The 55,961-nt window shown below is 60.7% G+C and carries 52 protein-coding genes and 1 pseudogene (2 of these 53 cut by a window edge); 32 read left to right on the forward strand and 21 right to left on the reverse strand.

Annotated elements, in window-relative coordinates; all coding sequences use genetic code 11:
* Window positions 1-234, forward strand: partial view of a MerR family transcriptional regulator gene (locus F8N66_RS06690; protein WP_150769438.1) — the end only. The gene continues 726 nt to the left of window position 1, outside the view; 234 of the gene's 960 nt are visible here — the last part of the coding sequence; its start codon lies off the left edge, out of view; its stop codon occupies window positions 232-234.
* Window positions 235-236: 2 nt separating this feature from the next.
* Here the strand turns inward: F8N66_RS06690 and F8N66_RS06695 are convergent, their stop codons facing one another.
* Together F8N66_RS06695 and F8N66_RS06700 are read right to left on the reverse strand one after the other, a co-directional pair.
* A complete protein-coding gene (locus tag F8N66_RS06695; RefSeq protein WP_150769439.1) occupies window positions 237-842 on the reverse strand; it encodes a hypothetical protein in 606 nt (201 codons plus the stop codon).
* A 54-nt stretch (window positions 843-896) separates the two neighbouring features.
* Entirely contained in the window at window positions 897-1,373 is a 477-nt protein-coding gene (locus F8N66_RS06700) for a PAS domain-containing protein (RefSeq protein ID WP_150769440.1), read from the reverse strand.
* A gap of 104 nt (window positions 1,374-1,477) precedes the next feature.
* Between F8N66_RS06700 and F8N66_RS06705 the strand changes: the two genes are divergently transcribed.
* From F8N66_RS06705 to F8N66_RS06720, 4 genes are all read left to right on the forward strand, one after another.
* Window positions 1,478-1,933 carry a flavodoxin gene (locus F8N66_RS06705; protein ID WP_150769441.1) on the forward strand — a complete coding sequence of 152 codons (456 nt, stop codon included), beginning with the start codon at window positions 1,478-1,480 and terminating at the stop codon, window positions 1,931-1,933.
* Window positions 1,934-2,166: 233 nt separating this feature from the next.
* Window positions 2,167-2,949 (forward strand): class II aldolase/adducin family protein, encoded by a 783-nt coding sequence (locus tag F8N66_RS06710; protein WP_150769442.1) that lies wholly within the window; start codon window positions 2,167-2,169, stop codon window positions 2,947-2,949.
* Entirely contained in the window at window positions 2,949-3,851 is a 903-nt protein-coding gene (locus F8N66_RS06715; RefSeq protein WP_150769443.1) for an alpha/beta fold hydrolase, read from the forward strand. The genes F8N66_RS06710 and F8N66_RS06715 overlap by 1 nt, the downstream gene beginning before the upstream one ends.
* A gap of 176 nt (window positions 3,852-4,027) precedes the next feature.
* On the forward strand, window positions 4,028-4,939 hold the full coding sequence (locus tag F8N66_RS06720; RefSeq protein ID WP_150769444.1) for an SDR family oxidoreductase: 912 nt from the start codon (window positions 4,028-4,030) through the stop codon (window positions 4,937-4,939).
* A 49-nt stretch (window positions 4,940-4,988) separates the two neighbouring features.
* Here F8N66_RS06720 and F8N66_RS06725 read toward each other — a convergent pair whose 3' ends face one another.
* Window positions 4,989-5,246, reverse strand: coding sequence for a hypothetical protein (locus tag F8N66_RS06725; RefSeq protein ID WP_150769445.1), 258 nt, complete (start codon window positions 5,244-5,246; stop codon window positions 4,989-4,991).
* Entirely contained in the window at window positions 5,243-7,351 is a 2,109-nt protein-coding gene (locus F8N66_RS31655) for an S-type pyocin domain-containing protein (RefSeq protein ID WP_224790449.1), read from the reverse strand. Before F8N66_RS31655 ends, F8N66_RS06725 begins: the two co-directional genes overlap by 4 nt.
* A gap of 743 nt (window positions 7,352-8,094) precedes the next feature.
* Between F8N66_RS31655 and F8N66_RS06740 the strand changes: the two genes are divergently transcribed.
* The 3 genes from F8N66_RS06740 (at window position 8,095) to F8N66_RS06750 (ending at window position 13,975) form a co-directional block, all read left to right on the forward strand.
* The gene (locus tag F8N66_RS06740; protein ID WP_150769447.1) at window positions 8,095-9,888 is read left to right on the forward strand and encodes a DUF1302 domain-containing protein; all 1,794 of its coding nucleotides are present in this window, start codon (window positions 8,095-8,097) and stop codon (window positions 9,886-9,888) included.
* A gap of 23 nt (window positions 9,889-9,911) precedes the next feature.
* Window positions 9,912-11,279: a DUF1329 domain-containing protein gene (locus F8N66_RS06745; RefSeq protein WP_150769448.1), complete on the forward strand. Its 1,368-nt coding sequence runs from the start codon at window positions 9,912-9,914 to the stop codon at window positions 11,277-11,279.
* Between the two features lie 140 nt (window positions 11,280-11,419).
* On the forward strand, window positions 11,420-13,975 hold the full coding sequence (locus F8N66_RS06750) for a LuxR C-terminal-related transcriptional regulator (protein ID WP_150769449.1): 2,556 nt from the start codon (window positions 11,420-11,422) through the stop codon (window positions 13,973-13,975).
* Between the two features lie 84 nt (window positions 13,976-14,059).
* Here the strand turns inward: F8N66_RS06750 and F8N66_RS06760 are convergent, their stop codons facing one another.
* Complete coding sequence (locus F8N66_RS06760; RefSeq protein ID WP_150769451.1) at window positions 14,060-14,881, reverse strand: IclR family transcriptional regulator; 822 nt, start codon at window positions 14,879-14,881, stop codon at window positions 14,060-14,062.
* A 179-nt stretch (window positions 14,882-15,060) separates the two neighbouring features.
* On the opposite strand from F8N66_RS06760, the gene hmgA reads away from it, so the two are divergent.
* Genes hmgA through maiA form a run of 3 tightly spaced genes read left to right on the forward strand, consistent with a single transcriptional unit; the run spans window position 15,061 to window position 18,321 of the window.
* Window positions 15,061-16,365 carry a homogentisate 1,2-dioxygenase gene (gene hmgA / locus F8N66_RS06765; RefSeq protein ID WP_150769452.1) on the forward strand — a complete coding sequence of 435 codons (1,305 nt, stop codon included), beginning with the start codon at window positions 15,061-15,063 and terminating at the stop codon, window positions 16,363-16,365.
* A gap of 3 nt (window positions 16,366-16,368) precedes the next feature.
* Window positions 16,369-17,673 carry a fumarylacetoacetase gene (gene fahA, locus F8N66_RS06770; RefSeq protein WP_150769453.1) on the forward strand — a complete coding sequence of 435 codons (1,305 nt, stop codon included), beginning with the start codon at window positions 16,369-16,371 and terminating at the stop codon, window positions 17,671-17,673.
* Window positions 17,674-17,685: 12 nt separating this feature from the next.
* Complete coding sequence (gene maiA / locus F8N66_RS06775) at window positions 17,686-18,321, forward strand: maleylacetoacetate isomerase (protein WP_150769454.1); 636 nt, start codon at window positions 17,686-17,688, stop codon at window positions 18,319-18,321.
* Window positions 18,322-18,411: 90 nt separating this feature from the next.
* On the opposite strand, the gene F8N66_RS06780 is transcribed toward maiA, so the two are convergent.
* Window positions 18,412-19,215 (reverse strand): SirB1 family protein, encoded by an 804-nt coding sequence (locus F8N66_RS06780; protein ID WP_150769455.1) that lies wholly within the window; start codon window positions 19,213-19,215, stop codon window positions 18,412-18,414.
* Window positions 19,216-19,398: 183 nt separating this feature from the next.
* Here F8N66_RS06780 and F8N66_RS06785 point away from each other — a divergent pair, with 183 nt between their 5' ends.
* The gene (locus F8N66_RS06785) at window positions 19,399-20,418 is read left to right on the forward strand and encodes a Glu/Leu/Phe/Val dehydrogenase family protein (protein ID WP_150769456.1); all 1,020 of its coding nucleotides are present in this window, start codon (window positions 19,399-19,401) and stop codon (window positions 20,416-20,418) included.
* A 265-nt stretch (window positions 20,419-20,683) separates the two neighbouring features.
* Here F8N66_RS06785 and F8N66_RS06790 read toward each other — a convergent pair.
* Window positions 20,684-20,923: pseudogene (locus tag F8N66_RS06790) on the reverse strand (YebG family protein); the annotation flags it as partial.
* A gap of 279 nt (window positions 20,924-21,202) precedes the next feature.
* On the opposite strand from F8N66_RS06790, the gene F8N66_RS06795 reads away from it, so the two are divergent.
* Window positions 21,203-21,703, forward strand: a complete 501-nt coding sequence (locus tag F8N66_RS06795; protein ID WP_150769458.1) for a phosphate-starvation-inducible protein PsiE — start codon at window positions 21,203-21,205, stop codon at window positions 21,701-21,703.
* Here F8N66_RS06795 and F8N66_RS06800 read toward each other — a convergent pair.
* A complete protein-coding gene (locus F8N66_RS06800) occupies window positions 21,700-22,017 on the reverse strand; it encodes a DUF3509 domain-containing protein (RefSeq protein ID WP_150769459.1) in 318 nt (105 codons plus the stop codon). The two genes, F8N66_RS06795 and F8N66_RS06800, sit on opposite strands and share 4 nt — an antisense overlap.
* A gap of 304 nt (window positions 22,018-22,321) precedes the next feature.
* On the reverse strand, window positions 22,322-23,698 hold the full coding sequence (locus tag F8N66_RS06805) for an L-serine ammonia-lyase (RefSeq protein WP_150769460.1): 1,377 nt from the start codon (window positions 23,696-23,698) through the stop codon (window positions 22,322-22,324).
* Between the two features lie 135 nt (window positions 23,699-23,833).
* On the opposite strand from F8N66_RS06805, the gene F8N66_RS06810 reads away from it, so the two are divergent.
* Both F8N66_RS06810 and F8N66_RS06815 read left to right on the forward strand, forming a co-directional pair.
* Window positions 23,834-24,781 carry a LysR substrate-binding domain-containing protein gene (locus tag F8N66_RS06810; RefSeq protein WP_150769461.1) on the forward strand — a complete coding sequence of 316 codons (948 nt, stop codon included), beginning with the start codon at window positions 23,834-23,836 and terminating at the stop codon, window positions 24,779-24,781.
* 214 nt (window positions 24,782-24,995) lie between these two features.
* The gene (locus F8N66_RS06815) at window positions 24,996-25,406 is read left to right on the forward strand and encodes an HPF/RaiA family ribosome-associated protein (protein ID WP_008054445.1); all 411 of its coding nucleotides are present in this window, start codon (window positions 24,996-24,998) and stop codon (window positions 25,404-25,406) included.
* A 99-nt stretch (window positions 25,407-25,505) separates the two neighbouring features.
* On the opposite strand, the gene fecA is transcribed toward F8N66_RS06815, so the two are convergent.
* From fecA to F8N66_RS06830, 3 genes are all read right to left on the reverse strand, one after another.
* Entirely contained in the window at window positions 25,506-27,839 is a 2,334-nt protein-coding gene (gene fecA / locus F8N66_RS06820; RefSeq protein WP_150769462.1) for a TonB-dependent Fe(3+) dicitrate receptor FecA, read from the reverse strand.
* A 166-nt stretch (window positions 27,840-28,005) separates the two neighbouring features.
* Window positions 28,006-28,944: a FecR domain-containing protein gene (locus F8N66_RS06825; RefSeq protein ID WP_150769463.1), complete on the reverse strand. Its 939-nt coding sequence runs from the start codon at window positions 28,942-28,944 to the stop codon at window positions 28,006-28,008.
* On the reverse strand, window positions 28,941-29,429 hold the full coding sequence (locus F8N66_RS06830) for a sigma-70 family RNA polymerase sigma factor (RefSeq protein ID WP_150769464.1): 489 nt from the start codon (window positions 29,427-29,429) through the stop codon (window positions 28,941-28,943). Before F8N66_RS06830 ends, F8N66_RS06825 begins: the two co-directional genes overlap by 4 nt.
* A 196-nt stretch (window positions 29,430-29,625) precedes the next feature.
* On the opposite strand from F8N66_RS06830, the gene F8N66_RS06835 reads away from it, so the two are divergent.
* The 6 genes from F8N66_RS06835 (at window position 29,626) to F8N66_RS06860 (ending at window position 36,043) form a co-directional block, all read left to right on the forward strand.
* Window positions 29,626-29,931, forward strand: coding sequence for a DUF3649 domain-containing protein (locus tag F8N66_RS06835; RefSeq protein WP_150769465.1), 306 nt, complete (start codon window positions 29,626-29,628; stop codon window positions 29,929-29,931).
* Complete coding sequence (locus F8N66_RS06840) at window positions 29,928-31,508, forward strand: PepSY-associated TM helix domain-containing protein (RefSeq protein WP_150769466.1); 1,581 nt, start codon at window positions 29,928-29,930, stop codon at window positions 31,506-31,508. The genes F8N66_RS06835 and F8N66_RS06840 overlap by 4 nt, the downstream gene beginning before the upstream one ends.
* On the forward strand, window positions 31,509-31,835 hold the full coding sequence (locus tag F8N66_RS06845) for a DUF3325 domain-containing protein (protein ID WP_150769467.1): 327 nt from the start codon (window positions 31,509-31,511) through the stop codon (window positions 31,833-31,835). It begins immediately after the preceding gene.
* A gap of 4 nt (window positions 31,836-31,839) precedes the next feature.
* On the forward strand, window positions 31,840-32,412 hold the full coding sequence (locus tag F8N66_RS06850; protein WP_150769468.1) for an RNA polymerase sigma factor: 573 nt from the start codon (window positions 31,840-31,842) through the stop codon (window positions 32,410-32,412).
* Complete coding sequence (locus F8N66_RS06855; RefSeq protein WP_150769469.1) at window positions 32,409-33,398, forward strand: FecR family protein; 990 nt, start codon at window positions 32,409-32,411, stop codon at window positions 33,396-33,398. Before F8N66_RS06850 ends, F8N66_RS06855 begins: the two co-directional genes overlap by 4 nt.
* Before the next feature lie 218 nt (window positions 33,399-33,616).
* Window positions 33,617-36,043, forward strand: coding sequence for a TonB-dependent siderophore receptor (locus F8N66_RS06860; RefSeq protein WP_150769470.1), 2,427 nt, complete (start codon window positions 33,617-33,619; stop codon window positions 36,041-36,043).
* Window positions 36,044-36,161: 118 nt separating this feature from the next.
* Here the strand turns inward: F8N66_RS06860 and F8N66_RS06865 are convergent, their stop codons facing one another.
* Window positions 36,162-37,037, reverse strand: coding sequence for an AraC family transcriptional regulator (locus F8N66_RS06865; protein WP_150769471.1), 876 nt, complete (start codon window positions 37,035-37,037; stop codon window positions 36,162-36,164).
* 138 nt (window positions 37,038-37,175) lie between these two features.
* On the opposite strand from F8N66_RS06865, the gene F8N66_RS06870 reads away from it, so the two are divergent.
* Window positions 37,176-38,078, forward strand: coding sequence for a DMT family transporter (locus tag F8N66_RS06870; RefSeq protein ID WP_150769472.1), 903 nt, complete (start codon window positions 37,176-37,178; stop codon window positions 38,076-38,078).
* A gap of 12 nt (window positions 38,079-38,090) precedes the next feature.
* On the opposite strand, the gene F8N66_RS06875 is transcribed toward F8N66_RS06870, so the two are convergent.
* Both F8N66_RS06875 and F8N66_RS06880 read right to left on the reverse strand, forming a co-directional pair.
* Entirely contained in the window at window positions 38,091-38,600 is a 510-nt protein-coding gene (locus F8N66_RS06875; RefSeq protein ID WP_150769473.1) for a DUF2165 family protein, read from the reverse strand.
* A gap of 204 nt (window positions 38,601-38,804) precedes the next feature.
* A complete protein-coding gene (locus tag F8N66_RS06880; protein ID WP_150769474.1) occupies window positions 38,805-39,779 on the reverse strand; it encodes a 2-hydroxyacid dehydrogenase in 975 nt (324 codons plus the stop codon).
* Window positions 39,780-39,966: 187 nt separating this feature from the next.
* Here F8N66_RS06880 and F8N66_RS06885 point away from each other — a divergent pair, with 187 nt between their 5' ends.
* The gene (locus F8N66_RS06885) at window positions 39,967-40,224 is read left to right on the forward strand and encodes a hypothetical protein (RefSeq protein WP_150769475.1); all 258 of its coding nucleotides are present in this window, start codon (window positions 39,967-39,969) and stop codon (window positions 40,222-40,224) included.
* A gap of 129 nt (window positions 40,225-40,353) precedes the next feature.
* Here the strand turns inward: F8N66_RS06885 and F8N66_RS06890 are convergent, their stop codons facing one another.
* From F8N66_RS06890 to norR, 5 genes are all read right to left on the reverse strand, one after another.
* On the reverse strand, window positions 40,354-41,103 hold the full coding sequence (locus F8N66_RS06890) for a YkgJ family cysteine cluster protein (RefSeq protein ID WP_150769476.1): 750 nt from the start codon (window positions 41,101-41,103) through the stop codon (window positions 40,354-40,356).
* 83 nt (window positions 41,104-41,186) lie between these two features.
* Complete coding sequence (locus tag F8N66_RS06895) at window positions 41,187-41,513, reverse strand: hypothetical protein (protein WP_150769477.1); 327 nt, start codon at window positions 41,511-41,513, stop codon at window positions 41,187-41,189.
* 147 nt (window positions 41,514-41,660) lie between these two features.
* Window positions 41,661-42,119 carry a GNAT family N-acetyltransferase gene (locus F8N66_RS06900; protein ID WP_150769478.1) on the reverse strand — a complete coding sequence of 153 codons (459 nt, stop codon included), beginning with the start codon at window positions 42,117-42,119 and terminating at the stop codon, window positions 41,661-41,663.
* Between the two features lie 39 nt (window positions 42,120-42,158).
* Window positions 42,159-43,061, reverse strand: a complete 903-nt coding sequence (locus tag F8N66_RS06905; protein ID WP_150769479.1) for a chemotaxis protein CheV — start codon at window positions 43,059-43,061, stop codon at window positions 42,159-42,161.
* Between the two features lie 208 nt (window positions 43,062-43,269).
* On the reverse strand, window positions 43,270-44,820 hold the full coding sequence (norR, locus tag F8N66_RS06910; protein WP_150769480.1) for a nitric oxide reductase transcriptional regulator NorR: 1,551 nt from the start codon (window positions 44,818-44,820) through the stop codon (window positions 43,270-43,272).
* A gap of 157 nt (window positions 44,821-44,977) precedes the next feature.
* Between norR and hmpA the strand changes: the two genes are divergently transcribed.
* The 7 genes from hmpA (at window position 44,978) to cyoE (ending at window position 52,626) form a co-directional block, all read left to right on the forward strand.
* A complete protein-coding gene (hmpA, locus tag F8N66_RS06915; RefSeq protein ID WP_150769481.1) occupies window positions 44,978-46,159 on the forward strand; it encodes an NO-inducible flavohemoprotein in 1,182 nt (393 codons plus the stop codon).
* Between the two features lie 291 nt (window positions 46,160-46,450).
* Window positions 46,451-46,960 carry a disulfide bond formation protein B gene (locus tag F8N66_RS06920; protein ID WP_150769482.1) on the forward strand — a complete coding sequence of 170 codons (510 nt, stop codon included), beginning with the start codon at window positions 46,451-46,453 and terminating at the stop codon, window positions 46,958-46,960.
* A gap of 828 nt (window positions 46,961-47,788) precedes the next feature.
* Window positions 47,789-48,724 (forward strand): ubiquinol oxidase subunit II, encoded by a 936-nt coding sequence (gene cyoA, locus F8N66_RS06930; RefSeq protein ID WP_150769483.1) that lies wholly within the window; start codon window positions 47,789-47,791, stop codon window positions 48,722-48,724.
* A gap of 3 nt (window positions 48,725-48,727) precedes the next feature.
* Window positions 48,728-50,758 (forward strand): cytochrome o ubiquinol oxidase subunit I, encoded by a 2,031-nt coding sequence (gene cyoB / locus F8N66_RS06935; protein ID WP_150769484.1) that lies wholly within the window; start codon window positions 48,728-48,730, stop codon window positions 50,756-50,758.
* A 3-nt stretch (window positions 50,759-50,761) separates the two neighbouring features.
* On the forward strand, window positions 50,762-51,388 hold the full coding sequence (locus F8N66_RS06940) for a cytochrome o ubiquinol oxidase subunit III (RefSeq protein ID WP_150769485.1): 627 nt from the start codon (window positions 50,762-50,764) through the stop codon (window positions 51,386-51,388).
* Window positions 51,389-51,727, forward strand: coding sequence for a cytochrome o ubiquinol oxidase subunit IV (cyoD, locus tag F8N66_RS06945; RefSeq protein ID WP_150769486.1), 339 nt, complete (start codon window positions 51,389-51,391; stop codon window positions 51,725-51,727).
* Window positions 51,728-51,738: 11 nt separating this feature from the next.
* Window positions 51,739-52,626, forward strand: coding sequence for a heme o synthase (gene cyoE / locus F8N66_RS06950; RefSeq protein WP_150769487.1), 888 nt, complete (start codon window positions 51,739-51,741; stop codon window positions 52,624-52,626).
* A gap of 185 nt (window positions 52,627-52,811) precedes the next feature.
* On the opposite strand, the gene F8N66_RS06960 is transcribed toward cyoE, so the two are convergent.
* Window positions 52,812-54,227 carry a PLP-dependent aminotransferase family protein gene (locus F8N66_RS06960; RefSeq protein WP_150769488.1) on the reverse strand — a complete coding sequence of 472 codons (1,416 nt, stop codon included), beginning with the start codon at window positions 54,225-54,227 and terminating at the stop codon, window positions 52,812-52,814.
* Between the two features lie 148 nt (window positions 54,228-54,375).
* Here F8N66_RS06960 and F8N66_RS06965 point away from each other — a divergent pair, with 148 nt between their 5' ends.
* Both F8N66_RS06965 and F8N66_RS06970 read left to right on the forward strand, forming a co-directional pair.
* Window positions 54,376-55,476 (forward strand): hypothetical protein, encoded by a 1,101-nt coding sequence (locus F8N66_RS06965; protein WP_150769489.1) that lies wholly within the window; start codon window positions 54,376-54,378, stop codon window positions 55,474-55,476.
* Between the two features lie 42 nt (window positions 55,477-55,518).
* Window positions 55,519-55,961, forward strand: the 5' portion of a protein-coding gene (locus F8N66_RS06970; RefSeq protein WP_150769490.1) for a biotin carboxylase. 838 nt of this gene lie beyond the right edge of the window; 443 of the gene's 1,281 nt are visible here — the first part of the coding sequence; its start codon is at window positions 55,519-55,521; its stop codon lies beyond the right edge, outside the window.

Below are 55,961 nucleotides of genomic sequence, written 5' to 3' on the forward strand. Positions count from 1 at the left end.
AGGATCAAGCCCCAGGCGCTGGTGCTGTTTTCCAATCACGTACCGGCCCCCGAACTGCCGCGACGCTTGAATCGCCTGGCGATGAGCCTGGATTGTCCGGTGTTGCTGGCGGGCGATGCGTCCGATCTGGCCGAGCAAAGCCTGGCCGGCTCGTCGATCGGATGCCTGGGGAACGAAGGTACGCAGATGCGCCAGCGACTCAAACAGTTTCTGGCGGGCAACCTGGATACTTGAATTCAGAAATGCAGGGCAGGATGGGTCAACCGGTGCTGCTGCAGGATGTACTGGCGCAGGCGTTCGGTTTCGTCCTTGTCGCTCTGGCTCAACTGGTAGGCAAAGTAGCCTTGCTCGGTTTCTTTCTCGAGCGTGCCACGCAATGCGATCCGCTCGTAGCCTGAGGGGCTGAACCACAACGCGAAATGCTTCGGTGCCTTGGTCTTGTTGCGGACTTCCAGCAGGACGCCCTTGAACGACACTTCGTGGACGAACATCGTGCCGGGCTGGCCCTTGGCATTTTCCAGTGCTACCGGTTCGTCGAGCACCAATCGCCATGGCCGGACCAATGGCCCGTCTTCGTAGATGCTGGGAACACCCAGGCGCAGATGCAGCGCATGAAACTCGTCCTCCACCAGGTGCAGGGGGAAGGTCATTTGCTGATTTTCGAAATTGGCTTGAATAGTGACTTGCTCATGGGCGGCAAGGCGCGTGAGCAAGTCACGGATTTGCGAACCACCGTTGACGAGCAGGCTCGACGTCGCGTCCCGCACATTGAGTTGCGGGTTGTGTTGCATGGTCTGGATGAAATCCAGCTCATCCTGGGTCAGGAGCGCGTCGCGATGCATGGCTAGCTCGAAAGGAATAGTTACAAAGTCATTGGTGATTGTAGTTAATGACAATTAATTCGCGGTTTTGTTTGAACCGTTCGTCGCCTTGAGTGCAGCCAGTTCGGCCTGGACTTCAGCCAATTGCGCTTCGAGCTGCACAACCCGCTGCTGCGCCTTGACCTGCACGGTGACGTCTTTCTGTACACCGATAAAATAAACCTGCCCGTCATTCGGATTCTTGACTGTCGAAAGGGACAGTTCATTCCAGAATGGCGTGCCGTCCTTGCGGTAATTTCGCAGGATTTCCCGGCACGAGCCTTCACTGTTCAAGGCGTCACGAATCTTCGATAACGCTTCCTGATCGCGGTCGCCGGACTGCAGGAAGCGGCAATCCTGATAGAGGATTTCTTCGCTGTTGTAACCGGTCAGGCGTTCGAATGCCGGGTTGACGTAAATCAGAATCTTGTCCTGGTCGCCTTCCTTTTCGGCAATCACGATACCGTCATTGGAGGCGTTAATCGCCAGTTGCAGCAGTTTTGCGTTGATCATCGGTAAAACCCTTCCATGTTGGTTGACTGGGGGCATTCTAAAAGAACAATCCAAAGCGTGCTGTTACTATCCCGGTCTTTTCATTCAGCTTCAGGATCAGATTGATGAAAGTCGCCATCATTTCCGGCTCGGTGTACGGCACGGCTGAGGAAGTCGCCCGGCATGCCGCGAGCATTTTGAAAACCGCCGGTTACGAAACCTGGTACAACCCGCGTGCAAGCCTGGCCGATGTTCAGGCCTTCGGTCCCGACGCCTTTCTGGCCGTGACCTCGACCACGGGCATGGGCGAGTTGCCGGATAACCTGCAACCGCTGTATTTCGCCATTCGCGACCAGTTGCCCGCGGCCTGGCGTGGCTTGCCGGGGGCGGTGATCGGCTTGGGCGATGCGAGCTATGGCGATACGTTTTGCGGCGGCGGCGAACTGATGCGTGAGTTGTTCGGTGAACTGGGCATCCGCGAAGTCCTGCCGATGTTGCGCCTGGATGCCAGTGAAAGCGTCAATCCGGAAGCGGACGCCGAGCCCTGGCTGGCGCAACTGGTTGACGCGCTTCGGGCCTGATTGGCCTTACGTCCAGCGTCCGCAACGGGCGCTGCGGCATTCCTGCGGGCCCGCTCACGGCAGGCCCCGCACCGTCTGATGCGGCAGCCATTTGTCGTGGATCCGGACTTCCCCGCCCGCTGACCCGTTGGGCCATCAAGCTGGCTGCCAATGCAACTACGCGAACCCGCAGGGCTGACTAGACTCGGTAGTCATTGGAAACACTCCATAATAAAAACCAGAGGTTCCGAGCCGTGAGCGTAGCCCCCGTTCCATCGCCACAGAGTGTCAAAGACCTGGTCAGCGCCGCCGAATGGCAGACGCGCATCGACCTCGCCGCCTGTTACCGCCTGGTGGCCCAGCATGGCTGGGATGATCTGATTTTCACCCACATCTCCGCCAAAGTGCCGGGCACCGAAGACTTCCTGATCAACCCGTTCGGGCTGATGTTCCACGAAATCACCGCGTCGAGCCTGGTCAAGGTCGATCAGGCCGGCAACAAGCTGATGGACAGCCCCTACGAGATCAACCCGGCCGGGTACACCATCCACAGCGCGGTGCATGAAGTCCGTCACGATGTGGTGTGCGTGCTGCACACCCACACGGCATCCGGCGTTGCGGTGTCGGCGCAGAAACAGGGCATATTGCCAATCAGCCAGCAGTCGCTGTTCGTCCTGTCCAGCCTGGCGTATCACGCCTATGAAGGGGTGGCGCTCAATCACGAAGAAAAGGCCCGGCTGCAAGCCGACCTCGGGGAAAACAATTTCCTGATGCTGCACAACCACGGGCTGTTGACCTGCGGCAGCAGCATTGCCGACACGTTCCTGATGATGTTCATTTTCCAGCGCACCTGCGATATCCAGGTCATGGCGCAGACCGGTGGCGCGCAACTGATCGCCATCGAACCGCCGATTCTGGCGGGAGCCAAGGCCATGATCGCCGGCGTCACCAAAAGTACCCAAGGCATGGGCGGCGCGTTGGCCTGGCCAGCGTTGCTGCGCACACTCGATAAACAAGACCCGGGATATAAACTCTAATGGCACTCGCCGAGATTCCCCTGTCTGTCTGGCGCAAACGCAGCCAGACCTTCGTGTTCCGTGGCCAGGCCATCCGATTCTGGACGGCGGGGCAGGGCGAACCCCTGCTGCTCATCCATGGCTTCCCGAGCGCCAGTTGGGACTGGCACTACCTGTGGCAGCCACTGGCTCAGCGCTATCGGGTGATCGCTTGCGACATGCTCGGTTTTGGCGACTCGGCGAAACCCGTGAACCATCAATACAGCCTGCTGGAGCAGGCCGATCTGCAACAGGCGCTGCTGGCTCACCTGGATATCGGGGAACCGACGCACCTGCTGGCTCACGACTACGGTGACAGCGTGGCCCAGGAGCTGTTGGCCCGGCATTACGAGTCGCGTATCAACATCGCGAGCTGTGTGTTCCTCAATGGCGGGCTGTTTCCGGAAACCCATCGGCCGGTCCTGATGCAAAAACTGCTGCTCAGTCCCTTGGGCTGGATGATCGGCCGCGCATTCAGTCGTGATGGACTGGTGAAAAGCTTCCGCCAGATCTTCGGTCCCCACACCCGTCCCAGCGAAAGCGAGATGGATGATTTCTGGAGCCTGATCGAAAGCAACCATGGCCCACGGATCCTGCACAAACTGATCACCTACATTCCCGAGCGGCGCGTGCAGCGCGAGCGCTGGGTCGGTGCGATGCAGCGTGGCGAAATCCCGCTGCGGGTGATCGATGGCGAGGTCGATCCGATCTCCGGCGCACACATGGTCGCGCGTTATCGGGAGTTGATTGCCGATCCGGACGTGGTGTTGTTGAGCGACATCGGCCATTACCCGCAAATCGAGGCGCCGTGCCAGGTGCTCAAGCATTACCTGGCGTTTCGTGACCAACTGGAATCGCCACCGCTCAAGGTGGCTTGCTCCTGAAAAGATTGTCCGAATGCAGCCCGGGCCTTCGGACGATCCTTTGACACTCATCGAATCGCCCACGCCATCATCCCCCAGCCTTATCGCGCACCATTCAGCCTCCCCCGTGTTCATTGTGACCCACAGCGGCGTGCCTGAAACTCCAAGGCAATGTCCCTGGCCTGCTGGAGTTCCCCATGAATGAGTCTGTGCGCTTCGAAGATAAAGTCGTGATCATCACCGGTGCGGGGGGCGGCCTGGGACGGGCGCATGCACTGTTGTTCGCCAAACAGGGCGCCAACGTGCTGGTCAACGACCTTGGCGGCTCGGCCCAGGGTGAAGGCGCAAATGCTTCAGCGGCGGATCGCGTGGTCGCGGAGATTCGCGAAGCCGGCGGCACCGCCGTGGCCAACCACGACTCGGTCACCGACGGCGACAAGCTGGTTCAGCATGCGCTCGACGCCTTCGGTCGCGTCGATGTGGTGGTCAACAACGCCGGGATCCTGCGCGACAAGACCTTTCACAAAATGGAAGACGCGGACTGGGACCTGGTTTACCGCGTCCATGTCGAAGGCGCCTACAAAGTCACCCGCGCCGCCTGGCCGCACATGCGCGGGCAAAACTACGGCCGGGTGATCTTCACCGCGTCCACCTCGGGCATCTACGGCAATTTCGGCCAGTCCAACTACGGCATGGCCAAGCTCGGCCTCTACGGCCTGACCCGCACCCTGGCCATCGAAGGCCGCAAGAACAACATCCTGGTCAACGCCATCGCCCCCACCGGCGGCACCCGCATGACCGAGGGCCTGATCCCGCCGCAAGTGTTCGAGCAACTCAAGCCGGAACTGGTCAGCCCGCTGGTGGTGTACCTGGGCAGCGAAACCTGCCAGGAAACATCGGGACTGTTTGAAGTGGGTGGCGGCTGGATGGGCAAAGTGCGCTGGGAGCGCAGCCTGGGTGCCGGGTTTGATCCACGGGTGGGTTTCTCCCCGGAAGATGTGGCGGCGCACTGGCAACAGATCTGTGATTTCGAGGGGGCGGCGCATCCGAAGGACAATATTGAAGCGCTGAAGGAAATGATGGGGAATTTGCAGAAGTATTCGTTGTAAGGGCCGGGAAACCCCAAACCTCAGTGTGAGGCTTGGGGCATTTTTGCTATCAGCCGTATCTGTTTTCTGTCACGAATTTAGGCGCCTTCCAGTTAGGGCCTTTTTTCGCTAACCCCATTTCCCCTTTTTCTAACACGCCCTTTTCGAACAGTCGCGTATAGGTGAGCTGAAGTTCCCCGTGTCTGATTGTTCCGGGCTTGTATCGATTGATCATCATGTCTAGGTAAGGTGGAGCCTTGATCAAGGCGAAAACGGTAACGATGTCGTCCAGAGACTCACCTTTAACTAGCTGCTCAATATTGCTCATTTCAGCATCTCCTTCAAAAAGCGTTGATAGTCGCGCTCATCCTGTTCCGCAGCAGCTGCTAATGCTTCCGGCGTATAGAGTAGAGAAGGATCATCTTTCAGCTTGAAGTCTTCCAAGGTTGCAGTATGAACATTGTTCCATGCCGGGGAGTCGGGATCCGGCATTTCGGTGTCTCCATATCCCAAAGCCTTAAATCTTTCAAATTCTCTGATCTCGTGAGTGTAGAAGCGTTTATCGGTATCGGTCATCTCTAGCTCCCCACGGAGGATTCGATCCAGCCGGTCAATCATCACTTTATTGGCATCGGATTGACTGAATTTTGACGTATGCAGTTTCACGATATTTGATCCTTCTTGTGAAACGATTGCATCGTCCCATTTCATATCCAAGATTGGCCCACCCGATTGCTCAGGGTTGAAATCGCGGCCACTGTGCTCACCCTCGGCTATAGCACCCTCATAAGGGCTGTGGAAAACCACATACTGAGGCGGAATCCCCGATTCGACTGGGAATACGTAGATAAAGCCTCCAAAACTGTAGAGATCCAGCTCCGGGTTTTGGTCGATCCTTCCTTCGAGCGCGGTTGCGGTAGCGCCGGTGTAGGGGGCCACGTCCGGTTGTGTTACGGGAAGAGCCGTTGACGCATTGCCTGGACTGACAATTGGTGTCCATGTCATGCCAGGGGCTTGAGCGTTCGGGCTCTCGGTCCTGTAGACGTTAAGGGCCGGATCATAGGTGGCCAGGCGCACCGGCACTTTGCGAGGCACCGTGCTGCCGTTGGTGGCAGCGACGGAAAACTCGATGGCGTTATCCACCGTTCGCGATCCGATCGCGACCGGCAGTGCGATGTCCCCATTGGCCTGGGCGATATCGTGCAGTTGTTCGGCGTCGTAGGTTGTGAGGTCCGAAAGCGGGACGCTCAAGGCATAGGGTTCTTTGGTGTCCCGTAGGGCGTAGTAAACCAGCGCCGCAACGCTAACAACGATGACCACGCCTGATGCTGCTCCGACAGCGGCTGCCAATGCCGTGATAGCAGTGGCTGCGGCCGAACGCAGGGCGGTCCTGATTGCAAGCGAGGTTGCTGTTTCAATGGCCAGTGTGCCAGCACCAACAGCGAACACCGGGCCATTTGCAGCCGCCGCGCCCGAGACGGGAAACGGGCGAGTGCCTTTGCTGGCGTTCAGCGTTTCCATCGCCTCACGGAGTGCTCGCTCCTCCGCTTGTCGTTGCATCTCAAGGCGCAACTGCTCTGCTTGCCGTTGAACCTCGGCCTCGGCTTCTAGACGAGCCCGTTCAGCCGCGATGTATTGTGCCGCTGCTTCAGCGGCAAGCCGCGCCTGTTCGCCAGCCGCTCGTTCGGCTTCTGCCAATTCCGCTAATCGGGCCGTCTCTTGAGTATGGGCAAGTGCTTCAGCTTCTGCCCTGATGCGCGCCTGTTCGGCAGCGACGTGCAGTGCTTGCTGCTCTGCTGCCAATCGTGCCTCTTCAGCCGCTTGCAAGGTACTAAGGGTTTGATTCAGATGCAGGTTACGTTGGCCCAGCCAATAAATAGTTTGCGATAGTACTTTTGCATCATTTGCAGCTCTGAGGGAGTGAACCAGTGCCTGCATGGCTACGCCGTTCGGTCCTGGCCATTTTTCTATCTTCGTGGCGGTTAACATGAATTCGTTAACATGCCGGTTAAAAGGGTCTCCTCCATAAAATGCATTGGCAATTGCCGTTTTGTTATTAAAGTCGGCGGTTTTTCGTTGGTAAAGTGTATTCAATACCCCCAGTTCGCGGATCGTTGACTGTAGTGGTGTTACTGCGTAGTTAGGTCCCTCTGACCTGACAGCAGCCAAGTCTGCCTCGATAGTTTGAGATAGTTGGCCGAGCCTTATCTGGTATTCCTGCTCAAGCTCCCTGCTTGTGCGCTGGATAAATGTTCTATTTTCATTGTAGGTCCCTCCTTGCCATCTAGAGGGGCCTCCATTGACACCATTTGATCTTCGGTGGGGTGGGATAAGATGGTCGGGCGCTTCCCCCCTTATGTCGACACCTGTTTCGAACTCAATAAAGCCAGGTCTCGACTCTTTTATCTTAATGTCTGTTGGCGGTTCTTGCATTTTCATATCCTTTTGAATTGGCACGTCGTTGGAGGCAAGTTTTTGTTGGTGAGCGTTAACTGCATGTTGGTCTGTCGCGCCAATTGAAGTTACAGCAATATGAAAAATAACGAGTCTGAGAAAGGCGCGGGAATTTACATAGGATTTTGAAAGGTATTTCGAAGGCGCTGAAATAAAGGTGAGATAATCTTCTGCGTAAAAAGATATTTCTTATGTGATGGCAGGAAGTGTCTTGTAGGACCCATGTTAAACATTAGGTTGAAACTGACTGCCACCACAAACCCTTCGCCCATAAAAAAGGCCGCTGCAAACGCAGCGGCCAAAGCAAGACGTTGGATCCAGGAGCTACAAATCAACGTCGGTGTACACGGGGCGATGAGTCGAAAAACTCCACATCATCTGAATCTGTCGCGGATGGAATAGCCTCTGCACATCCCGTCGCTATCCGCTTTCCGGCCATTTGCCTTGAAAGCCCGGCAAGAATAACGGCTTGAGCCCGTAGGAAAAATAGCGGTTCATGACATGAACTGTTGCAGCATGAGTAACAGTGTCCGCGTTCCCGGCCATCGCCCATGCGTGCGGCTGATAAGTCCCCATCCAGCCAATCCATACCTCGCGCAATCCCCCGTGCCACGCGGCCAGTCATCCTTTGGAGGTACATCACGAATACCTCCTTGGTGCGCTTATCGCCCCCGGCGGGCGGCAGTAGGGTGAGGCCTTCTGTCACTCACCGGGGAAGACGCATGACAAAAACAACAATGCGCGCCATCTTCACACCGCAAGCGCTGGCTGCTGCGGTTGCCTTGGGTTGCTGTGCCCAGGCACAGGCCGTTTCATTCAACATCGGCGAGATCGAGGGCACGTTCGACTCTTCGCTGTCGGTGGGCGCGAGCTGGGGCATGCGCGATGCCGACAAGTCGCTGGTGGGGATCCCTAATGGCGGCAGCGGGCAGGCTTCGACCGGTGACGACGGGCGTCAGAACTTTGGAAAGGGCGAAACCTTTTCGAAGATCTTCAAGGGCATTCACGATCTCGAATTGAAGTACGGCGACACCGGTGTGTTTGTCCGGGGTAAGTACTGGTACGACTTCGAGCTCAAGGACGAAGACCGGCCGTTCAAGCCGATCAGCGATCACAATCGCAAGGAAGGCGCGAAGTCCTCTGGCGGGCAAATCCTCGATGCCTTCGTCTATCACAACTACTCCATCGCCGACCTGCCGGGCACTGTGCGCGCCGGTAAACAGGTGGTCAGCTGGGGTGAAAGTACCTTCATCGGCAACTCGATCAACAGCATCAACCCGGTCGACGTCTCCGCGTTCCGTCGTCCTGGTGCCGAGATCAAGGAAGGCCTGATTCCGGTCAATATGCTGTTCGCCTCCCAGGGCCTGACGGACAAGTTGACGGTCGAAGGCTTCTATCAACTGGAGTGGGACCAGACCGTCGTCGACAACTGCGGCACTTTTTTCGGTAATGATGTGGTGGCCGACGGTTGCAACCAGAACTACACCGTCGCCAGCCCGGCCATTGCGCCGTTGCAGCCGATTGCCGCGGCCTTTGGCCAGGGCTTCGAGGTCACCCGGGAGGGCGTGGTCGTTCCTCGCGGCCAGGACCGCGATGCCCGGGATTCGGGGCAGTGGGGTACGGCGCTGCGCTGGTTGGGGGACGATACCGAGTACGGTCTGTATTTCATGAACTATCACAGCCGCACACCCAACGTCGGCACCACGACGGCCGGCCTTTCCACGCTGGCGAGCATTCCGGGAATCGTTGCCACGGCCAACCGAATCGCACCCGGCAGCGGTTCGGGCCTGGCGCAGAGCGTGATGCTCGGACGCGGCCAGTACTACCTTGAGTACCCGGAAGACATTCGCCTCTACGGCGCCAGTTTCTCCACCACGTTGCCTACCGGCACGGCGTGGACCGGTGAGATCAGCTATCGCCCCAACCTGCCCGTGCAGGTCAACACCAACGACTTGACCCTGGCCATGCTCAACCCGATCGCCGGCGGCGCGGCGTCACCGATTGCCACTTCGCCCGGCGCCGACAACAAAGGTTACCGGCGCAAGGAAGTGACCCAGGTCCAGAGCACCCTGACGCACTTCGTCGACCAGGTGATGGGCGCGGATCGCCTGACGCTGGTGGGCGAAGCGGCGGTGGTGCATGTGGGTGGCCTTGAGGCCCGCAGCAAGCTGCGCTACGGCCGTGATTCGGTCTACGGCCAATACGGTTTTGGCGGTGATACCGACGGCTTCGTGACTTCAACCTCATGGGGTTATCGCGCCCGGGCGATCCTCGATTACAACAACGTGATCGCCGGGATCAACTTCCGTCCCAACCTCTCGTGGTCCCATGACGTCGCCGGCTACGGCCCCAACGGCCTGTTCAACGAGGGCGCCAAGGCCGTCAGCCTCGGCGTCGATGCGGACTACCGCAACACCTACACCGCAAGCCTCAGTTACACCGATTTCTTCGGGGGTGACTACAACGTGCTCGAAGACCGCGACTTTGTGGCGTTGAGCTTTGGCGTGAACTTCTGATCTGGCAAAGAAGGATAATTTCCATGCGCAAGATGATTCTGCAATGCGGTGCCCTGGCCCTTGGCCTGCTGGCCGTCAATGTGATGGCGGCGGTGTCTCCGGAAGAAGCGAACAAGCTCGGCACCAGCCTAACCCCGCTGGGCGCCGAGAAGGCCGGCAACGCCGACGGCTCGATTCCGCCGTGGACCGGTGGCATCCCGAAAAACGCCGGTGCGGTGGACAGCAAGGGTTTCCTGGCGGATCCGTTCGCCAATGAAAAACCGCTGTTCGTCATCACGGCGGCGACGGTCGACAAGTACAAGGACAAGCTGTCCGACGGGCAAGTCGCGATGTTCAAGCGCTACCCCGAAACCTACAAAATCCCGGTTTATCCGACCCATCGCACCGCGGCACTGCCCACGGAAATCTATGAATCGGCCAAGCGCAGCGCGTTGAATGTCATTCCGACGAACGACGGTAACGGCCTGGCCAATTTCACCGGCAATCGCTACTACGCCTTTCCGATTCCGAAGAACGGGGTCGAGGTGATCTGGAACCACATCACCCGTTATCACGGTGGCAATCTGCGTCGCACCATCACCCAGGCAACCCCGCAGTCCAATGGCGACTTCACCGTGATCCGCTTCAAGGACGAGGTGGCTGTTCCCTCATTGCTGGGGGATTTGAAACCGGGCAGCGACGACAACGTACTCAACTATTTCAAGCAGGAAGTGACGGCGCCGGCGCGGCTGGCGGGCAACGTGCTGCTGGTTCACGAGACACTCGACCAGGTCACGGAGCCGCGCAAGGCCTGGATCTACAACGCCGGCCAGCGCCGCGTGCGACGTGCGCCGCAAGTGGCCTATGACGGCGTGGGCACCTCGTCCGACGGCCTGCGCACCACCGATAACTTCGACATGTTTTCCGGTGCGCCGGACCGCTATGACTGGAAGCTGATCGGCAAGAAAGAAATGTACATCCCGTACAACAGCTACAAGCTTGACTCGCCTGACCTCAAATACACCGATGTGATCAAGGCCGGCCACATCAACCAGGACCTGACCCGCTACGAGTTGCACCGGGTCTGGGAGGTCGTCGCCACGGTCAAGCCCAACGAGCGACACGTGTATGCCAAGCGTCATATGTACATCGACGAAGACACCTGGCAGGTGGCGCTGGCCGATCACTATGACGGTCGCGGCGCGCTCTGGCGTGTGGCCGAAGGGCATGCGCAGTTCTACTACGATCATCAGGTGCCGGCCTATACGGTTGAAGCGCTGTACGACCTGATTGCCGGTCGCTACATCGCACTGGGCATGAAGAACGAAGAGAAACGCAGCTTCGAATTCAACATCGCGGCAAAAGCCGGGGACTACACGCCTGCCGCCCTGCGGAGTACGGGTGTGAGGTAATCGTCCTACAGGCATCTACACAAAAAGGTGACCTCGCGGTCACCTTTTTTATGGCTGCAGATAAGCCTGCTGAATACTTCTTCAACAAGCGCTCCGGAGGGGGCTAGGGTGGCGCCACAACAATAAAAAGGCGCACCACTATGACTGCCATGACGACGTGTCTGGACCGTCCTGGGCTTCTGCCTCGCTTGTCTTCTCATCACCTGTCCCGGGAGCGACTGGCCGATCCGTTGCTGGCCTCTACGGCGCGGGTGAAATTGCTTTGTGCGCCGGCGGGCAGTGGCAAGAGTGCGCTGCTGACCGAATGCCTGCTGCGCGCGCCGGCGCAGTGTCGGGTGTATTGGCTGCCGTTGGCGGGTGAGCCCTTGAGTGCTGCCGACTTGCGGCAACGGCTGGCGCAAGCGCTGGGGCTACCTTCAAGGGATGAACCTGAGTTGCTCGAATCCCTGGCGCGGCTGGAAACGCCAACCTGGCTGTTCATCGATGATTACTGTCGCGTCCCGCACCCTGAACTCGACCATCTGCTCGACCGTTTACTGGCCATCAGAAGCCCGGTGTTGAGTTGGTGGCTGGGTTCGCGTCGACGTCCGTCCTGCAACTGGCCGCGCTTGTTGCTGGATGACGAGTTGTACGAATGCGACGGACGTGCGCTGGCGCTGACCGAGCTGGAAGTCGAGCAATTGCTGGTCCACGTCGAGCCGTCGCGGGCGACCGGCGTGGCCAGGCGAATCGTGCAGCGCAGTGGCGGTTGGTGCGCCGGCGCGCGCATTGCCTTGCTTGACGGCTGTCAATGGGCCGCCGAGCAGGACAAACAGGGGCGTTCGGCAACCTTGCTGGATTATTTGCGCCATGAACTGTTCAACTCATTGTCGCCGGAGCTGGTAGAGACCTGGCAGGTGCTGGCGCATCTGCCACGCTTCAATGCCGGCCTGTGCGAGCATCTGTTCGGCGCAGGTGAAGGCGCGAAAGGGTTGCAGGCCTTGCAGGACATGGGGTGTTTCATCGAGCCCTGGGAGGACTCCGCCGACTGGTTGCGTGTGTTCGTGCCACTGGCCCGGGCCATGCGCGACGAACAAGGGTCGGCCGGTCGCGCCTGGCATCGGCGCGCGTGCCAATGGTTCTGCGCCGAGGAGGACTGGCAGGGCGCGTTCGAGCAGGCACTGCTGGCCGAAGAGTTCGAGGTGGCGGTCAGCCTGTTGCAGCACTTCAATTTTGAGCACTTGTTCCGCCGCGAAAATGTGCGCCTGCTCCTGAATGTGCATGAGCGCCAGGATCAGGAACTGACCCTCGGCTCGCCGCACCTGGTCGGTCTTATCACGGCAGCGCTGCTGTTTGCCGGACGCTTCGACCAGGCGGCCGTGTGCATCGAGCAACTGGCGCGCTTCGCACCGCAACCGACGGCAGCTTTGCAGCGGCAACTGCTGGCACGCTGGCAGGCGCAACAAGGCTGGCTGCTGCATTTGCAGGGGCGCAGGGAAGCGGCGCGCGGGCACTTTGTCGACGCGCTGGCGGAGCTGGCAACGCAGGCCTGGTCGGCACGGTTGCTGTGCCTGTCCGGGCTGACCCAGCAGGCGCTGCTCAACGCCGAGCTCGATGCCGCGCAGGCGTTCAACCGTGAGGCGCTGTGCCTGGCCCGCGCGCAAGGTTCGTTGCTGTTCGAGGGCCTGCTGGAGCTTGACCACGCGCAATTGCTGGAACAGCGCGGCGCTCCCCGGCGTGCCGAGAGCCTGCTGGCCGATGTGCATGAATTGTTGAGCACACAGGCCGATCGTCCGACACCACTGCTGGGTCGCATTGCCTTGCGGCGTGGGCGTCTGGCGCTTTGCCAGGGGCAGGACGAATTGGCCGCCGAGTTTTTCCACAGCGGACTCCAGGACTGCCTGCACAGTCAGGACAAACGGGCGTTATATGGTTTCCTCGGGCAGGCCCAGGTCGCGGCTAACCAGCGCGATTACGCCCAGGCCTTTGACCGCTTGCGTGAAGCCGAGCGGTTGATGCAGCAGCGGCAGATTCCCGACACGGTGTATCGCGGTGTGCTGTTGCAAATCAGCAGTCACTTCTGGCTGCAACAAGGTCGGCCGCAATTGGCCTGTGAAGCGTTAACCCGCGTCGTGCGTCACTACCGTGGGCCCAACGCGCGGCAGGCGCCTCCGGCCACGGTGCAGCTGATTGCGCGGGTCGAGTATTTGCTGGTGCTCGCCGAAAGCCATCTGCACCAGGCCGTGCAACCGTTGGAACGGCTCAAGACCTTGCTCGATCATGCGCAACGGCACGGGATGCTGGCGCTGGAGACGGAGTTGCAGTTTGCGATCTGTGAAGTGGCGGACCTGATCGGCGAACCTGATCTGGCACAATCGGCGTTGCAAGCGGGGCTGGATTTGGTGAGGCGTTGCCATTTGCAACAGGCCTTGGGCGAACTGCGGTTGCGTCAGCCGACCTTGCTCAGTCGCCTGGGCGGCGAGGAGGGCGATGGGCCCGCGGCCACCCTGGACGCCAATCCGTTGAGCGGGCGAGAACTGGAAGTGCTCGGCCTGATCGCCCAAGGCAACTCCAATCAACAGATCGCCGAGCAGCTGTTTATCTCGTTGCACACCGTGAAAACCCACGCACGGCGAATTCACAGCAAGCTGGGCGTTGAACGTCGCACGCAAGCCGTGGCCACGGCGAAGAAGCTGGGCTTGATTGCGCAAGGTTGACGCGTTCCCCCGTAGGAGCTGCCGCAGGCTGCGATCTTTTGATTTTCAAAGGCAAGATCAAGAGATCGCAGCCTGCGGCAGCTCCTACAAGGGAGTGCGTGGAACCTGAGAGTCGCCGGTGTCGGGTTCATGACCCATGCGCCAGCTCACTGCACGGGAGGCGGCCAGTAGGCGACGGGCCGCCGGGCCGTCTTCATCGGCCTGGAACAGCGAGGCCGGACCCACCACCGTCAGCACCGCCACGACATTCCCCACGGCATTGAAGACCGGAGCCGACAAGGCATCCACGCCTGGCATCAGCAACCCGTGCACATGGTGCAGGCTGCGCGCGCGGATCTGCTCGCAGAGGGTGGCGTAGGCCTGATCGTCCGCCAGCGCGTGGGCGGCTTGGGCCTGCAATTCCATTTCACGCAGTTCAACCGTTTCGCGCTTGGGCAGGTAAGCGCCGAACACCAGTCCTGTCGAAGAACTGAGCAGTGGCAACACCGAACCTAACTGGGTGACAACCGTGACTGCGCGCACCGCCGGCTCGATGTGGACCACGGTCGCGCCCTGGTTGCCCCACACCGCCAGGAAGCAGGTTTCGTTCAACTCGTCGCGCAACTCGGCCAAGGGCAGGGCGGCGACTTTCAGCACGTCCATACTGTTGAGTGCCGCCAGCCCGACGCGCAAGGCTTCGCGGCCCAGCCCGTAGTGGTTGGTCGCCGGATTCTGCTCGGCAAAGCCGCTGGCAATCAAAGCCTGCAAATAGCGGTGAACCTTGCTGGCCGGCATCTGCACGTGTTCGGCCAAGCGCGAAAGCGAAGTCGATGGCGACAATTGCGCCAGGGCCTTGAGGATGTCGGTACCCACCTCGGCGGAGCGGACTTTCTGTTTACCGTTACTGTCGCTCGCGGGCTTTTGCATGGTGGCGCCGTCTTTCAAGGGATGAGTTCCGGGGATGAATGGGCGTCTTTATAGCTTGACGGTCATTACCAATCAAATTACGTTATTCGTAATTGAATTACGATAAAAACAACTCCGGCGTGCCAGGACCTCTTCCGCAGAGTGAAAGGCCACGGCCTACTCCCTGTTCAGGAGGCACCATGAACCTCGATTCAACGACGCCAGCGCTGGCATATCAGTCAGGCTTCGGCAACGAATTCAGCAGCGAAGCGTTGCCCGGGGCACTGCCGGTCGGCCAGAACGCCCCGCAAAAAGCCCCCTATGGCCTGTACACCGAGCTGTTTTCCGGCACCGCCTTCACCATGCCCCGCAGCGAAGCGCGGCGGACCTGGATGTACCGCATCCAGCCCTCGGCCAATCATCCGGCGTTCGTCAAACTCGATCGGCAACTGGCCGGCGGCCCATTGGGTGAAGTCACCCCCAATCGCCTGCGCTGGAATGCCCTGGACATCCCGGCCGAGCCGACCGATTTCATTGATGGCCTGGTGAGCATGGCGGCCAACGCCGGCGCGGATAAACCGGCCGGGATCAGCATCCTCCAGTACCGTGCCAACCGTTCCATGGAGCGGGTGTTCTTCAATGCCGACGGCGAAATTCTGCTGGTGCCGCAGCAAGGGCGGTTGCGGATCGCCACTGAACTGGGTGTGCTGGAACTGGAGCCGCTGGAAATCGCCGTGCTGCCACGGGGCCTGAAATTCCGCGTCGAACTGCTCGACCCGCAAGCTCGCGGCTACATTGCCGAGAACCATGGCGCGCCGCTGCGCCTGCCGGACCTGGGCCCCATCGGCAGCAATGGCCTGGCCAATCCACGGGACTTCCTGACGCCGGTTGCCCATTACGAACACCTCGGGCAACCGACCACCCTGGTGCAGAAATTCCTGGGGCAGCTGTGGGGCACCGAGCTCAATCACTCGCCGCTGAACGTGGTCGCCTGGCACGGCAACAACGTCCCGTACAAATATGACCTGCGCCGGTTCAACACGATTGGCACCGTCAGCTTCGATCACCCGGACCCGTCGATCTTCACGGTGCTGACATCGCCGACCAGCGTCCACGGCCTGGCCAACCTTGATTTCGTGATCTTCCCGCCACGCTGGATGGTCGCCGAGAACACCTTCCGTCCACCGTGGTTCCACCGCAACCTGATGAACGAGTTCATGGGCCTGATCCAGGGCGAGTACGACGCCAAGGCCGAAGGTTTCGTCCCAGGCGGCGCGTCGCTGCATAGCTGCATGAGTGCCCACGGCCCGGACGGCGAGACCTGCACCAAGGCGATCAATGCCGATCTCAAACCGACGAAAATCGACAACACCATGGCCTTCATGTTCGAGACCAGCCAAGTGCTGCGTCCGAGCCGTTTCGCCCTCGATTGCCCACAACTGCAAACCAACTACGACGCTTGCTGGGCCACGCTGCCCGCCACTTTCGACCCGACCCGGAGATAACCCATGACGCAGACTTCCATCCCTCGCAGCTGGGTTGCTTCGGCCAACGGCCATGCTGATTTCCCACTGCAAAACCTGCCGTTGGGCGTGTTCAGCGTGAAGGGTTCGGCGCCACGCAGCGGCGTGGCCATCGGTGAGCATATTTTCGATTTGCAGGCTGCGCTGGATGCCGGCCTGTTCGACGGTGCAGCGAAAGCCGCCGCCGAAGCCACCCGTGGCGGTCAGTTGAATGCGTTCTTCGAGCTGGGCCGCGAGGCACGTGTGGCCCTGCGTGAACGCTTGCTGGAACTGCTCGGCGAAGGCAGCACCCTGCATGGCAAGATTGAAGCCCAAGGCGCAAAACTGTTGCCGCTGGCGGCGGACTGCGAGATGCACCTGCCGGCGAAAATCAATGACTACACCGACTTCTATGTCGGCATCGAGCACGCGCAGAACGTCGGCAAACTGTTCCGCCCGGACAACCCGCTGCTGCCGAACTACAAGTACGTGCCGATCGGCTACCACGGCCGTGCCTCGACCATCCGCCCGTCCGGCACCGACGTGCGTCGCCCGAAAGGCCAGACCTTGCCGGCCGGCCAGGCCGAGCCGACTTTCGGTCCGTGCGCGCGCCTGGATTACGAACTGGAACTGGGCATCTGGATTGGCCAGGGCAACGACATGGGCGACGCCATTGCCATTGGTGACGCCGCCGATCACATCGCCGGTTTCTGCCTGCTCAACGATTGGTCGGCGCGGGACATCCAGGCCTGGGAGTACCAGCCGCTGGGACCATTCCTGTCGAAGAGCTTCATCACCAGCATTTCCCCCTGGGTCGTGACCGCCGAAGCGCTGGAGCCGTTCCGTCGGGCCCAGCCTGCGCGCCCGGAAGGCGATCCGCAGCCGCTGCCGTATCTGTTCGACCAGCGCGACCAGGAGGCGGGCGGTTTCGACATCGAACTGGAAGTGCTGCTGCTGACCGAAGCCATGCGCGAACAAAACCTGCCGGCCCATCGCCTGACCTTGAGCAACTCGAAACACATGTACTGGACCGTGGCGCAAATGGTCGCGCACCACAGTGTCAACGGCTGCCAGTTGCAGGCCGGCGACCTGTTCGGTTCGGGCACGTTGTCGGGGCCGCAAAGCGGTCAGTTCGGCAGCCTGCTGGAAATCACCGAGGGCGGTAAAAGGCCGATCGAACTGGCCTCGGGCGAAGTGCGCAAGTTCCTTGAGGACGGCGACGAAATCATCCTGCGTGGCCGTTGCAGCCGCGAAGGGTTTGCCTCGATCGGTTTTGGCGAATGCCGCGGCAAAGTACTGCCGGCGCGCTAAGGGGAACGGGTCATGGAGCTCTATACGTACTACCGTTCGACGTCGTCCTATCGGGTGCGCATCGCGCTGGCGTTGAAAGGGCTGGACTACCAGGCGCTGCCGATCAACCTGATCGCGCCACCCGGTGGCGAGCATCGCCAGCCAGCGTATCTGGCCATTAACCCGCAAGGCCGCGTGCCGGCCTTGCGCACTGATGAAGGCGCGTTGCTGATCCAGTCCCCGGCGATCATCGAATACCTGGAGGAACGTTATCCACAGGTGCCACTGCTGTCCAAAGACCTCGCTGCCCGTGCCCGTGAACGTGGCGTAGCGGCGGTGATCGGCTGCGATGTGCACCCGCTGCACAACGTCAGCGTGCTCAATCGGCTACGGCAGTCGGGCCACGACGAAACGCAGGTGGTGGAGTGGATCGGTCACTGGATCAGCCAAGGGCTGGCGACGGTGGAGCAGATGATCGGGGAGGAGGGTTACTGCTTCGGTGCGCAGCCCGGCCTGGCCGATACCTACCTGATTCCACAGTTATACGCGGCCGAGCGCTTCAACGTCTCGCTTGAAGCCTGGCCGCGGATTCGTCGAGTGGCGGCGTTGGCGGCCGTGCATCCGGCGTTTATCAAGGCGCACCCGGCGAATCAGCCAGACACTCCATAAACAAGATCAAAAGATCGCGGCCTTCGGCAGCTCCTACATGGGGATGATGTACACCCTGTAGGAGCTGCCGAAGGCTGCGATCTTTTGCTTTTAGTGAACAATGGAGTTGGGCGGCAAATGCCCCAGCCGCTCCGTCAGGCGAATCCGCTGGATCGGGTCGTCGCTGAGGAGCAGGGCGTGTTCTAGGTCGAAGCGTTCGGCGTTGGGGCATTCCAGCCGTTGGTAGAGGCTGGCCCGGGCCAGGTAGTCGGCGGCGGTGCCGTTGCCCAGCTCCAGCACGCGTTCGGCGTCGACCAGGGCGCCGATGTAGTCGTCGTTGGAGAGGTGCAGCTGACGCAGGTTGCGCGACAGGCGCTGGAGCATTTGCACGGGGTCGGCGGTGACCAGGTGCTCGGCGCTGAGTTTCAGGTTGGGGCCGTACTGGCGATGCAGCAATTCGCGACAATCGTTGGGGTAGAGGCGACGCCCGCCGCAGGGATCGAGCAGGTGGTCGGCGCCCGGTACGCGCAGCAGGAAATGGCCGGGAAAGTTGACGCCGACCAGGGGGATTTCCAGACCCCTGGCCAATTCCAGCGCAATCAGGCCCAAGGCCAGCGGTTGCCCGCGCCGACGCTCCAGCACGCGATGGAGCAGCGCCACCTGCGGGCGCAAGGGGGTGGAATCGTCCTGGGCGAACCCCAGGTCATTCATGCGCCGCAGCAGCGGTTGCGCCAGTTCGCTCACCGGTAACATCGGCAGGCTGCCACTGATCCGCTGTTGCAGTTCCTTGAAGTTCACCAGCAACGTTTCAAGGTTCACCTCGTCGTCATGTTCGGCGCCAATCCAAAGCGCCGCCTCGAACAGCGCGGGCGGTGAACGTTGCAGGCAAGCGAAAAAGGATTGGCGCGGGGTCATCAAAATCTCCGGGCAATGCCTCGTTTTAGCCTCCTCTCTGCCATTCGTCCAGTGCCGCACAGAGGTGGTTGCGGGTTATTTCCAAATACCTGAATGGCCCTCCCGCTTATTCCCGTGCGCTTCGGCAATTTTTTTGCGCAAGCCTATACTGGCGACTACAAGAAGTGATTCGGGAGCCTTACGATGTTCGCTCTCATGCAAAGCACTCGCCTTGAATCGCTGCATCTGAGCGTCGACCCTGCCACCGGGTTGAAGGCGGTCATTGCCATTCATAACAGTCGCCTGGGGCCTGCCCTGGGGGGGTGTCGTTACCTTGCCTACCCCAGCGACGAGTCCGCGGTCGAGGATGCCGTGCGCCTTGCCCAGGGCATGAGTTACAAGGCCGCGCTGGCCGGCCTGGCGCAGGGCGGTGGCGTGGCGGTCATCATTCGCCCGGTTCACGTGGCCGATCGCGCCGCGCTGTTCGAAGCCTTCGGACGCTGCATCAATCAGCTCGACGGTCGCTACATCACCGCCATCGACAGCGGCACATCGGTGGCGGACATGGATTGCATCGCGCAACAAACCCAGCATGTCACCAGCACCACGTCGGCGGGTGATCCTGCACCCCATGCGGCGATGGGTGTATTCACCGGCATTCGCGCCACCGCCATGGCGCGGTTGGGCAGCGATAACCTCGAAGGCTTGCGGGTGGCCATACAAGGCCTGGGTAACGTCGGTTTTGCCTTGGCCGAACAGCTGCATGCCGCCGGTGCCGAACTGCTGGTCAGCGACATTGACCACGGCAAGGTGCAACTGGCCATGGAGCAACTTGGCGCGCACCCGATTGCCAACGATGCGCTGCTCAGCACCCCGTGCGACATTCTCGCGCCGTGCGGCCTGGGCGGCGTGCTCAACAGTCACAGCGTGACGCAATTGCGTTGCTCGGCGGTGGCGGGTTCGGCGAACAACCAGCTGACCCATCTGGACGTCGCCGATCAACTTGAGCGGCGGGGCATCCTGTATGCGCCGGATTACGTGATCAATGCCGGGGGGCTGATCTACGTTTCACTCAAGCACCGGGGTGAAGCGCTGACGACCATCACCGCGCACCTGTCGAAAATCAGCTCGCGACTGACCGAAGTGTTTGCCCATGCCCAGGCGGAAAAGCGCTCGCCGGCGCGAGTGGCTGACGAGTTGGCGGAAAAGGTGTTGTACCGGTAGGAGTTGCCGCAGGCTGCGATCTTTTGATTTGCACTATAAAAAAGCCAGATCAAAAGATCGCAGCCTGCGGCAGCTCCTACAGGTTTGTGTTGAACATGAAAAAGGCCCTGAGCCATTCGACTCAGGGCCTGTTCAATTCGGCTGTTTGTTACTTTGTCGCTTTGGCGGCCTTGGCTGGCTTGGCCGGGGCAACCGGCTCAACGACCGCCTCTTCAACGGGAGCGGCCACTTCAACCGGCCGCGGAACCTCGACAGGCGCGGTGAGCAACTCGGACAGGGCGTCCGGCTGGCTCTTGAAGGCCTTGGCAAACACATCGCGATTCTTCGCCATGTAGATCCCGGCTTCTTCCACTTGCTGCTCGGTCAGGGACGGAACGGCTTTTTGCAACACTTCGGCCAGCAACTCGGCCAGCTCGAGCATTTTGTCATGACGGTCAGCTTCGGCTTTATCCATGAACAAGCGCTCCAGATCTCGGCTGCTGCGGTATACCACTTCGACGGCCATTCACCACCTCACATGCCTTCACATTTGGTTGTCTGATTCGACTACTGTATCTATATACAGCGAAAAGGATAAGCGAATCGCTGGGGTTTGGGTAGTGGCTTTTTAATGTAGATCGAATTCGGGGTTTGTCATCGGGAGCGAGCAGCCCCTGCGACCAAAAGCCACGGGGCGCAATTTACGGCGGCTCGCCATGATGGCGTGGCCTTGTTTCTGCATGCAGAACAACCGTCATGTCCAACCCGCATTATCCGGTCCGAGCCGACCTAAGGAAGCATCATCGTGAAAATCAACTGGGCCGAAAACCTGCGGCAAAGCGTGCATGAACTGGCGGAGTCCCTGGGCAACCTGTTCGTCGAGACCTTTCACTACCTGGCGCTGTTCGCCATCGGCGCGGTGACCGCGTGGGCGGCGGTGATGGAATTTCTCGGCATGATCGAGGAAGGACACATCAAGATCGACGACATCTTGCTGCTGTTCATCTACCTGGAACTGGGGGCGATGGTCGGGATTTACTTCAAGACCAACCACATGCCGGTGCGCTTCCTGATCTACGTGGCGATCACCGCGCTGACCCGCCTGCTGATTTCCAACGTGTCGCACCACAATCCACCGGATCTGGGGATCATCTACCTGTGCGGCGGAATCCTGCTGCTGGCCTTTGCGATCCTGGTGGTGCGTTACGCGTCGTCGCAATTTCCATCGGTGAAGATTGAGAACCCGCACCGCAAGATCGGCGCGGGCTCCAGTGAACATCCGGAAGTCGAGAAGGGCGAAATTTAAAGGCCCATGGCTGGTCGGGGCCGGCCTTTGACCGGGGGTGGCGGCAGGTTGCGCGCGCCGCCATCGGTCATGGCTTCGAGGATTGCCACCGCGCTGTGACCCTGTTCGATGGCAATGCCGAACTGAATGCTTTGCACCAGGCGTTTGAGGCGATCGGGGTCATTGCGTTGCTCGGCGCTGATCATGCGCTTGGCGACCACGCGGCCACTGTTGGACAGGGTCAGCATGATGCTGCCGTCCAGGCCCTGAATACTCAGGTTGATCTGGTAATCCGCTGCAAAGGCATCGGTAATAAGCTGAAAAGGGTTGTCCATGATGCGTCACCGCCTGATTGAACGTGCAGTTGTTGACCGGTCGATATCGGGATTAGTTCGCAACACCGGACCATCGGCCATTTCGAGGCCACATCGCCATCAATGCTTGCAAAGGGGGTGTAGCAAGGGGCATGCCGGATAGATTGTCGGACAATAAATGGGTGAGGTCGGGGGCAGGCACGCGTGAATGTGTGCGCGGGCTTGCTCGCGAAGGCGGTATGTCAGGTACGTATAGGTAGACTGACACGGCCCTTTCGCGAGCAAGCCCGCTCTCACGTGGTCCGTTTCAGGGCAGGAATGCCGGTCAGCATTCCACCCAGCTCACCGCCAAGCCGCCCCGTGACGTTTCCTTGTATTTATCGTGCATATCGGCGCCGGTATCGCGCATGGTGCGGATCACCCGGTCCAGGGAAATGAAGTGCTTGCCGTCACCGCGCAGGGCCATTTGCGTGGCATTGATCGCCTTCACTGCGGCAATCGCGTTGCGCTCGATGCACGGCACCTGCACCAGCCCGCCCACCGGGTCGCAAGTCAGGCCGAGGTTGTGTTCCAGGCCAATCTCCGCGGCGTTTTCCAATTGCTCCGGTGTGGCACCCAGCACCTCCGCCAGGCCCGCGGCGGCCATGGCGCAGGCCGAGCCGACTTCGCCCTGGCAGCCGACCTCGGCACCGGAGATCGAGGCGTTTTTCTTGCAGAGAATGCCGACGGCTGCCGCGCCCAGGAAGAACGCGACCACGTCATCGTCCGACGCGTCCGGATTGAATTTCATGTAGTAGTGGAGCACCGCCGGAATGATCCCCGCCGCACCGTTGGTCGGGGCCGTGACCATGCGTCCGCCGGCGGCGTTTTCCTCGTTCACCGCGAGGGCGAACAGGTTGACCCATTCCATGGCCGACAGGGTCGAGGTGATGACGTTCGGCTTGCCGATTTCCAGCAGGCTGCGGTGCAATTTCGCTGCGCGACGCGGGACATTCAGACCGCCGGGCAGAATGCCTTCGTGCTCCAACCCTTGCTCAACGCATTCGCGCATCACCGACCAGATGTGCAGCAGGCCCTGACGGATGTCTTCGTCACTGCGCCAGGCCCGTTCGTTGGCCATCATCAGTTCGGAGATCCGCAGACCGTGCTGGTTGCAGAGCTGGAGCAGTTCGACTGCGCTGGAGAAGTCATACGGCAGCACCACATCGCTGGCAGGCGCAGTACCGGATTCTGCTTCAGCCGCTTCGATGATGAAACCGCCACCGACCGAGTAGTACGTCTGCTCGAACAGCTCGCCGGTTTCGCCAAAGGCTGTCAGGGACATGGCGTTGGGATGGTAGGGCAGGCTCTCGTCGAGCAGCAGCAGATCGCGCGACCAGTCAAAGGCGATGGTCACCTGGCCGGCCAGGGACAGTTCGGCGGTTTCGCGCAGGGTTCGGATGCGGTCGTCGATGGTGGTGGGATCGATACGGTCCGGCCACTCGCCCATCAAGCCCATGACGCAGGCGCGGTCAGTGGCGTGACCGACGCCGGTGGCCGACAGGGAGCCGTAAAGCCGGATTTCCACGCGCCGCACGTCAGACACCAGAGCCTGGTCGACCAGCGCCTGGGCGAAGGTCGCCGCCGCGCGCATCGGACCGACGGTATGGGAGCTGGAGGGACCGATACCGACTTTGAAGAGATCGAAAACACTGATAGCCATGCTAAAGCCTATTCCTGAAATGGAAGATGAATCGCTGCCATTTTTGTAGGACAAGCGCACTTTCAGCGATACTGCCAACCTCGGTCCTACGTGACCAACGAAACTTCCTAAGACAGCCTTTAGCAGGACTAAACGATGAGTCGTCAATTGCATGCCCAGACTTATGTATGGCTGCAGGTGTTTTCCTGTGCCGCCCGACACTTGTCGTTCACCCGTTGCGCCGAAGAACTGCACATCACGCCGGGCGCGGTTAGTCAGCAGATCCGCCAACTGGAAGAGCGCTTGGGCTTTCGCCTGTTTCACCGGCGTGCCCGGGGCGTTGAGCTGAGCGCCGAAGGCCAGCGTCTGGCCATTACCGTCAACGAAGCCTACGGCAGTATCGACGCGGAATTGCGCCGGCTGGACGCGGGCATGATCAGCGGAACCCTGCGGGTTCGGTCGATTCCGTCATTCCTGAGCAAATGGCTGACCCCGCGCCTGCCGCGCCTGCAACAACGGTTTCCGGACATCCAGTTACGCCTGGTGGCCGAGGACAGCAGCGTGCCGCTGCACGAAGGCGATTTCGACCTGGCCATCGACCTGAACGACGGCAGCTACCCGGGGCTGTTATCCACAGCCTTGCTCGATGAACAGATTTTTCCCGTCTGCGCTCCCGGCCTGTTGCGCGGTCGCCCGCCACTGCATGGCCCGGCGGACCTGATGCATTTTCCGTTGCTGCACGACATCACCGCCTGGCGCGGCAGCTACGAATATGCGGAGTGGGAGTTTTATCTCAACGCCATCGGGTTTGAAGGCGCGGATGTGCGGCGCGGGCACACGTTCAATCGCAACCACCTGACCATCGAGGCGGCTATCGCCGGGATGGGGGTGGCAATTGCCCGGCGAACGCTGTTGAACGATGAGCTAGAGCGAGGGGCGTTGATTGTGCCGTTTGGCCTGGCGGTGCCCAATCACAAGCGCTACATGGTGCTCTATGCGCCGGGTGCGCTGAGCCATCCTGGCGTGCGTGCGGTGCATGACTGGCTGGTGGAGGAAGCGGGGATTTTTCGTGGACTGCATCCGCTTGGGGATCAGCAGATGTGAGAATTTGTGACAGAGGTGCGGGGCGACCCAACTCCCGACCTTAACAGCGCTTTTACCGGTTGTCCGGCTTTTTCTGCGATTACGAAATTATCTTTTTTCAGGGGTTGAATTGTTCAGCGTACAGACCGATTGTGTAACCAAGAGGTCACGGTGATGACGCCCAAGGGCTTAGCTGACCGGCCTCTCGCGAGCTAGCTGAAATAAGGGATGAACTATGCAAATCCAAGTCAATAGCGATAACCATATTCAAAGCAGCATCCGACTGGAGGAGTGGGTACGAACCACCATTGAGAGCACGCTCGAACGTTATGAGGAGGACTTGACCCGCGTCGAGGTTCACCTGCGGGACGAGAACGGCGACAAGCCCGGTCCCCACGATCTACGCTGCCAACTGGAAGCGAGGCCAAAAGGCCACCAACCGATTTCTGTCACCCATAAAGCCGCCAGCCTGGAACTGGCGATCGACGGGGCTGCCGAGAAGCTCGAGCATGCACTGGAACACCTGTTCGGCAAATTGCGCGGCAAGCCACGCGCCGCCGTAGTGCCATTCGAGCGCAGGCCTCATGCCGATAAGCTGCTGGAAGAAGAGTTTCTTGAAAACGAACAGGCCGCGCAAAACGCCTGAAGCCTGATTTAACTTCCCCCATGAAAACGGGCCTGCCATCGCAGGCCCGTTTTGTTTTGCCGGACGATCGCCGTGCAAGGCGGGAACGATCGGCGCGGGCTAGAACGCCACAGACGTCTGGACATAAACCGTCCGCGGTTCTCCCACGTACTTGCCCTTGTTGTTGTCGTCGAACGAACGGGTGAAGTACTGGTGATTGAGGATGTTCTTGACCCCCACCGCCACTGTCAGGTCCGACAATTGCGGTCCGAAATCATAAGCCGCACGGCTGCTGAACAGCATGTACCCCGGAATTTTGCCGGTGCTGCCGTCGGCGCTTTCGGCCGAGGTGTTGGCGTTGTCGGCGAACTGGTCACTCTGATAGCTGCTGTCCAGGTTCAGCTTCCACGCACCTTCGGTGTAACCCACGCCTAAAGTACCTTTGTGCTTCGAGGAGAACGGCACACGATTGCCTTTGTTCGGCCCGTCTTCGCGGATGGTCGCGTCAATATAGGCGTAGGTGGCGTATACATCGAAACCCGCCAGCGCCGGGCTCAGGTCCTCGAGGGCGTAGTTGACGCTGGTTTCGATACCTTGATGGCGCGTTTCGCCTCGGGCGATCACCGAATCGTTGGTCTGGTTGCTTTCGTACTGGTTGTCGAAGTTGATCAGGAACGCGCCGATTTCCGCCCGCAGCGCACCGTTGTCGTAACGGGTGCCCAATTCCCAGGTCCGCGCCTTCTCCGGTTTGACTTCGCCACTGCTTACCCGGTTAGGCATCTGGCTGTATTGCACGCTGCCGAACGAGCCTTCGGTGTTGGCGTAGAGATTCCAGCTGTCGGTCAGGTGATAAAGCACGTTCAGTGCCGGCAGCGCGGTGTTGTAGTCGCCCTGGTATTTTTGGTGGGTCAGGTTGTTGGTTTGCTGCGAGTCGATCATCTCGTAGCGGACACCCGGTGTGATGGTCCACTGGCCGATATCGATCCGGTCGTCGACAAAGAACGCATTGGCTTCGGTGCCACCTCGGGTATCGCGGTCGTTGCGGCTGCTGGTGGTCGGGTATTCGTTGCTGGCAATCGGCGTGCGGTAGCGCAATTCGTGGCCCGCCTCGTTGATGTAGCGGTAGCCGATGCCGACTTCGTGGCTCGTGGCGCCGAGGTCGAAGCCTTGGGCGAAACGGGTTTCCAGGCCGCGCACCCAATACTCGCGCGGCGACAACGAGAGGAAGGTGCCCTGGTCGAGATAGCCGCTGCGCAGGGTCTTGGTGAAGAAGGTGTTGGCGGTGAACTCGCGGCGGTCTTGCTGATAGCGATAGCCGACGTTGAACATCGTCCGGCGACCCCAGAACTGGTCTTTCGGGCGGGTCGACTGGTAGGGGTCGGCATCGTAGTCGGCGACGTTCAAGCCGCCGGGCATGTCCGCCTTGCCTTCGTAGTATTGCGCCATGGCGTTGAAGCTGTTGGCGTCGTCGAGCTGATACTTGCCCTTGAGGATCAGGTCGTCGATTTCGGTATCGCTGTGTTCGCGCCAGTCGCCGCCACGGGTTCCCGAATAGAGCAGCGCGCCACCCAAGCCATTGTCGGCAGTGCCACCGGCCAGCAGATTACCGGTGGTCTTGAGGCCGTCATGGCTGGAGGAGGGGCTGGTTTCGGTCTGGAAACCACCCTTGACCGTTGGCTCATCGGGAATCGCCCGGGTCACGAAGTTGACCACGCCGCCGACGTTCTGCGGACCGTAGCGCACTGCGCCACCGCCGCGCACCACGTCGACGGCGTCCATGTTGCCGATGCTGACCGGGGCAAACGACAGCTGTGGCTGACCATAAGGCGCGAACGGCACCGGGATGCCGTCCATCAAGACCGTGGAGCGCGACGCCAGGCGCGGGTTGAGCCCGCGAATGCCGAAGTTCAGCGCCATGTCATGGCTGCCGGTGCCGTTGTTGTCCGGCGCGTTGACGCCGGGAATGCGGTTGAGCACGTCCCGGGCCTGGGTCGCGCCCTGGCGTTCGAATTCTTCGCGACGGATCACGTCCCGGGCACCAGGATGTTCGAAGACATTGATTTGCGCGGCGTCGCCCAGCCAGTCGCCGACCACTGTCGAGGTGTCCAGCTCCAGCGCCGAACCAGCTGCCGGTTGCAGGCTGAAAGCGTTGTCGCCTTCGGACCGGGCTTGCAGGCCGGTGCCTTCGAGCAGTGCATTCAAACCTTGCCCGGCGGTGTAGTTGCCTTCCAGGCCACGGCTCTGCACGCCGCGGGTGACTTGCGAACCAAAAGTGATCAGCACGCCGGCTTCACGACCAAACTGGTTCAGGGCGTTTTCCAGGGAAGACGGCGCGATGTGATAGGCCTTGGTGTCAGCGGCGTGAACCAGCGGCAGGGCGCCGAAACTCAGGCTGGCGCCGAGCAGCAGTTGACGCAGGGTTCGGGCGAGCGGGGTGAGGCGGTTGGGTTGCATGAAGGGCGATCCTGAGAAGTTGAATCAAGTGGCTTTCCTTCTCTGTCACGCCAGATCTGAAAAACGGCTCATTTAATTTTCGAGATCAAAAGATCGCAGCCTGCGGCAGCGCCTACATGGGTTTGGTGTAGGCGCTGCCGCAGGCTGTGATCTTTTGATCTTGCTTTTATACCTTTGCCTCAACCGTCACCCAGTACCGCGTAAAACGCTTCACCTTCACCGGTAAGCTGATTTCCAGAAGCTGCAGAATCCGTTCGCTGTCATCCAGCGGATAGGTGCCGGAGATCAACAGGTTCGCGACCTTTGCATCGCAGTTGAGGTGCCCGCGACGATAACGGCTGAGCTCATCGAGGAAATCCCCGAGGCGCATGTGCGCCGCCACCAGCATGCCCTCGGCCCAGGCGCCGCTGTTGGCGTCCAGCGGCAATGCGGTGCCGACGCCTTTTGCACCGAAGCTCAACTGCCGGGCGCTGGGCAGCCGGAGCGGTGAACCGCCGTCGGGCGTCAGTTCGACATGACCCTCGAACACCGCGACCTGGGTGCGATCGGCAAATTGCCGCACGTTCAGGCGTGCACCTTGGGTCTTCAGCATGCCTTGGGCAGTCTGCACCTGGAACGCCTGGGCAGCGCTGAGCAGCATTTCGCCTTCGAGCAAACGGATCAGTCGCTGTGGACCGTCGAGGCGAACATCGGCCGAGCTGTCGGTGTTGAGTAGCAACTGGTTGCCATCGCCCAACGGCACTTTGCGCCGCTGGCCGATGGGGCTGCGGTAGTCGGCCAGCAACGGCGTCAGCACAGGGTGTTCGCGCATGCCCCAGGTCACCGCCGAGCCGGCGCCCAGAATCAGCAGCAGCTTCAACGCGTGGCGACGGCTGCCGGATGTCGGTGCATTGAGCGCGGCATGGGCCAGCGGCGAAGAGAGGCCGCGCAGGCGCTGATTGACCCGCTGGATATGTGCCCATGCCCGTCGGTGCTCGCTGTGGGCATCGTGCCATTGCTGCCAGGCTTGTTGCTGGCGTGGGTTCAACGGCCCTTGCTGCATTTCCATCAACCAATGCACGGCCTGTTCGGCGACCTGGGTTGAAAAATCTGGCGGCGTGTTCATAGGGCGAAGTAGCAACGCAGGGCGGCTTTGTTCAAGTGTCGCTTGACCGTGGCAATGGAAATGCCCAGCTCGGCGGCGATCTGTGGATACGTCAGGCCATCGACCTGGGCCAGCAGAAACGCACGCTTGACCAGGCGCGGCAAACCGTCGAGCAGCTGGTCCAGCTCCATCAGGGTTTGCAGGATGATTGCCTTTTCTTCCTCGGACGGGACGACGACGTCCGGCATGTCCGCCAGCGCATCCAGGTAGGCCCGCTCCAGATCCTGGCGGCGGTAGTGGTTGAACAGCACCCGCTTGGCGATAGTGGTGAGGAACGCCCTGGGCTCGATGATCTGCGGGGTTTCGCGCGCGGTCAGGACGCGCATGAACGTGTCCTGTGCAAGGTCCGCCGCGCTGTCCGGGCAGCCGAGCTTGCGCCGCAGCCAACCGGTGAGCCAGTTGTGATGGGCGTGATAGAGCGTTTCTACGGTATTGACTGGCTGCAACGGGACCACTCCGGCCGCATCTGGATGCGTTAGAGAACAAGAATTGTTCGCATTGTAGTGGCGGGAAGCCGTTGGCGGCAATCGAGCTGACAAGCTGATCTCACTCGACAGCTTTGCGTATGAGAATATTTATCATTAATATTGCGTTTTGTTGCCCCGTGGCGTTCACGCGGCTCGCCCGGTTCAAGGTCACCCCATGAAAGTCAAAAGCGGCACGCTCCCCGTTTCCTATCGGCTGGCGGTTACTTCGCGGGTGCTGGCGGCGGTACTCGGTGGCTACATTGTCACGGCGCTGGCCAGCGTTTGCCTGACGCTGTGGGTGCCCATGGCCCGCGCCGAGGCGGTGGTGACCGGGATGATGAGTTCGTTCGTGGTGTATCTGCTGGCGGTGATCTGGTGCTTCGCCTGTCGCACGGCCTGGCGAGCCTGGCTCGGATTGATCGTGCCGGCGCTGGCCCTGGCGGTGGCAGCGGGCGTTGCGTACTGGATGGGCCGCTCATGAAAGAGGGATTTCGCCAGGCCATGGCCTGGTTGCACACCTGGGCCGGCCTGACCTTTGGCTGGCTGCTGTTTGCGATTTTCCTGACCGGCACACTCGCCTATTTCAAGGACGAAACCAGCCGCTGGATGCAGCCGGAAATCCCGGCGCGCGCGGTGTCCTCCGAGGACAGCCTGAACCTCGCCCAGCGTTATCTCGAACAGCACGCCGCGAGCGCCTCGCGCTGGATCATCGATTTGCCCGATGCCCGTGACCCCGGCCTCTCGGTGCGCTGGCAGCAGACGCCGGCCAAGCCCGGCGAGCGCGGCCAGTTCACGGAAAAACGCCTCGATCCACAAACCGGTGACGAAGTGCAAGGCCGCGACACCCGTGGCGGCGAGTTCTTCTACCGTTTCCACTTTCAACTGCAAATGCCGTATCCGTGGGGCCGCTGGCTGTCGACGATCGCGGCCATGGTGATGTTCGTCGCGCTGATCAGCGGGATCATCACCCACAAGAAAATCTTCAAGGACTTCTTCACCTTCCGCCCGCGCAAAGGCCAGCGTTCCTGGCTGGACGGGCACAACGCGCTGGGCGTGCTGGTGTTGCCGTTTCACCTGATGATCACCTACAGCAGCCTGGTGATTTTCATGGCCATGGTGATGCCGGCCAGCATCCTGGCCGCGTACAAAGGGGATGTGCAGGGGTTTTACGCCGAGGTGTTCCCGGCGACCAATACCGCCAAGGCGGTTGGCAATCCTGCGCCGTTGCTGCCGTTGTCGTCGCTGGTAGACCAGGCGCGGGGGCAGTGGTCTGGCGGGCATGTCGGGCGGTTCACGGTGAATCATCCAGGCGATGCGAACGCTTCGGTGGTGCTGGTGCGCGAGGGCGCTGACCGCGTGGTGCACGATTTCGGCAGCGCCGTGACATTCAACGGCGTGACCGGGCAACTGCTCGCCGCGACCCCGGTACAACCGCTGCCGATGGCCATCGCCGGCAGTTTCTACGGTTTGCACATGGGCCATTTCGCCGGGCCGGTACTGCGCTGGTTGTACTTCATCTGTGGCCTGGCGAGCACCGCGATGATCGGCACCGGGCTGGTGATCTGGCTCGGCAAGCGTCAACTCAAGCATGCCAGGACTGGCGTGATGCCCTTCGAATTGCGCCTGGCGGAAGTGCTGAACATCGCCAGCATGTCGGGGTTGGTCGTCGCGGTGGCGGCGTTCTTCTGGGCCAACCGCTTGCTGCCGGTCGAGATGGCCGGACGGGCGGATTGGGAGGTCAACGGCTTCTTCATGGTCTGGGGCCTGAGCCTGGTGCACGCCATGCTCCGTCGAGGACGCGCGGCATGGGTCGAGCAGCTGGCACTGGCGGCTTTGCTGTTTGGCGCAGTGCCGTTGCTCAACGCCCTGACCACGCCGTATCACCTGGGCGTCACGCTGGCGCAGGGCGATTGGGCGATGGCCGGTTTCGATCTGGCATGCCTGGGCAGTGGCCTGTTCCTCGGTTGGGCCGCGTGGAAAATGCGGCGGGCCGGGGTGGCTGAAGTCACTGGCCGACAAAGGGCACAACCGATCAATCTTGAGCAGGAGACCACCTGAATGTTGCTGGCCTGCCTGCTCTGTTACGGCGGTTTCACGGCGCTGTGCTTGTCCATGGATCGTCACCATGCCGAGTGGCTGGGACGCACGCCATCGCTGCCTGTGCGTCGACGGTTGAAGTGCGCGGGATGGTTGCTGCTGGGGCTGTCGATGTGGGCGGCGGTGTCGGCGACAGGCTGGGCATTGGGGCTGGTGGAATGGTTCGCGGTGTTGATGCTCAGTGCCTTGCTGCTGGTGATGCTGCTGCCGTATCGCCCGCGCCTGGCGCTATGGCTGGCCGCGTTGGGCCTGCTGGCCAGTCCGATTGCCGCGCTTGCGCCGTATTGAATCCATGATCAGCCATCCTCCCGAGCCCTGTGAAAGCGAGCGCGATGAACCGCGCGGCGACCGTGCGCATTTTCTCAAGGTGTTCCTCTCGCAACGCTCGCAAATGGAAGCGCTGGTGAGCCGCCGCGTGGGTTGCCGGGCGACGGCCGCAGACCTGGTGCAGGACTTGTTCCTGCGTTTCTGGCGACGGCCGCTGGTGCAGGTCGAGGAACTGAGCACCTACCTGTTGCGCTGCGCCGGCAACATTGCCATCGACCATTTGCGCAGTGAAGGCACGCGGGCGCGGGCCAGCGAAGGCTTGATGTCGCAACCGTCGGACAGTGTCGGCGGCGAGCCGCAAGCGGCACTGGAGGCGGGCAACGATTTGCGCCATGTCGAAGCGGCATTGCGGGCGTTGCCTGAACGCACGCGGCAGATCTTTTTGCTCAACCGCATCCATGGCCGCAAGTACGCCGAGATCGCCAAGGCCATGGGCCTGTCCCAAAGTGCCGTGGAAAAACATATGATGCGCGCGCTCGAAGCCTGCAAGGCCAGCCTGCGGGAACCGTCACCGCGTACGCCAGGGAAAGCACCGTGAACAACGTTCAAAGCGTCACCCCGACGCCCGCTCAGGAACAGGCCGCGCTGGCCTGGCTGAGCTTGCTGCATGACCAGCCGAGCAGTGGTGACCAGGCCACGTTCAGCCAGTGGTTGAAGGCTGACCCGGCGCATGCCGAGGCCTACGCCCGTGCGCAAGTGGTCTGGGAGTTGAGTGAAGCGCCGGCGCGCACCCTGGCCGATGAAGATGCCTTGGCCCTGCAGCGCTACCTCAATGCGATGAATCACTCGCGCCGCCACAGCATTCGTCGCGGGGCCGGTGCGTTGGCGATGGCCGCTTGCCTGGTGCTGATGATCAGTCTCGGCACCGGTTGGCAGCCGTCGCGCTGGCTCGATGACCTGGGCGCCGATTATGTCTCGGCACCGGGGGAAATCCGCACGGTCATCCTGGCCGATCAGTCCCGGGTCACCCTCGACGCCGACAGTGCGATCGCCGTGGATTTCAGTCGCGGTGAGCGCCATGTGCAGGTGCGCCGGGGTGCCGGTTTCTTCAACGTGGCTCACACCGGCGAGCCCTTTGTGGTGGATGCTGAAAAGGGGCAGGCGCGGGTGCTGGGCACGCAATTCGAAGTGCGCCTGCAACCCCAGGGGGCGCAGGTCACGGTGTTGTCCGGGCGGGTCGGGGTGACGGCAGATAAAGACGCCGCGCAGCAAATCCTCACCGCTGGCCAGCAGGTGGCCTATGGCGAAGGCGCGGCGCAACCGCTGCATGCGGTGGACAGTGAGGCGCAGCTGGCCTGGCGTGAAGGGTGGCTGAACTACTACAAGGCGCCGTTGGCCGATGTGGTGCAGGATCTGCGGCGGTATTACCCGGGGCGGATCGTGCTGCTCAATGATGAGCTGGCCAAGCGGCGGGTCAGTGGCAGTTTCCCGAGCAAGGACCCGCAGGCGGTGTTGAGTTCGTTGCAGGCTGTATTGGGGTTTGAGCAGCATCAGGTGTTGGGGCATTTGATTATTGTGCGGTGAGGCTCCCGGCCCCTTCGCGAGCAAGCCCGCTCCCACATGTGCAATGCATTCCACATGTGGGAGCGGGCTTGCTCGCGAAGGGGCCAGATCGAACACCGCATCCCTTTGAGGAAAAAATATTTCCAACTTTCTGCTGAGGTAAAACCGAACGCCATCCGTGTAGTGACTGAAACTGCGAGTCATTCGCATCCGTTGCGGTTCTACACAGGTCATGAGTCATGAAGTCCAGGGCAAAATCGGGTTCGGTCAAACAGTGGTTGGGTGTTTGCGCGTTGAGTTTTTCGGCATTGGCGCTGCTGCCGCTCAGTGCGGCGATGGCAGCAGAAACCAGTGCCCGGGACAGCACGCCATTCAGTTTTTCGATGGTCGCCAAACCCTTGCCCCAGGCCTTGAGCGAATTCAGCCGGGTGACCGGTATCAGCGTTGTCTACACCGATGAAGCGCCCTACGGTCTCAACGCCCCGGCCGTCAGCGGACGGATGAGCGCCGAACAGGCACTGCAACGACTGCTTGCCGGTTCCGGCTTCAGCTTCCGCCGAACCGACAGCCACACCATGGCGCTGGAGCCGCTGCCCACCGAAGGCGCCCTGAACCTGGGCGCAACCAACATCACCTCGGTGATGGACGAGTCGACCAGCTATCAGCCACCGCCAGTCAGCTCGGTCATGCGCACCTCGGCGCCGCTTCAGGAAATCCCGCAGACCGTCAACGTGGTCGCCGCCCAGGTCATTCGCGATCAGGCGCCGCGTAATCTGGACGATGCCCTGGCCAACGTCAGCGGCATCACCCAGGGCAACACCCTGGGCAGCACCCAGGATTCGGTGATGACCCGCGGCTTCGGCGACAACCGCAACGGCTCGATCATGCGCGATGGCATGCCGATCGTGCAGGGCCGTGGCATGAACGCCACGGTGGACCGGGTCGAAGTGCTCAAGGGACCGGCCTCGCTGCTCTACGGGATCCAGGACCCGGGCGGCGTGGTGAACATGGTCAGCAAACAGCCCGAGCTTGAGCAGTACAACGCCCTGACCCTGCGTGGCTCGACCTACGGCGAAGGCAAGAACGGCAGCGGTGGCACCTTCGACAGCACCGGCGCCCTGGGCACGTCCGGGCTGGCCTATCGCATGGTGCTGGATCACGAAGACGAGGATTACTGGCGCAATTACGGCGTGCATCGCGAGACACTGGTCGCACCGTCGCTGGCGTGGTTCGGCGAGCGCACCACGCTGTTGTTCGCCTACGAACATCGCGAATTCCTCACGCCGTTCGACCGTGGCACGGTGATCGACCCGCGTGACAATCATCCACTGGACATCTCTCGTGATCGTCGGCTCGACGAACCGTTCAACAACATGGAAGGGCGCTCGGACCTATATCACTTCGAGGCCGACCACGAGCTCAACGACAACTGGAACGCCCACTTCGGCTACAGCTGGAACCGCGAAACCTACGACGCCAGCCAGGTGCGCGTGACCGCCATCGACACGAATAAAGGCACGCTGACCCGCAGCATGGACGGCACGCAAAATGCGATCAGCACCGATAGATTCACCACCGTGAGTCTCGAAGGCATGGTCGATGTCGCCGGCATGCGGCATGACCTGGTGTTCGGCATCGATGATGAGTACCGCAAGATCTACCGTGAGGACCTGATTCGCCAGAAGAGCCTGACCACCTTCAGCTATCTCAATCCGGTGTATGGCCGTGAAGTCCAAGGCACCACCGTCAGCCCGGCGGACAGTGCCCAGACCGATTTGCTGCGCAGCGATTCGGTGTTCATGCAGGACTCCATCCACCTGACTGACCAGTGGATTGTGGTGGCGGGCGCACGCTTCCAGGAATACGACCAATACGCCGGCAAAGGCGTGCCGTTCCACGCCAACACCGACAGCAACGGGCAGAAGTGGGTGCCGCGCGCTGGCCTGGTGTATCGCTACACCGACGCCTTGTCGTTCTACGGCAGCTACACCGAGTCGTTCAAACCCAACTCGACCATCGCGCCATTGAGTGGTAGCACCGTGGTGCTCGACGGCAGTGTCGCGCCTGAGGAAGCCAAGTCCTGGGAAGTCGGCGCCAAGCTTGATTTGCCGGGGCGTGTGACGGGTAACGTCGCACTGTTCGACATCAAGAAACGCAACGTGCTGATCGCCAACGCCGAAGGCCCGGTGACGATCTACAGCGCTGCCGGTGAAGTGCGCTCCCGTGGTCTGGAAGTGGACCTGAGCGGCCAGCTCAGCGACCGCTGGAGCCTGATCGGCAGCTACGCCTACACCGACGCCGAAGTGACGGAGGACCCGGACTACAAAGGCAAGAAACTGCAAAACGTGGCGAAGAACAGCGGCTCGCTGTCGGCGGTGTATGACTTCGGCAGCCTCATCGGCGGCGATCAGCTGCGGGTCGGCGCGGGTGCGCGTTATGTCGGGGAGCGCGCGGGCAACGCCGTCAACGATTTCGAGCTGCCGAGCTACACCGTCGCCGATGCGTTCGCCACCTACGACACCCGACTGGACGGGCAGAAGGTCAAGTTTCAGCTCAACGTGAAGAACCTGTTTGACCGCACCTATTACACCTCGGCGGCGAGTCGGTTCTTTGTGTCGATGGGGGATTCGCGGCAGGTGATGTTGTCGAGCACTCTGGAGTTCTGATCACAGGCCGCGTTATCGTTCTTCGCGAGCAAGCCCGCTCCCACATATGCCAACTCGGTCGAATGTGGGAGCGGGCTTGCTCGCGAAGACGGCCCTGCAGGCGCCGAAAAAATCGGACCTAACGCAAAAACGCCTGCCGATACTCCCCCGGCGTCCCGCCCAAAGTCTGCCGAAACCGGTTGGTAAAGTGACTGGCACTGGCAAACCCGCAAGCCAGCGCAATCTCCCCCAGCGGCCGGGATGTCGAGCGCAACTGCGTCTGGGCCCGGCTCAGCCGTCGCGCCAATACATACTGATGCGGCGGCAAGCCGAAGCTCGCGCGGAACATGCGCGCAAAGTGGTATTCCGACAGCGCGCACAACGCCGCCAGTTGTCCCAGGCTGATGGCTTCTGCCAAGTGGCCGTCGATGTATTCCACCAACAGCCTTCGTTGATGCGCCGCCAGGCCACCCTTGAGGCGTAAGCCAGGACGATTGCTGACCTGGCTCAACAGGGCGTGACTGAGTATCTCGTGGGCCAGGCTGCTGGTGAGCAGGCGCTCACCCGGTTCGTCCCAGTTGAGGGCAATCAACTGGCGAAAGCGCACAGCCTGCTGTGGGTCATCGAGAAAGGTTTGCTCGCGCAGCTGCAATTCCCGAGGTTCACGATCGAGCAGCGTCACGCAGCCCAGGGCAAATTGCTCGGGGCTGAAATACAGGTGGGCCAGGCGGATGTCGCCATTGATCACCCAGCCTGACTGATGATCGGCCGGCAGGATGCACAGCTTGTCCGGGCCGCCCTTGGTGCCGGGCTGGTCGCGGCGAAAAGTGCCGGTGCCGCCGGCGATGTAGCACGACAGCGTGTGGTGGCTCGGCGCTTCGTAATCCTGGGCATCGTGATGGTTGCTCCACAAGGCTGCAGACAGGCCGTCACCGAGCTCGGCGCTGTGCTCCAGGCGAGCATTGGGCGAGCGGTTGAGGGCTTGAAAGACTTGCAGGGTTTCCAGTGCGGGCATGATCGCTTCTCTCCAACGCCTTGCATCCTACTCCGTAGACGTCCGCCTGCCAGCCCGTGGTGCGACAAAAGCGCAAGTTTATGCAAGTGCGCCAAGGCCGGGCGCAGGACACTGGGGACCAATCGAGGAGCCTTTGTCATGAACCTTTCTTTGTATTTGCTGACCGTGCTGATCTGGGGCACCACCTGGATTGCCCTCAAATGGCAATTGGGCGTGGTGGCGATTCCCGTGTCGATCGTCTATCGCTTCGGTCTCGCCGCGCTGGTGTTGTTCGTGATGCTGTTGCTCAGTCGAAAGCTGCAAGTGATGAACCGGCGTGGGCATCTGATCTGCCTGGCACAGGGGTTGTGCCTGTTTTGCGTCAATTTCATGTGCTTCCTGACCGCCAGCCAGTGGATTCCCAGCGGCCTGGTGGCCGTGGTGTTTTCCACGGCTACGTTGTGGAATGCCCTCAATGCTCGCGTGTTCTTCGGCCAGAAAATCGCCCGCAACGTGTTGATGGGCGGAGCACTGGGCTTGCTTGGCCTGGGCCTGCTGTTCTGGCCGGAACTGGCCGGGCACACTGCCAGCCCGCAAACCCTGCTCGGCCTGGGCCTGGCCCTGTGCGGCACCCTGTGTTTCTCGGCGGGCAACATGCTCTCGAGCCTGCAACAGAAAGCCGGGCTCAGGCCGTTGACGACCAATGCGTGGGGTATGGCTTATGGCGCGGCGATGCTGTCGGCATGGTGCCTGGTCAAAGGCATCCCGTTCGACATGGAGTGGAATGCCCGCTACATCGGTTCACTGCTGTACCTGGTCATTCCAGGGTCGGTGATCGGTTTCACCGCCTACCTGACCCTGGTCGGTCGCATGGGGCCGGAACGTGCCGCTTATTGCACCGTGCTGTTCCCGGTGGTGGCGCTGAATGTCTCGGCGTTTGCCGAGGGCTACCAGTGGACGGCTCCGGCGCTGGTGGGGTTGGTGATGGTCATGTTGGGTAATGTGCTGGTGTTTCGCAAACCCAGGCGCGTTGTAACTTCGGTGGCGAGCAAGTTGGCTTGAGAAGCAGATGAATTAATTGTCCTTCGCTATCAGTAGATAGATCAGGCCGAGGAACATGTATTCAATGTTGCTTCTTGCCCATTCAAAGGCGTTGCGATGGGCGGAGTAATCCAGATCGAACCACTCGTTAAGCAGAGTGACATAGAAAATCTGGTAGACGAAAAGTGCGGTGGTGAAACCAATGATTGCAAACTTTTTGGCTTCATGGAACTCATTGCGCGGTGCGGAGAGTTTTCGGCACAGCTGGTAGATGCCCACCAGAAAGCTGAAGGTGTAAATGATCTCTAGTGTAATGACTGCCCAGTAAAAACGGTGATGGTACATCGTGGAAGTGATGGCTCGATAACGTCGAGAGTCATTTCCTTGCGTATCGCTCATGCTGATGATTCGCCCGATATAGTCGGTGTATGCGGCGTAATCGGTAAAGTTGTTGGTGAGTGTCATTAGTCCGAACAGAGCCGCCATCAATACAATCAGGATTTTGCTCCGCCGAATGATGCAGGCGGTGGTGAAGTTGTTCATGCAAATACTCTCCGAATGCACGATCAGTGCTTTTGTTTGTCGGAGTTTATAGCCGTTTTTTGTAAAGTGACCGAGGACTGAGTTGCGAGTTATGTCGTGTTTGAGTGTTAAACAAGTTGTTATGGGTGATTGATTCTGGCTGTGGGCGCTAACACCTGAAACGCTATACAAGCGGCACGCCGATCAAGGCGTGCCGCGCTTCAATCAACCTTTCCAGACTTGCGGATTCACCAGATCCTGCGGCCGCTCGCCCAGCAGGGCGCTGCGCAAGTTGCTCAGGGCGCGGTTGGCCATCGCTTCTCGGGTTTCATGGGTGGCCGAGCCGATGTGTGGCAAGGTCACGGCGTTTTTCAGTTGGAACAGTGGCGACTCGGCCAGCGGTTCTTTTTCGTATACATCTAGCCCGGCGCCGCGAATCCGGTTGTTTTGCAGCGCTTCGATCAGTGCCGGCTCATCCACCACCGGGCCACGCGAAATGTTTACCAGGATGGCGCTCGGCTTCATCAACGCCAGTTCGCGATGGCTGATCAGGTGTTTGGTTTTCTCACTCAGCGGCACTACCAGGCACACGAAATCGGCCTCGGCGAGCAGTTGATCCAGGCTGCGCAACTGCGCGCCGAGTTCCTGTTCCAGCGCCGTTTTGCGGCTGTTGCCGCTGTAGAGGATCGGCATGTTGAAACCCAGGCGGCCACGGCGGGCGATGGCCGCACCGATGTTGCCCATGCCGACGATACCCAGGGTTTTGCCATGGACATCGCAACCGAACAGGGGGGCACCGACAGTGGCCTGCCACTGGCCGGCCTTGGTCCAGGCGTCGAGTTCAGCCACGCGTCGGGCACTGCTCATCAACAAGGCAAACGCCAGGTCGGCCGTGCTTTCGGTGAGTACGTCCGGTGTATTGGTCAGCATGATCCCGCGTTCGTTGAAATAGGCGAGGTCGTAGTTGTCGTAGCCCACCGAAACGCTGGACACCACTTCCAGCCTGGCGGCGTTCTCCAGTTGCGCGCGACCGAGTTTGCGGCCGACGCCGATCAAGCCGTGGGCGTTGGGCAGGGCTTCGTTGAACTGGGCGTTGATGTCACCGTTTTTCGGATTCGGCACGATGACGTCGAAGTCTTGTTGCAGGCGTTCGACCATTTCAGGCGTGACACGGCTGAAGGCGAGGACGGTTTTTTTCATGGAGGCGGGCTCGTCGGACGGAGGAGAATGCTTAGCAAGCTACTAGCTTCAACCGGCAAGCTGCAAGTTTAAAAGCATTGAACTTGCCGCCTGAAGCTTGAAGCTTGTAGCTGCCCCTCAGCTATACTGTGCGCCTTTCGCGGCTCGCTGACCGGGCCCGACACTTCAAGCATCACCCGGAGCATTCATGACTTCCCCGAAACAACCGCCGGTTGCCGACGCCTTGAGCGACGAGCTGGCCGAGCTGCCAGACAGCGTCGACTCCAGCGCCGATGGCGAAACCAAAGCCGCGATCCCGGCCTTCAAGTTCCCGTTCAAGCCGGGTGAACTGGCGGGCGCCAAAGGCTCCAACCAGCCGTGGTACAAGAACGGCGCCAAGAATGGCCACACCAAGACGCCGGGCATGGCGCCACCGGGGACTCGACGGTCGATGGGCAAGCGTTAACCCCCGGCTTTTGCAGTGCCTGTGCCGGCCTCATCGCGAGCAGGCTCGCTCCCACATCTGTGAAAACAAATCTTCTGTGGGAGCGAGCTTGCTTGCGACAGGGCCATCACAGGCAACGCGTCTTTGCGGTCACGCCGCCCGCAACGAAATAAACGCATAATTGCCCGGCGCATCCGTCGCCACTTGAGCGCCCGCTGCCATCACCTGGCCGGCAATCTCCTCGCCCGACACATGGAACTCCCACTCGCTGCTCCATTGCGGCAATGTCTGCCCCGTCAATTCATCGATGATCGTGGCGAATTCGTTCATGTCCGGCAGGTAAGCGGTGAATCCGTCGCCCTTCAGCGCTGTCGTCCGAATTCCCAACAGTGCGCAAATCGCATCCTTCATCAGAATGTCATCGCGATCGGCCTGCCGGGAACGCTGGATCAGTCGCGACAGTTCCTTGTCGACCAGTTCGCCTCCCACGATCAACTCCGGACCTTTTTCCCAAGACTCTGGCGGGCATTCCTTGACGGCGGGGTTCAGGGGGATGTGAGGGTTGATTTCCATCGGGTAGATGCGGCACACCAGCGGCCGGCGTTCGTAAATGCGGCACAGGTTGTCTTCGTCAAGATTGCGGCAGGCACCCGCGTTGTAGGCGGCAAAGGTGATGGCGACGTAGGCTTGTGCGTCAGCGCTGCGAACCACCGCCGAACGGCGTTCCGCGTGTTCACGCTGCTGCGCCGGCAGGCCCAGGCCATTGTTGAGGAAAGCTTCCACCAGCACGATCACCTGGCCGCCGTCGGCGGCCCACATCCGGGCTTCGGGCAAGGTCAGGGCGACATGATGGTCGTTGCAGCATTTGCCACAGCCTACGCAGGAAAACGTCGTATTCATTGAGCGGTCAGTCGTATCCGAGGGCATGAAACGGCGACAGAATGCCGCCGCCAGGGCCGCTGTCAAAGCAAGTTATGCGCCACTCATCGTGCCTTGGCGGTCGCACGGATGGAGTCCCATTCGGTGACGTACGCGGTTTTGCTTTGTTTGTTGTAGAGGCACAACTCGGTGCCTTGCGCGCCCTTCATGTGTTTTTGCGGGTACTGGCCTTGCAGCAGGAGGGCGGTGTAGCCGACACGGTCATCGAACTGTGCGGCGTTGCCGACAGGTTTGGCATCCTTCAGGCCGCTGGCCTTGGTGCAGCTGGCGAGCACGGTTTTGTCGTAGGCCGCCCAGGCGTCGGGGCTGGAGGCGTGGGCCTGGGAGGCGAGGGTGGTGAGGCAGAGGAGGGTCAGGGTGATGACTTTCATGGTTCAGGGATCCTTGGGTGATGACCAAGGCTGGAGTATGCCTGATGGTTTGATAAGGGTAGTGATGGCCTCTTCGCGAGCAAGCCCGCTCCCACAAGTGAAGGTGCGCTCCTCTGTGGGAGCGGGCTTGCTCGCGAAAGCGGTCTGTCAGGCAGGAACCCGTTCCCGGCGGACGGCATACATCCCCACGCTTTCATACAACCGCCGCGCCCGCAGGTTGTCCTCCAGCACCTTCAGATCCACAAATCCTTCCCGACGCTGTTGAAACACCTCGAACGCCTGTAACAGCAAGGCGCGACCCAGTCCCTGGCGTCGAGCCCGCGGGTGCACCACCAGGTTCTTGATGTAGGCACTGGTCCAGCATTGGCAAACAGCGACCACGCCGTCGGCATCCAGGGCAATCAGGCACAAGTCGGGATCGTATTCCGGATCGGTCTCGAACTGCCGTTGCCACTGCACCAACACGGGCACGCGCCCGCCACCGTCGCGATGACCCAACGCCATCAAGTGATGCACGGCTTCGGCGAGTCCGGGGCGGTAACGGGTCAGTTGGATGCCGGTTGGCCAGCGGACGGCGGGCACTGCCTCAGCGAGATCGCGCCGCATCAGCCAGCACCATGTTTCTTCCGGGGCCCCGGCCAAGACTCAATGACCTTGTTCGGCCACAGCCTTGGCCGCGTCGATCAGGCATTTGGTCAGTTCTGGCGAAGAGAACTTGGTCAGTACTGCGTTGGCGCCGGCCAGGCGGGCCTTTTCGCTGTTCATCGCGCTGTCCAGCGAGGTGTGCAGCAGCACATAGAGATGGGCGAAGTCTGGGGTTTCACGCAGGGTACGGGTGAAGGCGTAGCCGTCCATCTCGGACATTTCGATGTCGGAGACGATCAGGTTGATCTGCTGGGCGGTGCCTTGAAGGTCCAGCAAGCAATCGATGGCTTCCTTGGCACTGCGCGCCGTGTGGCATTGCAGGCCGAGATTGCGCAGGGTGTGCACCGATTGCTGCAGGGCCACCTGGCTGTCATCGACCACCAGAATCCGCGCGTTGCCCAGCACTTCGGCGTCTTCCATGCTGAGTTCGGTCGGTGCCGTGTCGATCTGTACCGGTGCGATGCCGTGGATGACTTTTTCGATGTCCAGCACCTGCACCAGCGTGCCATCGACTGAGGTCACGCCAGTGATGTACGAGCGCACGCCACCGGAACCGAAGGGCGGGGGGCGGATGTCGGTGGTCAGGCAGTGGACGATTTTGCTCACCGCCTGGACGTGCAGGCCCTGCTTGGAGCGGCTGACGTCGGTGACAATCAGGCAGCCACCGTTCGGATCTTCCAGTGGGCGTTCGCCGATGGCGCGGCTGAGGTCGATCACCGACAACGAGGCCCCGCGTAGGGTGGCGATGCCTTTTACGTGGGGATGGGATTCCGGCAGCTTGGTCAGCGGTGGGCAGGGAATGATTTCACTGACCTTGAGCAGGTTGATTGCCATCAACTTGCCACTGCGCAAGGTGAACAGCAGCAGCGAAAGTGAATCTGCGCGGGCTTTGGTGGTGGACATAAAAACCTTCTTTGGAAAAAGGTGGCGGGCGAGCGCGAGGATCGCCAACAGCTATCAATGCCGGGTTATCGACTTGGCGGGGGCAGGCTTTAGAAAATCGGTTGGATGGTAGACCGATTTCGCGAGCAAGCCCGCTCCCACCTTTGATCGCATCCCTCCAGGAGAAACACGGTCGAATGTGGGAGCGGGCTTGCTCGCGAAGGGGCCCTCACTTCATACCCAACCTTTTGGCCATCCGACCAAGGTTCGCCCTATCCAAGCCTAGTTCCCGTGCCGCACTGGCCCAGTTGTTGTGATGCCGCTCCAGGCAAGCACCAATCAATTGCCGTTGATAATTCTCGGTGGCCTCGCGCAAATCCCCGGTCACCAACGCCACGGCGGCCGCTGCCGGCTGCTCGGCGACCACCTCGATGCTGCCGTTGGGCAGGTCCAGGTCGGCGGCGCTCAAACTGAGGATTTTTGGCCGTTCCTTGCAGTTACCCAAGGCCTTCAGGGCGCTGCGGCCGATCAAGTGTTCCAGTTCCCGAACGTTGCCGGGCCAGTCGTACGCGAGCAGAGCCACCTGGGCGTCGCTGTTCAAGCGCAGGCTGTTGAGGCCCATGCGCGAGCGGTTCTGTTCGAGGAAGTAGCCGCTGAGCAGCAGCACGTCGCGGCCACGATCGCGCAGGGCCGGCACGAGTAGCGGGTAAACGCTGAGGCGGTGGTAGAAGTCGGCGCGATAGCGGCCACTGCGCACCTCTTCGGCCAGGTCGCGGTTGGTCGCGGCGATCAGGCGCACATCGACCTGATGTTCCTTGTCGGAGCCCAGGCGTTGCAGTTGACCGCTTTGCAGCACGCGCAGCAATTTGGCCTGCACCGTCAGTGACAGTTCGCCGACTTCATCGAGGAACAGCGTGCCGCCATTGGCCAGTTCAAACTTGCCGCGTCGATCATTCAACGCCCCGGTGAAGGCGCCACGCACGTGGCCGAACAATTCGCTTTCCACCAGCGTATCGGGCAGCGCGGCACAGTTGAGGCTGATGATCGGCTTGTCGGCCCGGGGCGAGGCCGCGTGGATGGCCTGGGCCACCAGTTCCTTGCCGACTCCGGTTTCCCCGGTGATCAGCACGGTCAGGTCGCTGCCGCCGACCAGATTGATTTCTTCCACCAGCCGTTTGAGCGCCTTGCTCTGGCCGATCATTTCGCGGTCCTGCTGGCCACTGGCCTGGCGATAGACCTCGGCGCGCTGGTGTTCGTCCTCGACGCGATTGTTCAGGCGTTCGATGCGCTCGGCGGCATTCACCGTGGCCGCGGCGAGGCTGGCGAAGGCTTCCAGGGCGTCCAGTTCGATCGGTTCGAACTGCTCGGGATCAAGGGCGTCGAGCGTCAGCAAGCCCCAGGGGCGCTCGTCGATGAACAGCGGGCAGCCCATGCAATCATGGACTTCCAGGTGATCATCGAGACCATCGACCAGGCCGTCATAGGGATCGGGCATGTCGCTGTCGGCGGCGAACCGGGTCGGGCCGGGGCTGCTGAGCAGCGCTTCGAAGCGCGGGTGTTCGCTGACCTTGAAGCGGCGGCCAAGGGTGTCGGTGCTCAGGCCGTCGACGGCCAGCGGCACCAGCCAATCGCCATCGAGGCGCAACAGGGCGGCGGCATCGCAGGGCAGCAAGGCGCGCATGGCTTCCAGCAAACGTCGATATCGCTCGCCTTCCGGGAGTTCACGGGAAAGGTCCGAGACCAGCGGTAACAGGGCGGTAAGCAGGGATTTTGCAGTCATAGTGACTCCATGTAGTCGGTGTGACTATAAGTCAGAATGTGTCGATATGACTATCGTGTTGTTAAGTTGTTGAAATATAACGATTAAATACTTGGCACGGAAACTGATAAGCATAGGGCAATCGTTCAGAAACCCCTCGTTGCTCAGGAGTCACTTTATGCTTAGCGTCCAAGACCGTGCCATCGTCAAATCCACTGTGCCGCTGCTGGAAAGCGGTGGTGAAGCCCTGATCACCCATTTCTACCGCATGATGCTGTCCGAGTACCCGGAAGTTCGCCCGCTGTTCAACCAGGCCCACCAGGCCACCGGTGACCAGCCGCGTGCGTTGGCCAACGGTGTCCTGATGTATGCGCGGCACATCGACCAGCTCGACCAGTTGGGCGACCTGGTGGCCAAGATCATCAACAAGCACGTGGCCCTGCAGATTCTGCCGGAACACTACCCGATTGTCGGCACCTGCCTGCTGCGCGCGATCGCCGAAGTACTGGGCGAAGAAATCGCCACCCCGGAAGTGATTGCGGCGTGGGGCGCGGCGTACGGTCAACTGGCGGACATCCTGATCGGTGCCGAAACCAGCATCTACGACCAGAAAGAACAGGCACCGGGCGGCTGGCGCGGGGCGCGGGAATTCATCGTGGCGGCCAAGGTCGAGGAAAGCGCGGAAATCACCTCGTTCTACTTCGAACCGGCGGACAAAGGCCCGATTCTGGCAGCGGAACCCGGCCAGTACATCGGCATGAAACTGATCCTCGATGGTGAAGAAATCCGTCGCAACTATTCATTGTCAGCGTTGGTGAACAAGGGCCAGTACCGCATCAGCGTCAAGCGTGAAGCCGGTGGTCGCGCCTCCAACCACCTGCACGATCAATTGCACGCAGGTTCGAGCATCCAGCTGTTCCCGCCATCGGGCGAGTTCACCCTGACCGCCAGCGACAAACCACTGGTGCTGATCAGCGGCGGTGTGGGCATCACTCCGACCCTGGCGATGCTCGAAGCGGCGCTGGCAACCGAGCGTCCGGTGCACTTTATCCACTGCGCGCGCAACGGCAGCGTTCACGCCTTCCGCGACTGGATCGACGGGCTGGCCGAGCGTCATCCGCAACTCAAGCGCTTCTACTGCTACGACGAGGACGACGGTGTGAGCCCGGCGGCGCACAAGGTCGGGTTGTTGAGCCAGGAGCAACTGGGCGAATGGCTGCCGGCGGAGCGCGACCTGGACGCCTACTTCCTGGGGCCGAAAGGCTTCATGGCGGCGGTCAAGCGTCACCTCAAGGCGCTGGGCGTGCCAGAGAAGCAAAGCCGCTACGAGTTCTTCGGCCCGGCTGCTGCACTGGAGTAAATATGAGTGGCGACTCGGGAGACCGAGTCGCCTGCTTTCGCGAGCAAGCCTGCTCCCACAAGGGATCTTCAGCGAACACAGGTGCTGTGTCCGGCGAAGACCCACTGTGGGAGCGGGCTTGCTCGCGAATGCCGCAGCGCGGTTTCAATTCCTGAAACCGCCTGAAAGTTAATCCCTTCTTAACCCGCCTGTCGTCTATTCCCCCGACATCCCCCCAGCGCGCGCCACGCTCTCCAAGAGCCGGGCCAGCGTGTAGACTGGCGGGCAATCGATACCTTTAAGGGAAACACGATGAGCGAGGAAACAATGCGGTTGGGGCGTGAGCGGCGCTATCTGGTGTTGCTGGGCATCATCTGCCTGGCGCTGATCGGTGGCGCGCTGTACATGCAAATCGTGCTGGGCGAGGCACCGTGCCCGCTGTGTATCCTGCAACGCTATGCCTTGCTGCTGATTGCCATTTTCGCCTTCATCGGCGCGGCCATGCGCAACCGTCGCAGCATCACGATCTTTGAAACCCTGGTGGTGATCTGCGCGCTGGCAGGTGTCGGGGTCGCGGGGCATCACGTCTTCACCCAGTTCTATCCGGCCGTCAGTTGCGGCATCGATGTGTTGCAGCCGATTGTCGATGGCTTGCCGCTGGCGAAGATCTTCCCGCTGGGCTTCCAGGTCGACGGCTTCTGCTCCACCCCGTACCCGCCGATCCTCGGTTTGTCGCTGGCGCAGTGGGCGCTGGTGGCCTTCGTGCTGGTGGTGGTGCTGGTGCCGTTGCTCACGGTGCGCAACCGCAGGGCGCTGCGCTGAGGTCATCGGCGGCAACGCGGTGATAGTCAAAAAACGCCCCGGTCCTTTCACAGCGGACCGGGGCGTTTTTGCATTTTCAGAGGCCTGGTAAAAAGTCCGTGATTTGCCGCAAGCGGGGGTGCGACAAGTGTGCGACATGTTGTCACATCTTGAGTGTCGCACTGGTTGGCGAGGCGCCGGATTGGTGCGCGCTCACGCCAGCAAATTGGCCTGTTTTTCGCACAGGCAGCCCGGCCGTCACCAAACGGCATCAGGCAGTTTTAACAGGGGCTGGCGTTTTGCCAGAGCCCTTGCCACATGGGGGCTGAGGCCGGGTTTTGAACAGTGATCGAGCCCTCGATACTGTCTGAAATGCCGGTGGTAGACCTACTATTTTTGGTGTTTTTGTTGAGAATCAATTTCGTTAAGATGCGCCACTTTTACAAGTTGCGCGAAGCATTGTTGCGGCTAGGGATATAAATTATTTCGGGATGAGACATGGTTTATAAAACGTTACATATCTACAATCGCCCGCACTGAATTCCCGACACTGCTCACCCTCGCTGAGGAGCATGAGCAGAAGCAGGGTGTCGAGAAGCCAGGTGGTTTCACGCGACTCCAGGTGTCGGTGCCTCCAACTATCCGCACCAAATGGAATTGGTCTGTAACAAGGCCTTTGACCACGAATTCGAATAAGAACTCAACGCTGGCCCAGGATTTGTCGAAACGCGTCTGACGCTCGACGGGCAAGCCCTTATTCAATCCAAGAAAAATGCCAACCCTTGGCAGGGTGAAGTGTTGGCGATCAAAACCCAACTGCATGGCGCAAGCTGCTTTAGAGGTCGTGAGATGATTAAAAACAGGTACCCCAGACTACTAGGCTTATTGCCGCTGATCGGCACGTTGTTGCTGTCAGGCTGCAACATGACCTTGCTCAATCCCAAGGGCCAGGTGGGCCTGGACGAGCGAAACCTGATCATCACCGCAACGCTGCTGATGCTGTTGGTCGTGATTCCGGTCATCGTGATGACCTTCCTGTTCGCCTGGAAATACCGCGCGTCCAACACCAGCGCGACCTACACGCCGAAGTGGAACCACTCCACCAAGATCGAGATCGCGGTGTGGGCTGTGCCAATCATGATCATCATTGCCCTGGGTTACGTCACCTACAAGTCGACCCACGCCCTGGACCCGTACAAGCCGCTGGAGTCCGACGTCAAGCCTGTGACCATTGAAGTGGTCGCGCTGGACTGGAAGTGGTTGTTCATCTACCCGGAACAAGGCATCGCCACGGTCAACAAGATCGTGTTCCCGGCGCACACGCCAATCAACTTCCGCATCACCTCTGACGCGGTGATGAACTCGTTCTTCATCCCTGCGCTGGGCGGCCAGATCTACGCGATGGCGGGCATGCAGACCAAGCTGCACCTGATCGCCAACGAGAACGCTGAAATGGACGGTATCTCCGCCAACTACAGCGGTGCCGGCTTCACCGGTATGAAATTCAAAGCGACCGCAACGACCCAGGAAGAATTCGACGCCTGGGTAAGTGAAGTCAAAAAGGCACCTAAAAAGCTTGAACAGGCTGAATACGCAGCGCTTGCCAAGCAGAGCCAGAACAACCCAGTCGAGCTCTACTCCTCGGTTACCCCGAACCTGTTCCAGACCATCGTCGACAAGTACGAAGGCATGAAACCAGGTCCGAAGGTGCACCACGAGAAGAAAGAGAAAGAAGTGGCCGCTACGGACATGAACTCGCATTCAGCTGCCGGGGCAGAGGAGTAAACGATGTTTGGTAAATTAAGTTGGGAAGCGGTCCCGTTCCACGAGCCGATCGTGATGGTGACCATCGCCATGATCGCGCTCGGCGGTGTGGCACTGTTCGCTGCAATCACCTATTTCAAGAAGTGGACCTACCTGTGGTCCGAGTGGCTGACCTCGGTCGACCACAAGAAAATCGGCGTGATGTACATCATCGTCGCCATGGTCATGCTGCTGCGCGGTTTTGCCGACGCCATCATGATGCGTACCCAGTTGGCCATGGCCACCGAGGGTTCGCCTGGCTACCTGCCACCTGAACACTATGACCAGATCTTCACCGCCCACGGTGTGATCATGATCATCTTCATGGCGATGCCATTCTTCACCGGCCTGATGAACCTTGCAGTGCCGCTGCAGATCGGCGCGCGTGACGTTGCCTACCCGTTCCTGAACTCCCTGAGCTTCTGGCTGCTGGTGTCCGGCGTCGTGCTGATCAACCTGTCCCTGGGCGTCGGCGAATTCGCCAAGACCGGCTGGGTTGCCTATCCACCGCTGTCGGGCCTGCAATACAGCCCTGGCGTGGGGATGGACTACTACATCTGGGCGCTACAGCTATCGGGTCTGGGGACAACGCTAACCGGGGTTAACTTCCTGGCGACCGTGCTGAAAATGCGTACCCCTGGCATGAAACTGATGGACATGCCGATCTTCACCTGGACCTGCACCTGGGCCAACGTCCTGATCGTGGCTTCGTTCCCGATCCTGACCGCTACCCTGGCACTGCTGACGCTTGACCGTTACATGGATTTCCACATTTTCACCAATGAACTTGGTGGCAATCCGATGATGTACGTCAACCTGTTCTGGGCCTGGGGCCACCCCGAGGTTTACATCCTGATCCTGCCGGCGTTCGGTATCTTCTCCGAAGTCATCTCGACCTTCTCGGGCAAGAAACTGTTCGGCCACCACTCGATGATCTACGCATCGGGCGCGATCTCGATCCTGGGCTTCATGGTTTGGCTGCACCACTTCTTCACCATGGGTTCGGGTGCCAGCGTCAACGCCTTCTTCGGTCTGGCGACGATGCTGATTTCCATCCCGACGGGTGTGAAGCTATTCAACTGGCTGTTCACCATTTACCAAGGCCGTCTGCGCTTCACCAGCCAGGTGATGTGGACCCTGGGCTTCATGGTGACCTTCGCCATCGGCGGCATGACCGGCGTACTGCTGGCCATCCCGGGTGCTGACTTCGTTCTGCACAACAGCCTGTTCGTGATCGCGCACTTCCACAACGTGATCATCGGCGGCGCGGTATTTGGCTACATCGCCGGTTTCGGCTTCTACTTCCCTAAAGCGTTCGGCTTCAAGCTGCACGAAGGTTGGGGCAAGGCAGCCTTCTGGTTCTGGATCACCGGCTTCTTCGTCGCGTTCATGCCGCTCTACGTACTGGGCTTCATGGGCATGACCCGTCGTCTGAACGCCACCACCAACCCTGAGTGGGTGCCGTACCTGTACGTGGCCATGTTCGGTGCGGTGATGATCGCTGTCGGTATCGCTTGCCAGCTGATCCAGCTCTACGTGAGTGTGCGTGACCGCAACAAGCCAGAAAACATGTGCGAACACGGCGACCCGTGGAATGCACACACCCTGGAATGGTCGACCTCGTCGCCACCTCCGTTCTACAACTTTGCTGTGCTGCCAAAAGCTGACGTGGTCGATCCGTTCACCGAAGCCAAGGAAAACGGTACTGCGTACAAGGCCCCGGCCAAGTACGAACCGATCCACATGCCAAACAACACGGCGACCGGTGTGGTCATGGGTGCTCTGTTGACTGTGTTCGGTTTCGCGATGATCTGGCACATCTGGTGGCTGGCAATCGCTAGCCTGGCCGGCACCGTGATCTACTTCGTGATCCACGCAGCTCGTGATGATCAGGGCTACTACGTGCCGGTCGACGTGATCGAGCGCATCGAAGCCGAACAGCACAAGCGTCTGGTAGCGGCCGGGAAAGTCCCAGCGACCGCCACCCGTGTTGAAACCTCGTTGGAACAGGCTTAAACCATGTCGAACTTAGTGACCAATGTTGGACACGCCCATGGTCATGACCATGGGCACGATGACCACCACCACGACTCGGGCGAGATGACCGTATTCGGTTTCTGGCTCTACCTGATGACCGACTGCATCTTGTTTGCATCGATCTTCGCAGCGTACGCGGTACTGGTTAACAACGTAGCGGGTGGCCCGTCGGGCCACGACATCTTCGAACTGCCTTACGTACTGGGCGAAACCGCTCTGCTGCTGTTCAGTTCGATCACCTACGGCTTCGCCATGCTGGCGTTCTTCCGGGGCAACAAGAAGCAGGTCCTGGGCTGGCTGGCCATGACCTTCCTGTTCGGCCTGGGCTTCATCGGCATGGAGATCAACGAGTTCCACCTGCTGATCTCCGAGGGCTACGGTCCTAGCCGTTCGGGCTTCCTGTCCGCATTCTTCACCCTGGTCGGTACCCACGGTCTGCACGTGACCAGCGGTCTGATCTGGATGGCGATCATGATGTACCAGGTGCAGAAAAACGGCCTGACGGCGACCAACAAGACCCGTCTGAGCTGCCTGAGCCTGTTCTGGCACTTCCTGGACGTCGTGTGGATCTGCGTATTCACCGTTGTTTATCTGATGGGGACTATGTAAATGGCTAACGCTCATTCCCACAATGGCCACGACGACGGCAGCCACGGCAGCGTCAAGTCCTACGCCATTGGTTTCGTCCTGTCGGTCATCCTGACCCTGATTCCGTTCGGCCTGGTGATGTACCCGACGCTGCCGAAATCGATCACGCTGATGATCGTCCTGGCTTTCGCCGTGATCCAGGTGCTGGTGCACCTGGTGTACTTCCTGCACCTGGACCGTTCGCAGGCGCAACGTAACAACGTGATTGCGTTTGTCTTTGCCGCGATCGTGATTCTCCTGCTGGTTGGCCTGTCGATCTGGATCATGTTCAGCATCCACACGTTCATGATGGCGAAGTGAGGTAAGTCCGAATGTCCTTTAAGCACTTTATCCAAATCACCAAACCGGGGATCATTTTCGGTAACGTGCTTTCTGTGGCAGGCGGATTTTTCCTGGCCTCCAAAGGGCATGTCGATCTGGCCATCTTCCTGGCCGCGATGATCGGCACGTCCCTGGTGGTCGCCTCCGGTTGCGTGTTCAACAACTGCATCGACCGCGACATCGACCTGAAGATGGAACGCACCAAGAACCGGGTGCTGGTCCAGGGCCTCATCTCCCTGAAACTGGCCCTGGCCTATGCGACTGTCCTGGGTGTCGCCGGCGTTGCGTTGCTGTACAAGGTGGCCAACCCGTTGGCCGCGCTGTTCGCAGTGATCGGTTTCGTCATCTACGTCGGCTTCTACAGCCTGTACCTCAAGCGCAAGTCGGTTCACGGCACGCTGGTGGGCAGTCTGTCGGGCGCCATGCCGCCGGTGATCGGCTACGTCGCGGTGAGCAACACCTTCGACATGGCCGCACTGACGTTGCTGGTGATGTTCAGCCTGTGGCAGATGCCGCATTCCTACGCCATCGCGATCTTCCGCTTCAACGATTACCTGGCCGCATCGATTCCGGTGCTGCCCGTGAAGCGCGGAATCCAGGTGGCCAAGAAGCACATCCTGATCTACATCCTGGCCTTCCTCGTGGCGACCTTGATGCTGACCTTCAGCGGCTACGCCGGCATGAGCTACCTCGCCGTCGCCGCGGCCATGGGCATGTACTGGCTGTACATGGCCTGGACCGGCTACAAGGCAGTGGATGACACGGTCTGGGCACGCAAGCTGTTCGTGTTCTCGATCTTCACCATTACCGCGTTGAGCGTGATGATGTCCCTGGACTTCAAAGTGCCGACCGAGTTGCTGCTGACGTACGCGCCTTAAGCGTCGGACGACGTAAAGAAAAACCCCGCCCTTCGAGAGAAGGTGCGGGGTTTTTTGTTGGGGCGGTGTTCCATTGTGGGAGCGGGCTTGCTCGCGAAGAGGCCGTCACATTCAGCATCAACGTTGCCTGATGCACCGCCTTCGCGAGTAAGCCCGCTCCCACAGGGGCCGTGTCGGTCGGTTGCTTACTTTTGAGTATCGAGCAACCGGAAAAACCGCTCCCGTACTTGCAGATGATCACTGTGCGCCACGTTGAACCGCAGGTAGTGACTGGCGTCCGGCCCTTTGCTCAGCAACGTGCCAGGCGCCAACACCAGATTGTTCTCCAGCCCTTGGCGAGCCAGCGTTTCGGCATGCAGCCCATCCGGCAAACGCGTCCAGATAAACAACCCTTCCCCCGGCAGTGACGACACCGAGCATCCTGCCTCTTCCAGCCAACCCGCCACGCGGCTGTTGGATTCGTAGAGCCGGTCCACGGTGCGCCGCGCGTGTTTGGCGTAGCTGCCATCGCTGAGCATGGTGCACGTGATGTGCTCGGCCAGTTCCGAGGTCACGCCGCCGCAGGCCATTTTCAACGCCACCAGTCGCGCCGCCAGTTGCGGCGACAGCACCGCGTAGCTGACCCGGCTGTTGGCGGTCAGGGTTTTCGAGAAACCGGAGACGTAGGTGACGTTGTCCAGCCCGCTCGCCGCCAGGCGCGGGGTGCGACGTTGCTGGATGTCGCAGTACAGGTCGTCTTCGAGGATGTGGAAGTCATGCCGGTGGCTCAACTCCAGCAAGCGATACACCTGCGCCGGGGTGAATGAATGCCCGGTCGGGTTGTGCAGCGTGCTGTTGGTCATGTACAGCACGGGTTTGTGGGCGATGACCAGTTGCTCGAACGCGTCCAGGTCCATGCCGTCGCAATCGCGGGCGATGGTGATGACCTTGGCCCCGTGCAACGCCAGGTTGGCGTGCAGGTTGAAGTAGCAGGGATCGTCGAGCAGTACGGTGTCGCCGGGCTTGATCAGCAGGCGCATCAGCAGGTCGATGGCCTGCATGGTGTTGGCGGTGGTGATGATCTGGTCCACCGGCACTTCGATGCCGAAGGTCGCCAGCTTGACCCGCAACGCCTGGCGCAGCGGCGGGTAACCACCGGCCACGCCGTACTCGCCCATGCGCAGGGACGTCGCGCGCAACGTGCCGCGCACCGCCTTGAGCAGTTCATCGGCGGGCAGCCAGGAGGTCGGCAGAAAGCCGCAGCCGGGGCGCAGGGCGCCGTTGTCCAGCAACAGGGCGCGGCGCACCACGCTGAGGGTGTCCTGGGGTTGCAGGTCCGGGCCGGTGCCGCTCGGCAGCGAGGTGGCGGCGCGATGCACGTAGTGCCCCGACCCCTGGCGTGACACCACCAGACCCTTGGCCCGCAGGCGGTCCAGGGCATCGACCACGGTGGATTTGCCCACGTTCATCAGGTCGGACAGTTCGCGAATCGGCGGCAGCTTGGCGCCATGGGGCAGGCCGCCGGTGCTGATGGCCTGGGACAGTTGATCGACGATCTGCTGCACCAGCGGCACACCGGACTGGAATTCGATGGCTTTGATGACTGCACGTTGAACCTGCATTTTACTGGTCTCTCCGGCAGTAAAGTTCGTTGGATTCTATACGAACTTGCTCTGATCAGGACAAGCCCCACTCACTACCATCGCCTTACAGACTTTTCTGGTGGTCGATCCTGTCCGGTCGGACCATCGTCGGTGTATGAGGTGGTGAATGAGTGTCGAAACAACGGTCGCCGTGGCCAAACCGGTGATCAACCTGCGTTTGTTCACCATCCGCATCATCACCGCCGTGTCCCTGTTTGCGGTGCTGGGCAAGGCCAACGTCTGGCTCGACACCGCCACCAACAGCATTCTGGCCCTCGGTTATCGGGCCTTGTTGCTGCTGTTGCCCCTGACGTTACTGGTGCTCGGGCGCCGCTCGTTGAGTGTCACGCTGCTCTGCGCCGCCCTCGGCCTGGTGTTGCTCGCGCTGACCAGCCACCAGGGCATGGTGATGTTTGCTGCCGCGCTGTTCGCCTACGGCATTGCGATTGCCGGTTACCTGATCAAGAGCGAAGCGGCGCAGACCAAGGAGGGCGCGGCCTACAACCGCGTCGCCATGAACATGGGCAGCCTGGTGGCGGGGCTGATTCTGCTGTCGCCGCTGCTGACCCCGACAATGTTTTTCCTCGGCGCCGCAAGTTTTGTGCTGCTGTGCCTGCCCATCGCCCTTGGCGCGACCTTCACGTCGCAACCCGCCGTCGCCCGTCCCGCCAGCCAGGACGGCAGCGGCTGGCGCAACAAACTGCCGTGGGTGATCGCCGGGATCATCATGGGCATCAAGTTGTTTGGCGTGTTCTCGATCCTGCCGCAAGCCATCCTGCTCAAGACCGGTGAGCTGCCCGCCTGGTATGGCCTGATGCTGATCCTCAACAGCGCCGTGGTGGTCTTTGCCCAGGTGCCGGTGATGAAACTGATCGAGCGCACCGGCCGGTTCAAGGTGGTGGCGGTGATCGGGATCATTGTCGGTGGCTTCGCAGTGCTCTCGTCACCGGCCGCGTTCCACGTCGAAACCCTGGCCGGCGCGCTGGTCTGGGTGGCGCTGCTGTCCATCGCCGAATGCGCCTTCAGCTACCTCGATTACTTCTCGGTCAAGCAGAACAACATGTTCGTCAAGGAAGTGTCCCTGGGCGTCGGTGCAGGGCTGACCGTGCTGATCATGCGGGTCGCGCCGCCACCGTACAACGCCCTGATGCTGGCCGCTATTGGCGCTGGCGGGATCCTGGCCTGGTACTGGCTCAACCGCCAATCCAATGCGTCGTTGCACGACTGAGTCAGCGCAGCTTCGGTTTTCACTTTGCAAGTCGGGGGCATTATGAATACGACTTCATGCGTCGTAGTGGTCGGGTACAACGGCAGCCGGGTTCACGATATCCAGAAGCTGCGCGAGCTGTGCAAGTCGCTCTATAACGCCCGGCTGATATTGCTGGTCGAGCAGATCCAGCCCCACGACGATCAGGTCGCCGACCACGTCTGCAGCACATCGCTGGCCGAGAAGGACGTGCCGGCCTCCCTTGAACTGGTGGTCGGCTGCCTGAATGCCGACCGCTGGAAGCTGATCGGCGTGCTGCCGTTCTCGGATCGCGGCGTGTTGCTGGGTGCGGCCCTGGCCAACCATTTCGGCTTGCCCGGCATTACGCCGGCCGAGGCACGGGCCGGCCTGGACAAACAGATTTTTCGCCGGCTCGAAGCGACGGCCGCGACCTCGCCGGAACACTATCGCCCGGTGTTTTCCGCTCGGGTCGAGAGCCTGCCGGA

It is taken from the genome of Pseudomonas fluorescens, assembly GCF_902498195.1.
Classification (GTDB): domain Bacteria; phylum Pseudomonadota; class Gammaproteobacteria; order Pseudomonadales; family Pseudomonadaceae; genus Aquipseudomonas; species Aquipseudomonas fluorescens_BU.

Excerpts from the sequence above, each read along its gene's own strand:
- F8N66_RS06885 (WP_150769475.1), top strand. The coding sequence starts at position 39,967 with ATGACTTCCCCGAAACAACCGCCGGTTGCCGACGCCTTGAGCGACGAG.
- F8N66_RS06750 (WP_150769449.1), top strand. The coding sequence starts at position 11,420 with ATGACTGCCATGACGACGTGTCTGGACCGTCCTGGGCTTCTGCCTCGC.
- F8N66_RS06875 (WP_150769473.1), bottom strand. The coding sequence starts at position 38,600 with ATGAACAACTTCACCACCGCCTGCATCATTCGGCGGAGCAAAATCCTG.
- cyoA (WP_150769483.1), top strand. The coding sequence starts at position 47,789 with ATGATTAAAAACAGGTACCCCAGACTACTAGGCTTATTGCCGCTGATC.
- F8N66_RS06890 (WP_150769476.1), bottom strand. The coding sequence starts at position 41,103 with ATGAATACGACGTTTTCCTGCGTAGGCTGTGGCAAATGCTGCAACGAC.
- cyoE (WP_150769487.1), top strand. The coding sequence starts at position 51,739 with ATGTCCTTTAAGCACTTTATCCAAATCACCAAACCGGGGATCATTTTC.
- F8N66_RS06850 (WP_150769468.1), top strand. The coding sequence starts at position 31,840 with ATGATCAGCCATCCTCCCGAGCCCTGTGAAAGCGAGCGCGATGAACCG.
- F8N66_RS06760 (WP_150769451.1), bottom strand. The coding sequence starts at position 14,881 with ATGCAAAAGCCCGCGAGCGACAGTAACGGTAAACAGAAAGTCCGCTCC.
- maiA (WP_150769454.1), top strand. The coding sequence starts at position 17,686 with ATGGAGCTCTATACGTACTACCGTTCGACGTCGTCCTATCGGGTGCGC.
- fecA (WP_150769462.1), bottom strand. The coding sequence starts at position 27,839 with ATGCAACCCAACCGCCTCACCCCGCTCGCCCGAACCCTGCGTCAACTG.
- F8N66_RS06740 (WP_150769447.1), top strand. The coding sequence starts at position 8,095 with ATGACAAAAACAACAATGCGCGCCATCTTCACACCGCAAGCGCTGGCT.
- F8N66_RS06780 (WP_150769455.1), bottom strand. The coding sequence starts at position 19,215 with ATGACCCCGCGCCAATCCTTTTTCGCTTGCCTGCAACGTTCACCGCCC.
- F8N66_RS06745 (WP_150769448.1), top strand. The coding sequence starts at position 9,912 with ATGCGCAAGATGATTCTGCAATGCGGTGCCCTGGCCCTTGGCCTGCTG.
- F8N66_RS06825 (WP_150769463.1), bottom strand. The coding sequence starts at position 28,944 with ATGAACACGCCGCCAGATTTTTCAACCCAGGTCGCCGAACAGGCCGTG.
- F8N66_RS06840 (WP_150769466.1), top strand. The coding sequence starts at position 29,928 with ATGAAAGAGGGATTTCGCCAGGCCATGGCCTGGTTGCACACCTGGGCC.
- F8N66_RS06815 (WP_008054445.1), top strand. The coding sequence starts at position 24,996 with ATGCAAATCCAAGTCAATAGCGATAACCATATTCAAAGCAGCATCCGA.
- F8N66_RS06695 (WP_150769439.1), bottom strand. The coding sequence starts at position 842 with ATGCATCGCGACGCGCTCCTGACCCAGGATGAGCTGGATTTCATCCAG.
- F8N66_RS06715 (WP_150769443.1), top strand. The coding sequence starts at position 2,949 with ATGGCACTCGCCGAGATTCCCCTGTCTGTCTGGCGCAAACGCAGCCAG.
- F8N66_RS06805 (WP_150769460.1), bottom strand. The coding sequence starts at position 23,698 with ATGGCTATCAGTGTTTTCGATCTCTTCAAAGTCGGTATCGGTCCCTCC.
- hmpA (WP_150769481.1), top strand. The coding sequence starts at position 44,978 with ATGCTTAGCGTCCAAGACCGTGCCATCGTCAAATCCACTGTGCCGCTG.
- cyoD (WP_150769486.1), top strand. The coding sequence starts at position 51,389 with ATGGCTAACGCTCATTCCCACAATGGCCACGACGACGGCAGCCACGGC.
- F8N66_RS06940 (WP_150769485.1), top strand. The coding sequence starts at position 50,762 with ATGTCGAACTTAGTGACCAATGTTGGACACGCCCATGGTCATGACCAT.
- F8N66_RS06905 (WP_150769479.1), bottom strand. The coding sequence starts at position 43,061 with ATGTCCACCACCAAAGCCCGCGCAGATTCACTTTCGCTGCTGCTGTTC.
- F8N66_RS06700 (WP_150769440.1), bottom strand. The coding sequence starts at position 1,373 with ATGATCAACGCAAAACTGCTGCAACTGGCGATTAACGCCTCCAATGAC.
- cyoB (WP_150769484.1), top strand. The coding sequence starts at position 48,728 with ATGTTTGGTAAATTAAGTTGGGAAGCGGTCCCGTTCCACGAGCCGATC.
- F8N66_RS06705 (WP_150769441.1), top strand. The coding sequence starts at position 1,478 with ATGAAAGTCGCCATCATTTCCGGCTCGGTGTACGGCACGGCTGAGGAA.
- F8N66_RS06785 (WP_150769456.1), top strand. The coding sequence starts at position 19,399 with ATGTTCGCTCTCATGCAAAGCACTCGCCTTGAATCGCTGCATCTGAGC.
- F8N66_RS31655 (WP_224790449.1), bottom strand. The coding sequence starts at position 7,351 with ATGCAAGAACCGCCAACAGACATTAAGATAAAAGAGTCGAGACCTGGC.
- F8N66_RS06920 (WP_150769482.1), top strand. The coding sequence starts at position 46,451 with ATGAGCGAGGAAACAATGCGGTTGGGGCGTGAGCGGCGCTATCTGGTG.
- F8N66_RS06800 (WP_150769459.1), bottom strand. The coding sequence starts at position 22,017 with ATGGACAACCCTTTTCAGCTTATTACCGATGCCTTTGCAGCGGATTAC.
- F8N66_RS06720 (WP_150769444.1), top strand. The coding sequence starts at position 4,028 with ATGAATGAGTCTGTGCGCTTCGAAGATAAAGTCGTGATCATCACCGGT.
- fahA (WP_150769453.1), top strand. The coding sequence starts at position 16,369 with ATGACGCAGACTTCCATCCCTCGCAGCTGGGTTGCTTCGGCCAACGGC.
- norR (WP_150769480.1), bottom strand. The coding sequence starts at position 44,820 with ATGACTGCAAAATCCCTGCTTACCGCCCTGTTACCGCTGGTCTCGGAC.
- F8N66_RS06835 (WP_150769465.1), top strand. The coding sequence starts at position 29,626 with ATGAAAGTCAAAAGCGGCACGCTCCCCGTTTCCTATCGGCTGGCGGTT.
- F8N66_RS06870 (WP_150769472.1), top strand. The coding sequence starts at position 37,176 with ATGAACCTTTCTTTGTATTTGCTGACCGTGCTGATCTGGGGCACCACC.
- F8N66_RS06880 (WP_150769474.1), bottom strand. The coding sequence starts at position 39,779 with ATGAAAAAAACCGTCCTCGCCTTCAGCCGTGTCACGCCTGAAATGGTC.
- F8N66_RS06960 (WP_150769488.1), bottom strand. The coding sequence starts at position 54,227 with ATGCAGGTTCAACGTGCAGTCATCAAAGCCATCGAATTCCAGTCCGGT.
- F8N66_RS06810 (WP_150769461.1), top strand. The coding sequence starts at position 23,834 with ATGAGTCGTCAATTGCATGCCCAGACTTATGTATGGCTGCAGGTGTTT.
- F8N66_RS06725 (WP_150769445.1), bottom strand. The coding sequence starts at position 5,246 with ATGAGCAATATTGAGCAGCTAGTTAAAGGTGAGTCTCTGGACGACATC.
- hmgA (WP_150769452.1), top strand. The coding sequence starts at position 15,061 with ATGAACCTCGATTCAACGACGCCAGCGCTGGCATATCAGTCAGGCTTC.
- F8N66_RS06860 (WP_150769470.1), top strand. The coding sequence starts at position 33,617 with ATGAAGTCCAGGGCAAAATCGGGTTCGGTCAAACAGTGGTTGGGTGTT.
- F8N66_RS06895 (WP_150769477.1), bottom strand. The coding sequence starts at position 41,513 with ATGAAAGTCATCACCCTGACCCTCCTCTGCCTCACCACCCTCGCCTCC.
- F8N66_RS06865 (WP_150769471.1), bottom strand. The coding sequence starts at position 37,037 with ATGCCCGCACTGGAAACCCTGCAAGTCTTTCAAGCCCTCAACCGCTCG.
- F8N66_RS06845 (WP_150769467.1), top strand. The coding sequence starts at position 31,509 with ATGTTGCTGGCCTGCCTGCTCTGTTACGGCGGTTTCACGGCGCTGTGC.
- F8N66_RS06965 (WP_150769489.1), top strand. The coding sequence starts at position 54,376 with ATGAGTGTCGAAACAACGGTCGCCGTGGCCAAACCGGTGATCAACCTG.
- F8N66_RS06900 (WP_150769478.1), bottom strand. The coding sequence starts at position 42,119 with ATGCGGCGCGATCTCGCTGAGGCAGTGCCCGCCGTCCGCTGGCCAACC.